At 67.0% G+C, this 56248-nt stretch carries 52 protein-coding genes and 1 tRNA gene (2 of these 53 running past the window's edge); 9 read left to right on the top strand and 44 right to left on the bottom strand.

Translation table 11 applies throughout. From position 1 onward, the window contains the following. The 15 genes from AC1DMQ_RS03365 to AC1DMQ_RS03295 form a co-directional block, all read right to left on the bottom strand. Nucleotides 1-867 carry the 5' end (the start) of an RHS repeat-associated core domain-containing protein gene (locus AC1DMQ_RS03365; protein ID WP_477032130.1) on the bottom strand. Its footprint begins 1938 nt before the window's first position, so the window shows 867 of its 2805 coding nt (coding positions 1-867); it begins with the start codon at nt 865-867; its stop codon lies off the left edge, out of view. Nucleotides 868-870: 3 nt separating this feature from the next. Beyond that, the gene (locus AC1DMQ_RS03360; RefSeq protein ID WP_477032129.1) at nt 871-1275 is read right to left on the bottom strand and encodes a hypothetical protein; all 405 of its coding nucleotides are present in this window, start codon (nt 1273-1275) and stop codon (nt 871-873) included. Nucleotides 1276-1282: 7 nt separating this feature from the next. After that, nucleotides 1283-3127, bottom strand: a complete 1845-nt coding sequence (locus AC1DMQ_RS03355; RefSeq protein ID WP_477032128.1) for a serine/threonine protein kinase — start codon at nt 3125-3127, stop codon at nt 1283-1285. A gap of 117 nt (nt 3128-3244) precedes the next feature. Beyond that, nucleotides 3245-4753, bottom strand: a complete 1509-nt coding sequence (locus AC1DMQ_RS03350) for a PP2C family protein-serine/threonine phosphatase (protein WP_477032127.1) — start codon at nt 4751-4753, stop codon at nt 3245-3247. Then, the gene (locus tag AC1DMQ_RS03345) at nt 4750-5556 is read right to left on the bottom strand and encodes a PP2C family protein-serine/threonine phosphatase (protein ID WP_477032126.1); all 807 of its coding nucleotides are present in this window, start codon (nt 5554-5556) and stop codon (nt 4750-4752) included. The genes AC1DMQ_RS03350 and AC1DMQ_RS03345 overlap by 4 nt, the downstream gene beginning before the upstream one ends. Further along, nucleotides 5556-7058 (bottom strand): VWA domain-containing protein, encoded by a 1503-nt coding sequence (locus tag AC1DMQ_RS03340; RefSeq protein ID WP_477032125.1) that lies wholly within the window; start codon nt 7056-7058, stop codon nt 5556-5558. Before AC1DMQ_RS03340 ends, AC1DMQ_RS03345 begins: the two co-directional genes overlap by 1 nt. 1 nt (nt 7059) lies before the next feature. Then, on the bottom strand, nt 7060-7545 hold the full coding sequence (locus tag AC1DMQ_RS03335; protein ID WP_477032124.1) for an FHA domain-containing protein: 486 nt from the start codon (nt 7543-7545) through the stop codon (nt 7060-7062). Nucleotides 7546-7730: 185 nt separating this feature from the next. Continuing rightward, nucleotides 7731-8834 carry a serine/threonine protein kinase gene (locus tag AC1DMQ_RS03330; RefSeq protein ID WP_477032123.1) on the bottom strand — a complete coding sequence of 368 codons (1104 nt, stop codon included), beginning with the start codon at nt 8832-8834 and terminating at the stop codon, nt 7731-7733. Beyond that, entirely contained in the window at nt 8831-11218 is a 2388-nt protein-coding gene (locus AC1DMQ_RS03325; RefSeq protein ID WP_477032122.1) for a hypothetical protein, read from the bottom strand. Before AC1DMQ_RS03325 ends, AC1DMQ_RS03330 begins: the two co-directional genes overlap by 4 nt. A 24-nt stretch (nt 11219-11242) precedes the next feature. After that, nucleotides 11243-12772, bottom strand: coding sequence for a hypothetical protein (locus AC1DMQ_RS03320; RefSeq protein WP_477032121.1), 1530 nt, complete (start codon nt 12770-12772; stop codon nt 11243-11245). Beyond that, a complete protein-coding gene (locus AC1DMQ_RS03315; protein ID WP_477032120.1) occupies nt 12772-14259 on the bottom strand; it encodes a hypothetical protein in 1488 nt (495 codons plus the stop codon). The genes AC1DMQ_RS03320 and AC1DMQ_RS03315 overlap by 1 nt, the downstream gene beginning before the upstream one ends. Before the next feature lie 7 nt (nt 14260-14266). After that, nucleotides 14267-15157, bottom strand: a complete 891-nt coding sequence (locus tag AC1DMQ_RS03310; protein ID WP_477032119.1) for a hypothetical protein — start codon at nt 15155-15157, stop codon at nt 14267-14269. A gap of 14 nt (nt 15158-15171) precedes the next feature. Continuing rightward, complete coding sequence (locus AC1DMQ_RS03305; protein ID WP_477032118.1) at nt 15172-18606, bottom strand: hypothetical protein; 3435 nt, start codon at nt 18604-18606, stop codon at nt 15172-15174. A gap of 193 nt (nt 18607-18799) precedes the next feature. After that, complete coding sequence (locus tag AC1DMQ_RS03300) at nt 18800-21160, bottom strand: AAA family ATPase (RefSeq protein WP_477032117.1); 2361 nt, start codon at nt 21158-21160, stop codon at nt 18800-18802. Between the two features lie 776 nt (nt 21161-21936). Continuing rightward, a tRNA-Ser gene (locus tag AC1DMQ_RS03295) sits at nt 21937-22026 on the bottom strand. 154 nt (nt 22027-22180) lie between these two features. Here AC1DMQ_RS03295 and msrA (AC1DMQ_RS03290) point away from each other — a divergent pair. Together msrA (AC1DMQ_RS03290) and AC1DMQ_RS03285 are read left to right on the top strand one after the other, a co-directional pair. Continuing rightward, nucleotides 22181-22834: a peptide-methionine (S)-S-oxide reductase MsrA gene (msrA, locus tag AC1DMQ_RS03290; RefSeq protein ID WP_477032116.1), complete on the top strand. Its 654-nt coding sequence runs from the start codon at nt 22181-22183 to the stop codon at nt 22832-22834. Then, complete coding sequence (locus tag AC1DMQ_RS03285; RefSeq protein WP_477032115.1) at nt 22831-23178, top strand: MmcQ/YjbR family DNA-binding protein; 348 nt, start codon at nt 22831-22833, stop codon at nt 23176-23178. Before msrA (AC1DMQ_RS03290) ends, AC1DMQ_RS03285 begins: the two co-directional genes overlap by 4 nt. On the opposite strand, the gene AC1DMQ_RS03280 is transcribed toward AC1DMQ_RS03285, so the two are convergent. From AC1DMQ_RS03280 to AC1DMQ_RS03245, 8 genes are all read right to left on the bottom strand, one after another. Further along, nucleotides 23175-23912, bottom strand: coding sequence for a DUF599 domain-containing protein (locus AC1DMQ_RS03280; protein WP_477032270.1), 738 nt, complete (start codon nt 23910-23912; stop codon nt 23175-23177). The genes AC1DMQ_RS03285 and AC1DMQ_RS03280 overlap by 4 nt on opposite strands. Before the next feature lie 101 nt (nt 23913-24013). Then, nucleotides 24014-25471, bottom strand: a complete 1458-nt coding sequence (locus tag AC1DMQ_RS03275) for an MFS transporter (protein WP_477032114.1) — start codon at nt 25469-25471, stop codon at nt 24014-24016. Nucleotides 25472-25578: 107 nt separating this feature from the next. Then, nucleotides 25579-25734 carry a DUF3309 family protein gene (locus tag AC1DMQ_RS03270; protein ID WP_018061962.1) on the bottom strand — a complete coding sequence of 52 codons (156 nt, stop codon included), beginning with the start codon at nt 25732-25734 and terminating at the stop codon, nt 25579-25581. Nucleotides 25735-25820: 86 nt separating this feature from the next. After that, nucleotides 25821-26729 (bottom strand): hypothetical protein, encoded by a 909-nt coding sequence (locus tag AC1DMQ_RS03265; RefSeq protein WP_477032113.1) that lies wholly within the window; start codon nt 26727-26729, stop codon nt 25821-25823. Nucleotides 26730-26816: 87 nt separating this feature from the next. Further along, nucleotides 26817-27215: a DUF983 domain-containing protein gene (locus AC1DMQ_RS03260; RefSeq protein WP_477032112.1), complete on the bottom strand. Its 399-nt coding sequence runs from the start codon at nt 27213-27215 to the stop codon at nt 26817-26819. A 299-nt stretch (nt 27216-27514) separates the two neighbouring features. Continuing rightward, a complete protein-coding gene (locus AC1DMQ_RS03255) occupies nt 27515-27649 on the bottom strand; it encodes an entericidin A/B family lipoprotein (RefSeq protein WP_018061959.1) in 135 nt (44 codons plus the stop codon). Between the two features lie 117 nt (nt 27650-27766). Further along, entirely contained in the window at nt 27767-29872 is a 2106-nt protein-coding gene (locus AC1DMQ_RS03250; RefSeq protein WP_477032111.1) for an acylase, read from the bottom strand. A 117-nt stretch (nt 29873-29989) separates the two neighbouring features. After that, on the bottom strand, nt 29990-30229 hold the full coding sequence (locus tag AC1DMQ_RS03245) for a hypothetical protein (protein ID WP_477032110.1): 240 nt from the start codon (nt 30227-30229) through the stop codon (nt 29990-29992). Between the two features lie 342 nt (nt 30230-30571). Between AC1DMQ_RS03245 and AC1DMQ_RS03240 the strand changes: the two genes are divergently transcribed. Then, nucleotides 30572-31291 carry a sensor histidine kinase gene (locus AC1DMQ_RS03240; RefSeq protein WP_477032109.1) on the top strand — a complete coding sequence of 240 codons (720 nt, stop codon included), beginning with the start codon at nt 30572-30574 and terminating at the stop codon, nt 31289-31291. Nucleotides 31292-31519: 228 nt separating this feature from the next. On the opposite strand, the gene AC1DMQ_RS03235 is transcribed toward AC1DMQ_RS03240, so the two are convergent. Next, a complete protein-coding gene (locus AC1DMQ_RS03235; protein ID WP_477032108.1) occupies nt 31520-32080 on the bottom strand; it encodes a hypothetical protein in 561 nt (186 codons plus the stop codon). Between the two features lie 72 nt (nt 32081-32152). Then, on the bottom strand, nt 32153-32335 hold the full coding sequence (locus AC1DMQ_RS03230; protein WP_477032107.1) for a hypothetical protein: 183 nt from the start codon (nt 32333-32335) through the stop codon (nt 32153-32155). Between the two features lie 136 nt (nt 32336-32471). On the opposite strand from AC1DMQ_RS03230, the gene AC1DMQ_RS03225 reads away from it, so the two are divergent. Further along, nucleotides 32472-33368 (top strand): alpha/beta hydrolase, encoded by an 897-nt coding sequence (locus AC1DMQ_RS03225; protein WP_477032106.1) that lies wholly within the window; start codon nt 32472-32474, stop codon nt 33366-33368. 44 nt (nt 33369-33412) lie between these two features. Beyond that, complete coding sequence (locus AC1DMQ_RS03220; protein WP_477032105.1) at nt 33413-34258, top strand: protein NO VEIN domain-containing protein; 846 nt, start codon at nt 33413-33415, stop codon at nt 34256-34258. Here AC1DMQ_RS03220 and AC1DMQ_RS03215 read toward each other — a convergent pair. Then, a complete protein-coding gene (locus AC1DMQ_RS03215) occupies nt 34216-35364 on the bottom strand; it encodes an acyl-CoA dehydrogenase family protein (protein WP_477032104.1) in 1149 nt (382 codons plus the stop codon). The two genes, AC1DMQ_RS03220 and AC1DMQ_RS03215, sit on opposite strands and share 43 nt — an antisense overlap. A 173-nt stretch (nt 35365-35537) precedes the next feature. Between AC1DMQ_RS03215 and AC1DMQ_RS03210 the strand changes: the two genes are divergently transcribed. Next, complete coding sequence (locus AC1DMQ_RS03210) at nt 35538-36260, top strand: winged helix-turn-helix transcriptional regulator (RefSeq protein WP_477032103.1); 723 nt, start codon at nt 35538-35540, stop codon at nt 36258-36260. Here the strand turns inward: AC1DMQ_RS03210 and AC1DMQ_RS03205 are convergent. Beyond that, a complete protein-coding gene (locus AC1DMQ_RS03205) occupies nt 36257-36880 on the bottom strand; it encodes a glutathione S-transferase family protein (RefSeq protein WP_477032102.1) in 624 nt (207 codons plus the stop codon). The genes AC1DMQ_RS03210 and AC1DMQ_RS03205 overlap by 4 nt on opposite strands. Before the next feature lie 28 nt (nt 36881-36908). Next, nucleotides 36909-38531 carry an NAD(P)/FAD-dependent oxidoreductase gene (locus AC1DMQ_RS03200; protein ID WP_477032101.1) on the bottom strand — a complete coding sequence of 541 codons (1623 nt, stop codon included), beginning with the start codon at nt 38529-38531 and terminating at the stop codon, nt 36909-36911. Between the two features lie 183 nt (nt 38532-38714). Between AC1DMQ_RS03200 and AC1DMQ_RS03195 the strand changes: the two genes are divergently transcribed. Further along, a complete protein-coding gene (locus AC1DMQ_RS03195) occupies nt 38715-40271 on the top strand; it encodes a DUF262 domain-containing protein (protein WP_477032100.1) in 1557 nt (518 codons plus the stop codon). A 37-nt stretch (nt 40272-40308) separates the two neighbouring features. On the opposite strand, the gene lepA is transcribed toward AC1DMQ_RS03195, so the two are convergent. After that, nucleotides 40309-42117, bottom strand: a complete 1809-nt coding sequence (gene lepA / locus AC1DMQ_RS03190) for a translation elongation factor 4 (RefSeq protein ID WP_477032099.1) — start codon at nt 42115-42117, stop codon at nt 40309-40311. Nucleotides 42118-42271: 154 nt separating this feature from the next. Between lepA and AC1DMQ_RS03185 the strand changes: the two genes are divergently transcribed. Further along, complete coding sequence (locus AC1DMQ_RS03185) at nt 42272-42877, top strand: DUF1134 domain-containing protein (protein ID WP_477032098.1); 606 nt, start codon at nt 42272-42274, stop codon at nt 42875-42877. 295 nt (nt 42878-43172) lie between these two features. Further along, entirely contained in the window at nt 43173-43898 is a 726-nt protein-coding gene (locus AC1DMQ_RS03180; protein WP_477032097.1) for a hypothetical protein, read from the top strand. Nucleotides 43899-44043: 145 nt separating this feature from the next. Here AC1DMQ_RS03180 and AC1DMQ_RS03175 read toward each other — a convergent pair whose 3' ends face one another. The 15 genes from AC1DMQ_RS03175 to AC1DMQ_RS03105 all read right to left on the bottom strand — a co-directional run. Then, nucleotides 44044-44817, bottom strand: a complete 774-nt coding sequence (locus AC1DMQ_RS03175) for a transglutaminase-like domain-containing protein (protein WP_477032096.1) — start codon at nt 44815-44817, stop codon at nt 44044-44046. Between the two features lie 60 nt (nt 44818-44877). Then, nucleotides 44878-45408 (bottom strand): TIGR00645 family protein, encoded by a 531-nt coding sequence (locus AC1DMQ_RS03170; RefSeq protein WP_477032269.1) that lies wholly within the window; start codon nt 45406-45408, stop codon nt 44878-44880. Nucleotides 45409-45533: 125 nt separating this feature from the next. Beyond that, nucleotides 45534-46130 carry a peptide-methionine (S)-S-oxide reductase MsrA gene (gene msrA / locus AC1DMQ_RS03165; protein ID WP_477032268.1) on the bottom strand — a complete coding sequence of 199 codons (597 nt, stop codon included), beginning with the start codon at nt 46128-46130 and terminating at the stop codon, nt 45534-45536. 62 nt (nt 46131-46192) lie between these two features. Then, on the bottom strand, nt 46193-46465 hold the full coding sequence (locus tag AC1DMQ_RS03160) for a hypothetical protein (RefSeq protein WP_477032095.1): 273 nt from the start codon (nt 46463-46465) through the stop codon (nt 46193-46195). After that, complete coding sequence (locus AC1DMQ_RS03155; RefSeq protein WP_035072771.1) at nt 46462-46758, bottom strand: hypothetical protein; 297 nt, start codon at nt 46756-46758, stop codon at nt 46462-46464. Before AC1DMQ_RS03155 ends, AC1DMQ_RS03160 begins: the two co-directional genes overlap by 4 nt. Nucleotides 46759-46871: 113 nt before the next feature. Continuing rightward, nucleotides 46872-47018, bottom strand: a complete 147-nt coding sequence (locus tag AC1DMQ_RS03150; protein ID WP_477032094.1) for a hypothetical protein — start codon at nt 47016-47018, stop codon at nt 46872-46874. Nucleotides 47019-47122: 104 nt separating this feature from the next. Beyond that, nucleotides 47123-48103: a hypothetical protein gene (locus tag AC1DMQ_RS03145; protein ID WP_477032093.1), complete on the bottom strand. Its 981-nt coding sequence runs from the start codon at nt 48101-48103 to the stop codon at nt 47123-47125. 104 nt (nt 48104-48207) lie between these two features. After that, complete coding sequence (gene ytpR / locus AC1DMQ_RS03140; protein ID WP_477032092.1) at nt 48208-50712, bottom strand: YtpR family tRNA-binding protein; 2505 nt, start codon at nt 50710-50712, stop codon at nt 48208-48210. Next, a complete protein-coding gene (locus AC1DMQ_RS03135) occupies nt 50712-51101 on the bottom strand; it encodes a hypothetical protein (RefSeq protein WP_477032091.1) in 390 nt (129 codons plus the stop codon). Before AC1DMQ_RS03135 ends, ytpR begins: the two co-directional genes overlap by 1 nt. Then, on the bottom strand, nt 51101-52189 hold the full coding sequence (pheS, locus tag AC1DMQ_RS03130) for a phenylalanine--tRNA ligase subunit alpha (RefSeq protein ID WP_477032090.1): 1089 nt from the start codon (nt 52187-52189) through the stop codon (nt 51101-51103). The genes AC1DMQ_RS03135 and pheS overlap by 1 nt, the downstream gene beginning before the upstream one ends. Before the next feature lie 59 nt (nt 52190-52248). Further along, entirely contained in the window at nt 52249-52800 is a 552-nt protein-coding gene (locus tag AC1DMQ_RS03125; RefSeq protein WP_477032089.1) for a hypothetical protein, read from the bottom strand. A gap of 185 nt (nt 52801-52985) precedes the next feature. After that, nucleotides 52986-53345 (bottom strand): 50S ribosomal protein L20, encoded by a 360-nt coding sequence (gene rplT / locus AC1DMQ_RS03120; protein ID WP_165185547.1) that lies wholly within the window; start codon nt 53343-53345, stop codon nt 52986-52988. A 13-nt stretch (nt 53346-53358) separates the two neighbouring features. After that, nucleotides 53359-53559, bottom strand: coding sequence for a 50S ribosomal protein L35 (gene rpmI, locus AC1DMQ_RS03115; RefSeq protein WP_007672148.1), 201 nt, complete (start codon nt 53557-53559; stop codon nt 53359-53361). 156 nt (nt 53560-53715) lie between these two features. Then, on the bottom strand, nt 53716-55644 hold the full coding sequence (locus AC1DMQ_RS03110) for an alpha/beta hydrolase family protein (RefSeq protein ID WP_477032088.1): 1929 nt from the start codon (nt 55642-55644) through the stop codon (nt 53716-53718). A 56-nt stretch (nt 55645-55700) separates the two neighbouring features. Next, nucleotides 55701-56248: the end of an MFS transporter gene (locus AC1DMQ_RS03105; protein WP_477032087.1), read on the bottom strand. 703 nt of this gene lie beyond the right edge of the window; the window shows 548 of its 1251 coding nt (coding positions 704-1251); the start codon falls outside the window, past its right edge — the gene reads right to left on this strand; its stop codon occupies nt 55701-55703.

Below are 56248 nucleotides of genomic sequence, written 5' to 3'. Positions count from 1 at the left end.
GCCGACGGCGTCGCGCTCGTAGGTCACGCGCTCGCCGTCCAGGTCTTCGGCCAGCAGGCGCCCCTCGGCGTCGTACTCCAGTCGCAGCGTCGCCTGGGGCGTGGCCGCCGCCGCGAGGCGTCCGTTCGTGAAGCCCAGGCGCGTCCAGGTCCCGTCGGGAAATTCGTGGACGATCTCGTCGTTGGTCTGGCTGGCCCGCACGCGCCGCTGTTCGCGCCCGCCGCGCGTGACGATCATCGCGCCGTCGGCGGTGTCGTCGCGAAAGCCGAGGTCCGGCCGGCCGGGTTCGCGTACGGCCTCCAGTTCGCAATCCTGATCGTAGATGAAGCTGGTCTGGCGGCCGGCGCCCAGGTCGAAGAGGGCCGGCCAGCCGAAGTCCGTGTATTCGTATCGGCGCTGGTGTCCGGCGAAGTCGGTCACGCGCTCGACCCGTCCCTGGTCGTCGTGCTGGAAGCCGAAGACGGCACCGTCCGGATAGCGCATGGCCGAGAGCCGGCCGGCGGCGTCGTACTCGAACCCCAGGCGGCTGCCGTCCGGGCGGCGCAGGCCCGACAGCCGCGGGCCGTCATGCTCGAAGGTCACCCGGTCGCCGGCCGGATCTTCCAGCGTTTTCAGGCGGCCCTCGGCGTCATGGCCGAATGTGTGGGTTCGTCCCGTCGGCGAGGCGACGGTCGTCTGATCGTCGGCGAAGCGGACGATGCTGGTCTGGCCGGCGGCGTTCGTCAGGGACAGGGTGTCGCCGTCAGGCGAGAGGTTGGCCTTCAGGTCCTGTCCAGAGAGCTGGTTGGCCAGTTGGCGTCGTGCGCGCAAGGCGGCGGCCGCGCCCAGCGCTCGCAACTGATCCTGGCTGAGGACGAGCAGGCTCATGCGCTATGGCCCGCAGATTTCGCAGAGCGCAGCCTTCCGGAGCGCCGCGCGGGCCAGGGCGGACAGTTGCCGATCGAAGGGCTGGGCGTTGGAGCCGCCATTGGTGACGGCGGTGACCAGGCCGGGCGCGGAACCGTCGGTCAGCGCCTGCAGCGTATCCAGCAGCGGGACCAGGGAATCGACGAAGATGTCGCGCGCACGCCCCGTCACGACCATCACGCACCGCGTACAGGGCTTGAGGCCGGGGCCGATCTGGGGGCAACCGATGATCGGCGCCTTCAGAAGGTCGAAGTCGGTGACGACCGGGCTGCCCATGATGTGGAGCGACCGCAGCGGCGGCGGAACCAGCAGGACCTGGCCGCCGTGCGTGCATTTCAGGATGGCGCGGTGATTGAGGTAGCTGAGCATCGGGCGTCTAGGGGACGATCGCCGCGGTCGTTCCCCGGCCGCTCGGGCTTTCTGGGCCGCCGATATAAAGGCCGACCTGGCAGGCGCCGCTGGCGAGGTCGTTCGGTGTGCACGGGAAGGACGCGGTGATCTTCTCGACGTCTTCGTCCCTGAAGCTCGCGGCTCCGGATGTCTTGTAGTCCCAGCAGCAGATCCAGTTGCTGGTCACCTTGGTCCCGCGCCCGTTCACCACGATGAAGGCCCTGAAGCGTTTGGCCTGGATGATCGCCTTGGCGGGGTCGCTGGTCTCCGCCGAGGGATTGATGGTCAGGCGCAGGTTGCTGAACTGGATCTCGTTGCCGCGTACGGTCATGGTCGCGCTGAAGGCGCGAACCAGGGCGTCGCTCTCCCCGCGAACTTGGACCGGGCGCGTTCCGGCGATGATCTCGGCGGCGCGTTGCAAGCCCGTGTCCACCGGCGGCGGAGTCGTGCTGGCGGTGGAAAGTTGCGCCGCGCGCTCGGTCGCGGCTTGCGCCTGGGCTTCCGCGTCCGCGAGGCGGGAAGCCGTCTCGGCCCTCTCCGCGGCGACCTGGGTCTCGAGCTCGGCCTTTGCCGAAGCCGCCTTCTCCGCCGTTTCGCGGACGCCGGCGACCTGTGCGCGGAGCGCGTCGCGCTCCGTCGTCAACTGGATCCTCTGGACCTCGTCGTGGGCGTTCTGCGACGTGAGTTGCTGCTGGAGGTCCGCGACGCGCGCGAACAGGTAGATGATCGTCAGCGCGGCCGCGGCGGTGATGATGCGCCATGTCCATCGACCCTTGAGCAGGATCAGCGTCTCGCCGATGATCTCCCCCAGGCTGCGGCGCCGAAGGTGCAGCAGGTTGGTGAACTTGTCGGCGTCCTGTGGGCGTTCGCGGAAATCCAGCGCCAAGCCCCGGACGACATTGTGTGAAAGCCGCCGGCTGATCGTGGACTTCACTTGGTGCGGGGCCCGCAGGGGATCGGCCTGCCGCCGGTCCACCGCGTCCTTGCGAACCAGCGCATCGACGGGGTTCTCCCCCGTCAGGGTGAAATACAGGGTCGCCGCGCAGCCGTAGACGTCGACCCAGGGGCCGTCGCTGCGTTCGACGGGGACGTGCTGCTCGGGCGGCGCATAGCCCGGTGTCAGGACGACCGAAAGCTTGCGCTTTTCGTTGATGGCCTCGGTGCGCGCGGCGCCGAAATCGATCAGCAGCGGTGTGGCGTCGGCTCGCAGCAGCACGTTTTCGGGTTTCACGTCGCGGTGCGTCCAGCGCCGCCCGTCCACCTTGGTCGAATGCACATGGCGCAGGCCGTCCAAGATGCTGATGATGACCCGGGTGGCGGCGTCGGGCTGCAGGGCGCCGTGCGTGTCGACATAGTCGGCCAGCGTCATCGCCTCGTAATAGGGCATCACGAGATAGGCCGTGTCATTGGCCTCGAAGAAGGCGAGGACCTCGACGATGTTGGGGTGCTTGAACTGCTTGAGGGCTTCCGATTCCTGGAGGAAGCGCTTGAGCCCATGGTCGAAATAGGGGCGGGATTCCTTGGAGTCCGGACGCACCAGCGTGCTGTTGGCGATCCGGCCGGCCAACTGCCGCGGCATGTATTCCTTGATCGCCACCCGCTCGTTGCCGTCCACCGTCCGGGCGAGATAGGTGAAGGCGAAGGCGCCGGTTCCCAGCACCCGGCCGAGGATGTAGCTGAGCTTGCCGTCGGGCGAGCTCAACAGGGTTCCGGGCGGCAGCATGCTGGCCGAGCTTTCGACCTCCGCGCCGTAGCCGCACCCGCAGGCTTCGCTGTCCTTTGGCGGCGCTTCAAAGCATCCCGGACATTCCGCTTTCAACGCCGCAGCCATTCGCCGTTCCTTGGGCTTGGGTTTGAATTTTGGATTTTAATGTACTGTGTTATTGCAGTTTTCGAATTTAGTTCTTCTGAATATTGATTCGTCTTTACTTTTACAATAATTTACGATTTACTTCGTGCATCTCTTTTTCTTGGGCCTTTTATTTTTGTCCCAATTGTTTCCTCCTGCTAGTCTGCATTCATTCTCATTTTTGGCGACTTCGCGGTCTTCCTTGCTGTCTCCATTTCCGACCTCGGGGGAGGCCTGCGCGGGGGGGAGAGGCGCGGGGGCGGGAGACGGCGCGGCGGGCGCGGATGGGGCCGGCGCACTTCTCGCCTGCTCCACGCCCGGTGGCTGTTTAGGCTCCGTGGCGGACGACCCTTCGCCGCGTGTCTGCAGGACCGCGGCGGAACTGGCGGTCGCTTTGGTCGTGCTTTGGTCGGCCTTCTGCGCCCGGGGCGTGGACTTGGACGTGGTTCCACCCGTACTTTTCGGTTCGGTCTCAACCACTTCGGCGGGGTCAGCTATGGGCTGGTCAGGCCTTTCCTCAATCCAGATGGACTTCTCGTGCTTCCGTAGCTCGTCTGCATAGGTTGTGGGGCAATGCGAGAAGATTAAGCCAGTTGCTGCGTTGTCGTAATTTTTTGCCTTCACCAGAAGGCTGCGACATATGTCGTTCACTGTTTTACTGTATTCGGATTTTGAGGGCTTATTTGTTCTGTCCTTGAAGTGCGATATTTTCACCAAGTTCTGACTTTTTACTGCTGTTTTCCAGTGCGAGTACTCGATCGTATCGACGATGCTATTGAAATAGACCAACGTGCCCAGCCCGATCGCCAAAATCAGAGCGACGGCGCTCACCATGGCGACGTCGCGCGGCGACCAGTTGTGCGACTTGGCGCGGGTGTCCCGCCACCAGCCGGGTTCGCGCGGAAGCTTGAGGTCGCGATTGATCACCTGGACCGCGACGGCCGTGTAGTTGTCGCTGCGCTCGTCGATGCGGTCGAAGATGCGCCGTTCCAGGAGCGCCAGCCACGACTCGGCGCTCGTGGCCTTGGCGTGATCGATCTCCATTTCGACGGGACCCGCCGTGTCGCCTGAGCGCAGCTTTTCCCAGAATCCGTCGACGCACAGCATGAAGGCGTCGTGACGAAAGAGCCGATGGGGCCCCGAGATGTCGGCTTTGAGCTGCTTGGACCCGATGGCCTTCAGCAGGACGCCGTTGGGCGCGGCGTGGTCGCGGGTCTGGGTCGCGACGCCGCCCAGGCGCAGCAGGTAGAGCCGTGAATCGCCGACGTGGCCCCACACAGCCCGCCGTCCGTCGCTGATGAGGACCACCAGGGTGGTGCCGATGTCCCTGAGTTCGGGCCCTTCGGCCTGCTTGGCGAGGACGGCGGCGTTCGCCATGTCGAAGAGTTCGGTCAGGGCCTTGGCGTCGAGGCGGGGCTTGTCCCGGAAACCGTTCAAGACGGTTTCGACGGCCAACTCCGAGGCGACCTGGGAATTGGCGTGGCCGCCCAGGCCGTCGGCGAGCACCCAGCAGGTCAGGCCCTTGGCTTCCGCGCTGGCCCACCAATCCATGTTGACCGTACGTCCCCCGTCGCGTGAGAGGCCGGCGGTGTCGAACATCTGCGTCATCCGAGCGCTCTCCCGATCGACAGGATCTTTCGCGAGGTCTCGGTCGCCGGACGCATGGCCACGACGGTGATGTTGTCCTGGTTTTCCAGATGCTGGTTCAAGGCCAGCTGGATCAGATGCTGGCACCCCGCGCCCAGGTCCTGCCGGATTCCATCGGCGAGCTCGGCTTCGTCCAGCGAGCCATAGAGGCCGTCGCTCGCGAGCAGCACGCAGTCGCCCGGCCTCAGCCAGAACGGCCTGCGGTTGCCGTCGATCCGCAGGGACTCCGTCGGCAGGCCGATAAAGCTGGTGAGTTCCGCCGGCTCGACCTCTCGCTCGGTCTGGGGTTTGGCGCCCAGCTTGTGGTCTTCGCCGAAGGCGTGATCGATCGTGAGGCGGAACGCCAGGCCATCGCGCAGCAGGTAGGCGCGGCTGTCGCCGGTGGACACCCAGTACAGTTCGTAGCGCGAATCCGCGAAGTTGCGGCAAATGACGGCGGCCACGACCGTGGCGCCGCATCCGCGTGTCGCGCCGCTGGTCTGGGCGAACTGGAGAACGCCGGCGTTCGCCGCCTTCAGGGCGCGGCGCAGCGCTGTCTGGACGGTTTCCTCCGGCGACTTGAGGCGATAGCTGTCGCGGAAGGCCGCGACCGTGGTCCTGGCGGCGCCCGCCCCGTTGCTCATGCCGCCGATGCCGTCGGACAGCACCGCCAGGGTGCCGCGATGCTCGGTTTCGGGCGAGTCGGGATCGTCGCGGCCGGCGGCGTCCTGCTGCTCGTCCCTCGATCCGCAATGCTGCTTGATGGCCAGGTCGACCTTGTGCATCAGGCCTGCTCCGCTGGGATGATGATCAGGCGCATCGGGATGCTGCCGACCTGCAGTTGCTCGTTGCTGGGGATCCGCCGCGAGCCGATCAACTGGCTGCCGGCCACTTGCATGGGCATGTCCGGCGACAGGTTCGTCACGACCACGTGGCCGCCTTCCCACGTGAATTCGCATTGTTCCCCGGCGACGTGCGGATCGCCCCGGATCACGATCTGGCAGCTCTCGTCCCGACCGAGCACGACGCGGTCGCCCAGGGCCGCTTCATGGGGACTGCTGCGCTTGCCGATCTCGTACAGCTCCAGCCTGGCGTTGATCGGCGGCCCGCCTGCGGGGGGCGAAACCATCGGGGCCGGTTCGCTCCAGGTGTCGGGCCGAACGGACACCGGTCGCTTCTTGGGCCACAGCAGCCAGGTCGCCAGGCCGCCCAGCACGAGCAGGACGACGGCCCCGACGGCGATCCAGACCCAGAGGGGCAGGGGCGGCGGCGGCGGCGGTCGCGGCGGCGCTTCCATGGTGACGTCGTGCAGGGGGCTCTGTTGGGCCTGCGGCTCGACGCCCGCCATCACCTGATAGGGATAGGTCTCGCTGACGACGCAAGCGGGGCATTCGGCGTCCAGCACCAGGACGTGCTTGATCGTGGCCTGGATTTCGTCGATCGCCGCCTGGGCGTCGTTGCCGGTCAGTCGCACGCACTGCCCGCCCGTGCCGGTGGCCAGGGCGATCAGGAAGTTCGAACAGGCGCGGCGGCGCGTGTCGCCGGCGTCGATCGCGAAGAGCTGCACGCCGGTCTTTCCCAGCGTGGCGCGGACGCTGTCCTCATTGAGGCCGGAGGTCGGCTCGTCGTCGCGGCCGTCGCTGACGGCGATGATCACGCGTCGCGCGGGCAGATCCTTGCCGCGCCTGAAGGCCAGGTCGGCGGCCTTGTTCACCGCGTCGAAGAAGGCCGTGTGGCCGTCGGATGAGGTCACCTGGACGGCGCTGGCCAGCGCGCTCTTGTCGTTGGTGAACTCCTGCTTGACCTTGACCTCGTCGCCAAAGGCGATCACGGCGACACGATCGGCGTCGCCCAGCGTGTCGATCCAGTGCTTCAGCGCCGACTGAACCTGCGGCGAGCCGCTGATAGCTGAGGCCGATGCGTCGAGCATGAGGATATAGGCAACGCCGTCGGCGTCGTTCATCGGGCGAAGCCCGGTGACCTTGGTCGGCTTGGGCCCCCGCGCCTGCACCGCGTCCGGCGACAGGTCCGTCATCAGCTTGCCCGACCCGTCCGATATGTCGACGAAGAAGGTCATCGTCGGGGCGGCGGTCACGACCTGCTGGATCACGACGCGCTGGGGCGACGACTGGACGGACGAAGACTGGGCGGGCGACGGCTGGGGCAGCGACGACTGGGAGGGCGGCGCGGACGGAGCCGCCGGTGGCAGGGCCGATTTGGCCTCCTGCGCGAACGCAGCGGTCGAGAGGGTCAGCGATAGCAGCAGGAGCGGGGCGAGCAGCTTCACGTCAGGCGCCCTCTTCCTTGTTCTTGGTCCACCAGAACTGGCCGTCGCAAAGGGGGACGAACGTGAACTCGGATTCCCCGAGCCCGATGCGGTCGTGGTGGCTCAGCTCCATCGGATGCATCACGACGTCACCGTTGAGATGGACCAGGCCCGGCTGGGTGCCGGGGCGGATGTAGAAGCGGTTGCTCTTGGGGTCGTAGACGACGAAGGCGTGCTCGCGGCCGTGGATCGTCTCGTCGGCCGCGACGCTGATGTGCTGGTCGGGGTCGCGCCCGATCGCGTTGTTGCCCCAGTGGATGCGGAAGTCCTGCCCCAGGGCGGGGCCGTCATGGGCCACGAGCCAGCCGACCACCGGATTGGGCCGGGTCCGGGGCGCGGTCGACCCCGCGGAGGGAGGATCGCCGAGGCCGGGATAATAGGCCTTGGTGACGGTGCGCTCGCGCTTGGGCCGCGCGCCGCCGGCCGGGGCGTCGCCCGATCGCTCCACGCCGCTGGCCCTGCCGACGCCGCCGGCATCGGGCGCGCGTGGACTGCTCGGCTTCTGCCTCAGGTGATCGGGGTTGATCCCTTCAATCGGGCATTCCGGACAGAATGTGTTTTCCTGGTCGTCGAATGAGTGTCCGTTGGAGCATTTCTTGAGCATTTGCAATCCCCATGAAGGTTTGTTGGAGTTCAAATGTTTGTAGATATGTATATAATTGATATTATCAAAGCGACGGCGAGCGACGACAATATTAAATATCTGTAACTATCGAAGAAGTTCTTATTTTCTTTCTTTTTTATCGATCCGACGTTTTGCGGCGTGGCTTGTTGAGTCGTTATGGCGGCGCGGAACTCCTCCATGGACTGTTGCCGCGTCTCGGCGCGTAGCGACAGGGCGCGCAGAAGGCCGGCTTCGGCGGTCTTCGGAATTTTCACGCCTTGGGCGCTGGGGGGCTTGAGGACGAAGCCGTCCCCTCTGGCCACGGGCGTGGGGACCTCGTCTCCGACGCAGATGCAATAGAGGGTCGCGGCCAGGCTATAGATGTCGCTGTAGGGGCCTTGGACGCCGCCGGATGTGACCTCGGGCGCGGAAAAGCCGGCCTTTTCCAGCCGCGTGAGCCGAAGGGCGTCGCGCGAGCGGGCGGCGCCGAAATCGAGCAGCACCACGTTCGGCTTCGTCGTGATGTAGATGTTGCAGGGACTCACGTCCCGGTGCGTCAGCCCGCGGCGGTGCGTGTACCGAAGCGCATCCATGACCGGGCTAAGCATTCGAACCGCGAGTTCGAAATCGATCTTGCCGCCCTGGCCCTCGATATACTCCTCGAGCGTCATGCCTTCGACGAAGGGCATCACGAAATAGGCGGTGTTGTTGGCTTCGAAAAAGGCAATGACCTTTACGACGGCCGCGTGCTCCATCTGCATGAGCAGCTTGGCTTCGCGGCGGAACTGTTCGAGGCCGTGCTGGTAGTAGTCGCCGTATTTCCCCGCGCCGGGAATGATCGTGTCGCTGGACCGTGAGCGGCCGCAGAGTTCTCGTGGGAAATACTCCTTGATCGCGACCGGGGCGCCGTTGGTCAGATCCAGGCTTCTGTAGGTCACGCCGAAGCCGCCGGGCCGCCCCAGGATCAAGCCGACAAAGAACCGTTCGTTCAGGATCACGCCGGGCGGCAACTGGTTCACCGTCTGCTCGGCATCACCGTCGAAGGCGCAGGCGTCGTCCCGGCACCGCGACCCATCCCAGCAGGATTGCAGGCAGCGGGGGCAGATCGTGTCCGGGTCGATCTGGGCTCTCATGGCGTCCCCCGGGAGAAGACGTGCGAGAAGTCGACCAGCAACTGCAGAAGGCCGCGGTCGGCGGGACGATCAAATCGGGGATCCAACGGCGCGGCGCTGACGAAATAGGCGTTCGTCAGGCCGCCGCCGCCGCGATGGGCCGACAGGCGTTCCCACAGGGGCCGGGTTTGCCCCAGCACCCAGGCCCGGGTCGGCGCGATTTCGCCGCCGGCTGGACCCTGGGCGCCGAGATTGACGTAGGAAAGCTTGACGACGCCGGAGTTGCGGACGCGGACCAGCGTTTCCCAGGCGATGTCCTTTTCGAGCTGGGGCATGAGCACGGCGTGCTCGCGCTTGACGATGCGCAGGTGGTCGGGCGGCGTCACCACGCCGTACTCGTCGGCCTTGGTGTAGGCGATCGCGATCCTGCCGCCTTGGTCGAGCGCCTGGTCGATGGCGGCGCGCAGCGGTTCGAGTTGCGCCGGACCCGCGTCGATCGTGGCGGGGTCGATGGCCAGGATGGTGAGATCCGCGCCGCGCGCGCCGTTCGCCGGGAGGGGAATTTCCTGGATGTGGAACGGGCGTGACCGGCCGGATGGCGGCGTCAGCGCGCCGGTGACACGAAGGCCTCCGCCGCTCTCGGCGGGCTGGCCGTCGATGACGACGCCGCAGGCCTGCGCCGCGGTGGCCATGTCTCGACAGAGCCTGTGCAGCAGGGCGCTTTTGCCGCCGCCTTCCGGCCCGATGAGCGTGATGGCGATCGGATCGCCGAGCGCGCCGGCGTCCGCAGGCGGAGGTCCGTTCTGACGGAACGGGAGCGGGGCGGCGTCCCATGGCGCGGCGTCCAGGGCCCGGGCCTGGAGGGGCGCTCCGCCGGCCGACAGGACGCGATTGAGATAGTCGAAGGCGCGATTGTTCTGCGCGCCGATCGCGCTTCGTGCTCCCGAGGAGAGCCGCCCCTCCGCCATGCGCCGGAAATACGGCGCGACGGAATCCTTCGGCGAAGGCTGCAGCGTCTTCACCGAACCGGCCACCTGGGCCAGGGCGTGGAAGGCGATGGGCCCGGCCTGCCTTTCGCGGGCCTCGCCGGCGTAGAGGGTCGACAGCACGGCGCTGGCCTTGGCGGTCGCGGTCGCGCCGGGGACGCCGTTGAATGCGTTGAGCAGGGAATTGGGCGCCACCGCGATCGCCGAGGCCTCGATGCAGGCGGCGGTCAGGAGGATGACCGACTGGACCCAAACGGACTGGCCGACGGACGCGTCCAGTCCGTTGGCCGTCTGGGTCAGGGCGGCGAACAGCGCCTCCGCTGTCGCGTTCTCGATCCGCGTGTCCTGCAGCCCGGCCATCTGAGCCCGCCAATCCTGCAGGGCCTCCAGCGGCGCGTGGTAGTTGATCCGATGGGCCGCCAGAGCGCCGATCAGGCGGCCGACCGAGTCCGAGGAAGGCGTGGGGGAGGGCTGAGCGGGCTCTCGCGCCGGCCGGGGCGAGGTGCGTACGGCGACGGGCAGCAGGTCCGCCAGGGCCCTGGGCAGATCGGCGCCAGTCAGGTCGGAACAGTCCAGCGGTCGCAACGCCGCGGCGAAATCGGGCGCGGGCAGACCGCCCCGGCGGTCATCCAGCCATTTGATGAATGCCAGCCGGCGCGCCAGGGCGGGAATGGGCAAGGCAGGCCATTCGAAGCCGACGCGCAACAGTTCCTGCGCCATCAGGCTTTCGCCCGAAGCGCCCAGGACTTGCGCGGCCAGGGCGTCCAGCCGCTCCCGAAAGGGTTCGATCCAGGTCTTCCAGGCTTCACTGGTGTTGCGCGGCTCCAGTGCGCCCAGGCAGCGCACGAAAGGCGGGTCGACCAGTTCGAGCTGGTCCGCGCATCGATAGCGCCCCAGATAGAGACTGTGCGGTCGCGCCTCCGCCGGATCCTTTCTCCGCAACGGCCTGATCCGAGCCTTGCCCGTGGCGAACGCGGCGGACAGCTGCAGTTTTTCAGGCAGGGGCCGCTCGGGTGTCCCGTCGGGCTTTAGCGGCGCATCCCCGTGCGAAGTCGCTTCGACCCCGTCGTCGGCGGTGGTCGCGCGGGCGTTGACGTCCACCCAGATGTCGATCTCGGCTTGTCTCAGGGCTTCGACGGTCTGGTTGTCGAACCCTCCCAGTCGGGTGCTGAGCGCGGCCTCCACGACGACGGGATCACCTGCGGGCGTGACGCCCTTCAGCCGCCCGGCGGTGATCGCCAGATGGTCCGCGGCCCAGGTCATCTGCAAGCTGTGGGGCCAGCTCAGCATGCTGACGCCGCTAGCATCCTCCTCGGCCAGATTGCCGCGCGCCAGCAGGTATTGTTCCAGCCCCAGCAGGTCGTTGGCGCCGAGTTCGTGTTGCGGATGCCAGGCCGGCCACCTCCGATCACCTAGCATTTGGATCTCCAGGACATGATCGGTTCAAGCCACCAGATAGCCGGCGTCGAGGCGTGATCGCTCGCCGCCGTCGAGGACCAGCGTCTGGGCTTCGAAAGCCGTGCCCAGCGGATAGACCAGGCGCCAGTGCAGCATCTGATCGGCGTCGGGCGCGCCTCGGAAGCGGATGCGCGCCGGCGCCTGGCCCACCAGGGTGTGCGAGAAAGCCCTGGCCCATTGCTCGACGTCGCCGAGCAGCGCCCGCCGGATCTCCGGTGTCTCCGGCGGCGGCGTCGAAAGGTCCGGCGGGCCGAACGCCTTCCAGTGGACGTCCCTGTAGGCATGCCTCCAAGCCGGGCTCGCCTCGCTCCACGGCTGACGCCAGAAGCGAGCCAGATAGAGCTCCAGCGCCCGGTCGTTGTTGTACTGCGCGCCGACATTGGTGGGCTGCAGGACGTTGGCGTAGAGGTGGCGCCCGGCCATCTCGTCCTCGAGCGCCACCTGATCGCGCACGCGCTCAAGAACCGCCCAGCCCCAGGGCTGGTTGACCAGTCCTGGCGCCACCGTCGGTTCCGGCAGCCGCCAGTCCACCGGAGACTCGACCGCCTGGATGGGGTGGTCGGGAAACAGGGTCTCGAGATCGCGCCGCACCTGCACGGCCAGTTCGTTCGCCCATGGGGGCGGCGGCGGCGACTCGCCCCGAAGGAAGGCGGCGCGTACGGCCGCCATCGGGGAGGGGGAGATGCAGAGGTCGAGCGCCAGCCCGGTCCTGCGGTCCGCGCCCGCCGTCACGCGGACCGCACCGCCTTCCATCAGGATGTCGCGCAACAGCGGGTCGTCGACCATCCGGCCCAGGCTGATGGCCGTCGGTTCGGTCTCGGACGGGGCGACGCCGGCGAGCGTTCCCCGCACCGCGAGCCGGCACGACTGCTCCTCGTCCGAGAAATAGGTGGTCGGCCCCTCGTCCGGATAGGCCTCGCGATTAGGGCGGCGGCGAAAGGGATGTCGCCGGCCGCGGACGGGCGGGAGCATCCAGAGCCTGCCGTCGGATTCCAGGCCGTCCTCGATCCCGGCTGCGTCGTCCTCCTCGATCTCCACACGGATCGGATCGAGAATCAGAAGCGAGGCGCCCGGTTCGTCCAGATTGGCGATCTGCGTCTCAAGGAGGGATCTTGCGATGCTGGAGCCGGCGCGGGTGATGCGCACCAGTCTGCGGGCATAGGGGTCGCCGCCTGGCGCCAGGGTGTCGCCCTCCCAGGTGACCAGATATCGGCGCGTGTCGTGTTTCAGCTGGCCCAGGCCGAGCTTGCGCAACTGCTCGATCGGCGCGAACGAGATCGCCAGGACGCCCCGGTCGTCGGCCGCCTTCAGCAGCCGACCCAGTTCCTGGAAGAACGCGTCTCGCCTTTCGGTTCGCAGCGCCCATCGGCCGTCGTGCAGATCGAGCGACGCCGTCGGGCGGGGGTCGAACTTGACGTTGTCGGAGAGGCTGAAGGTCTCGCGCAGCCCGCCTTCCAGGCCCTCCCGGATCGGCTCGGGGCCGGGGATCAGCCAGCTTTGCCAGGTGCGGGCCATCAACTGCGCCCCGTATAGACGATGCCGTCGCGCAGGGTCAGGTCGGCGCCGTTGGCCTTCACCTGCAGGGGGCGGGCGCTGGTCAGGTCGGTCTGCTGCTTGACCTTCACCGCCAGCTTGGAGTCGATGGTGGTGTCGCCCACCTTCACGACGTGGATGTCGGCGTACTGGGCCTTGTGCTCGGCTTCGAGATAGGTGGACGGCGACGGATATTCGGCGGCCTGGGAGCGCACGTTTCCCGCCAGGATGACGGAATTGTCGAAGCGACCCGTCCAGTTGAGCAGCACCTCGGTGCCCGTCTCGGGAACCATGTGCAGGCCGCGCTGGCCGTTCTTTCCGGAATAGGGCGTCCCCAGCCGGACATCGACGACGTCGTTGTTGGCCTCGAAACCCGGCAGCTGCACTTTCAGCCAAGGGCCGTCACGGGACGTTTCCTGGACGACGCCCAGCCCGGTCCAGGGGCGCAGCCGTCCCGGCGCCTCGGGGCCGGCGATCCGCGCCTCGGGCGGCAGGGCGTAGGCGCGGCTGTCGCAAGAGAGCGCGCCCTGGCTGATCGAGAGTCGATCCTCGATCCGGTAGATCATGCCGCCGTCCGCGTTGAAGCACGGCAGGTCCTGCGTTCTCCAGGTCTTCCACCGCGCCGCGTCGAGGAGGCGCTGGGGGTGATGATCGACCACGCACGGGTATTCGCCGGTCGGAAAGGCGGTGACGCGTTCGCCCCTCAGGAGCCGCCCGAACGTGGTCTCGCCCACGCCGTCCTCGGTGTCGCCCTCCGCGTAGGAGACGGTGCGCTTGGGGATCGAATTCCAGGCCTCGTAGGCCTTCTTCAGGCCGGGCGTGATCACCCAGCGCCCCTCGGTGGCCTGGCTGACGCCGCCGACCAGGGTCAGGGGCACCCAATTGGCCTCGTTCCGGGTCAGCCACCGGGCTTCGTCGAAGATGTGGTGCAGGAAAATCCAATCCGACACGCCGTCCTGGATGATCGAGGCGTGGGCGCCGTCCGGCAGGGTGACGCGCGCCAGATCCGTCTGCAGGGCGCTGACGGGCGTGGCCACATGCTCGAAGCGACTGATCAGCTCATCGAGATTGGTGACCTTGTGCACGCGTCGCCGGGGGACGAAGGGATCCGGCCGGGGATCCGGCTGGGTGCCGTTGGCAACGATGTCCAGGCTATGGGCGGCGCGGATCGGATTGGCTTCGGCCCGAACCTCGGCGCTCGTAGGCCGGGCGGCCGATACGATCGTGACCGCCGGCCCCAGCGGTTCGGTCGCTCCCCCGTCGTTCACCCACCCCGGCGTCGCCTTGCAGGGGCCTCCCGCCAGGGCGCGACGGACCTGTTGGACGAGCGCCCTCTCGCGCTGGCCCAGGCTCTCCGGCGGCAGGTGGACCCGGAACGTCCAGGTCACGGGGCACGCCAGCGCGCGGGTGAGCAGGATGTCGCTCACCGGCAGCACGCCGCCTGATTCCAGGGTGAGGCAGAGCTCCATGTCGCTGCTATTTCACGGAGAGGTCCGCGTAGATGCCGCCGCCCTTGAACAGGATGGTGGCGGTCTCCACGGTTCCGGGCACGGCTTCCTGCCCTCTGAATTGCCTGACGATATTGTGTTCGAGCAATTCGTTCGCGAGGGGCTCCGGCGCGCGCAGCCGTTCGATCGACAGCGGACGCGCGCTGGTTTGCTGGATGATGTCCTCGAACGAAACAGACGGCTCCAGCAGCAACGAGCCGTAGGATTCATCGACATAGATGGCCGCGACGTTCTCGTGGTTCACCGCCAGGTCGCCTTGCGAGAACTTCACCTGGAAGGCGGCGAGTTGTTCCTCGCTGGACGCGATTCCGCGGCAGAGCTCCACGACCTTGGCCAGGAAGGAGTCGGGCAGGCAGCCCAGGTTCGAAAACCGCACGATGGTGGAGCTGCCGGCGGCGACATAGGCCTTGAAGCCCAGCAGATGCCGGCTTGGGCCCAGTCCGGCCATGTAGTCGGCTCCCAGGCCGCCGGGCTCCAGCGGCGTGGACTTGCGGCCGTCGATCGTGATGGGCGAGGCGCCGCCCCGGTCCGTGTCGTCGGGATCGTAGGAGAACTCGAAGTACCGCGTCCGCTCGCGACGCGTGGCCCCCATGTGGGCGCGCTTCAATTCTATGTTCTTGAATTCGTAGCTGCGATCGACATCCGAGATCTGGAGCGTGCCCTTCACGGGCTGGATGATGTTGTCGCCCTTCTCGCTGACCTTGACGTCCTGCGTGAAAGCCTTGTTCGCCTGCCTGCGTTCGTCGATGTAGACATGGAAATTCGTGCCGAACCCCTCGCCGGGCGTCAGCCGGCAGGCGATGCGGTAGCCTTCGATGTTTTCGAAACTCATTCCGTTGAAGGTGGCTTTGAGCGCCATCGTCTCTACTCCCCCTAGCTGGCGAATTGCGCCACCTGGCCCGTCAGATCGGGCAGGTCGGCTTTGCGGATCGCGTGACGGAACCATTTCACGTCGTCGATGGTGACCGATTGCGTCTCGGACTCGGCGCCGCGCTTGAGGAGAACGACCAGTTCGCCGTCCTGCATCGAGAGCGAGAAATCCCGGTATTCGCCAATCAGCGCCGGATCCAGCGGAGCGCCCGTCTTGTGGCGGTTGGCGGCGATCCCCGCCTGTTCGCGGCCGGTGAAGAACGGGTAGAAGGATTCCGCCGTCGGGCGCGTGGTGGCCTTGTTGTTCACGGCCGAGGCCAGCACGCTCAGCAGGATGTAGAGATAGAAGTCGACCGCGAAGGCGTGGCTCCTGTCCCTTCCATCGCCCCAGATGACGATGTCCAGGGTCTTGCGCATCTGGCCGACCCCGGCGCCGATGACCTGGAAGCGGCCTTCGCCCGTCGGGATGACGGCGCGGTTGTCGATCTTCTGCTCGGGCTTGCAGAGGAAATGGGCGGCGAACAGATAGCCAGCGGGCAGATAGGTGGGGAACGAGTCGCCCTTCGGATTGAGATCCGGCGAGGGGCCCACGATGAGCACGGGCGCCGGAACGGGACCGCCGTCGGATCCGGACCCGGCCGCGGCGCTCGCCAGGGCCATGCCATCGGCCTCCCAATTGGAGCTCTGCGGGCCGGTCGATAGGCAGATCGGCGGCAGGACCAGTCGCCGATTGCCGTTCTCCAGCGGCAGCTGCTTGAGGGAATCGAGCCAGGCTTCCTTGTAGCCCTTGCGCCCATCGCTCCCGTCGCCGGAACCGAACGCGCTGTCGGTCATGTAGATCAGGCCGGGACAGGCGGTGACGTCGTGTTCCTCGTCCTTCTTCACGAAGGCGCTTTGCAGCCGCAACTTGGCGTCCGCTCCGTCGACGTTGTCGTTGCGCAGCCAGTTTAGGAACTCGCCGGCGGTCGCGTTGACGACGACGACCTCGGCCTGGGAGTCGTGCTGGACGATGTCCATCAGATATTTCACGCCGCGCAGTTCCGACATGAAGCTGACGGTGCTGCGCAGGCTGTCGTCGCCCTGATAGGCCAGGGTCTCGCGCAGCTCCGTCACGCCCAGCTTGCGCCGCTCGACCTTCTCGAGGACGTCGTTGTCGAAATAGCGCGTGAGGGAGATGTCGCGGATGAACTTGCGCGGATCGGGGTTCTCCGGATCCATGTTCTGCACGGCGTCCAGCAGCATCGCGTAGAGATTGCTGCAGGCCTTGCCCAGGCCCAGGGTCTCCTTGTTGTTGAGCAACACATTGGCCAGCGTCATCCGCTGCACCTGGCCGACGAACTCGGTCTTGCCCTGGTTGTGGGTGTAGCGTTCGTAGATGATCCGCAGGATGTGGTGGAAGCTGCGGATCGCGTCGTCCGCCATCTCGGTCAGGTCGTCGTTGCCCTTCACCATTTCGCGCAAACTGGCGAGTTGGTCTTCCGTCAGGGCGCTGGTGGGTTCACGGGCGGTCGCGCGGACGCTTTCCAGGAAGTCGGCGACGACAGAGTCCGTCCTGTTCGTCAGCGCGTTCTCCTCGCGGAGCGGTTTGACTTCGGAGGGGGCGGCGCTCTCGGGGGGCGGGGTTTGGGAGGTCTTGGCCTCTCCGCCCGCGCCGCCGCCGCCTGCGGGCGCCCGGCTTGCCGACGGGGCTCGCCCGATTTCCGCTCCTTGGGTTTTGGCGCTGGCGGCGCCCACCGTTTCCACGACTTTTTCCACGGCGTTTTCAGCCTTGATCGTCTCCTTTGCGACCTTCACCGCCAGGTTCGCCACCGAGTCCGAGATCTTATGGCTGGCGGGCGTATTGGTGGTGACGATGACGGTCTCGTCGGAATAGGGCGCGATGTTGCTGATGCTGCGGCCCTGGCCCCGCTCGGCGGTGGTGTTGTCGATCACGGTCATCGCGCGACCGATCATCTCCTGAGCTTCGATGATCCGGTCGGCCATGTCCGGATTGGAGATGCGCTCGATGAACAGGCGCACCAGGTCCTTCTGCATGTGCGCGGCGTTTCGGATGGTGCGCGAGTTCTTGTCGATGTTGCTCAGATATTTGGGCAGGTACTCCTCGCCGAGCTCGCGGATGGCGGCCTGCGAGGCGTCGTCGAGCGCGACCGCGACGAGGTAGGCGGCCTGCACCTCGCGTCGCACCATCATGCGCAGATCGAACTCGTCGAAGATCGGCGTCTGGTTCAGCACCGGCATCAGGATGTCCACGATGACGGACTTCTGCGCCTGGATGAACGGCCGCTTGTCGCCCGCGCCGGCCATGGCGCGCAGCACTTCGAGACGTTCGGCGTTGCTGCGCAGGGCCGTCGCGACCTCGCGCAGTTCCGGCGAGAGCGCCGCCAGCAGGTCGTCGACGCGACGGTCTTCGGCGAGCACCGCCAGGATGACCTTTTCGAAGTTGTCGGACAGCTCCTTGCGGAAGCGGTGCCGCTCCTCCTCGGTCGCGCGCTGGATGGGCGCGGCCACCAGGCTGCTCTCGATCTTGCCGCTGATCAGTTCGGCGACGACCTGATCCTTTTCGGTGTCGGTCTTCTTCGCCCGGACGGGTTCGAGCTGGTAGTGGGCGTTGAACACCCATTCCAGCACCATCGAGATCAGCACCTTGCTGCGGACGATCTGGTTGAGCGAGTTGTAGGCGTCGCGCGCCTTGGCGAAGTCCTTCAGGAGGTCCTTCTTGGCGGCGAGGAGGTCCTTGGTCTTCTGGAAGACGGTCGCGCCGCCCGTTATCCGCATCTCGTACTGGTCGGCGCTGCCGACGAGCACGTTGCGGAAGGTCGTGACGATGCGAAGAAGGCTGCTGCGGGCGCGCGCGTTCGTGCGCAGGTCCGACCAGACCTCGTCGTTCAGGTCCAGGCGCCCGGCGAGAAGATCCTCGCCCGACTCCGGCACGGTGAGGAAATCGGTGTTGAGGTCTGGCGAATAGAGGAAGTCGATCAGTTCCTCGATGAAGCCGCCCGGCAGGGCGCCGCCCGACGCATAGGCGGGCAGGTCGTTGGACATCTTCGCCGCGCCCAGGAGTTCGCTGAAGACTTCCACGAGCTCCGGCGTTCGCGGCTGGAACTGGCAGAGGACGTCGAGGTTGCGGCGGATCTGCTTGTATATCGATCGCCCCTTGTCCGGATCGCTGGACGCCAGCAGGTCGGCCTCGAGCCCATCCGCGTCCGGCTGGAAGGCCCGCTGCGTCGAGTTGGCGGCGGCCCGGCGGAAGAAGTAGTTCCAGGTGTCGATGACCACCGTGCCCTGCTCGGCGCCGGCGTTGGACGGCATCACCTGCTTGACCATCGGAATGCGCCGATGGGTCACCTCTTCGGCGATCGCGGGCTGCAGGGCGCGGACGAAGTTGTCGAAGCTCAGGCCGTACTTCTTGTTGAACAGGCCGATATAGTCCTTGCTCAACTGGCTTTGAGGTCGATTTGTGAACAGGTAGGATTGAACCTCGCTATCCGGGTCGACGGGGTCTTTATTGAAGCGCCCGACCACGAATATGCGATGCTTTATGCGGGAAAGCGTATTGATGTCGATTTCGTGTTGATTAAGAAAAGTCTTGAATTCTTCAGCCATTTTGATTTCCGATCCCAATCAACACTGACTACGCTTGATGCAAGGGTGAGGTCCCGCCGCCCAAGGCGTGGACGGTCAGCCAGGCGAGCAGGCTTCGTTCCAGCCGGCGGGCGGACGGCGCGCCGTCGCGGCCCGTGGCATGGGCGAGAATGGACGCGCGGGTTTCGGGCTCGCCGAGCGCGCTGGGCAGGGGGCGGCTGGCGCCCTTGCCGCGCTCCTCGATCATGCGGGCCAGAATGCCGTCGAGAGCGGCCTGGTCGAGCGCGTTGAACACGACGACCCGGTCGATCCGGTCCACCAGCGGCTGGGTCCAGATGCCGCCTTGGGCGACCAGCAGCGCGCGAACCCCTTCGTCGTCGGGGCCGCCCAGCATCGCCAGGAGCTCGCTGACCTGAAGGTCGTTGAGCTCGGCGACATATTGCGCGGCGCCCGCCAGGTCCACGTGCCGGTCAAGCTTCAGCTCGGCCAGGCCGGGGATTTCGAACCCGGCGTGCAGACGCACCATCAGGGTCGCGGCCGCCACGTCGCGCTGCGTGAAGGCGTTTGACGTCATGGCGAAGGCGCACTGCGAAAAGTCGATCGAGCGGCCCTGGGAGTCGTCGGCCTTGCCGTCCAGAATACTGATCAGCGGATTGGCCAGGGCGGCGTGCGCCTTCTCGAACTCGTCCAGCACGACGATGGAGTAGGGCCGCATCATCACCTTGCTGAAGATCGTCGGGGTCTGGCCGAAGCCGATGTAGCCGGGCGCCGAGCCCATGAACTTGTTGAGCGCGTCTTCCTTGGCGTACTCGGCCATGTTGCAGACGATCAGGGATCCGCGGTCGCGCATGACCTCCTCGGCCAGGGAGAGCGCCAGTTCGGTCTTGCCGACGCCCGGCGGCCCCACGAACAGGAACCGGCCGCGCGGCCGACGCTGATCGACGAAGCCGGCTCCGTAGAGCGCCAGGTGCTGGGTCACCGCGCTCACCGCCGAATCCTGTCCGCGCACGCGCGCCTTCAGTCGCTGGTCGAGGTTGTGGAAATAGTCCGCGCGGTCCTGGTCCAGGTCGTTGACGGGTATGCCGGTCACCGTGCTGAAGCGACGCCGCACATCCGCGCCCGAAATGATCCGCGACGGCGGGGGATCCAGGTCTTCGGCGTCCACCCTCGACAGGCGCCAAACCACCTCCCCGATGGTCTCGCCCAGAAGAGCGATGGCCTTGCGGGGCAGCTTGTCGGTTCTCTGGTAGATCGACGTCACCTTCACGGCGGTGCGGATGGCGTCTTCGCTGAGTTGCACCTCCATGCGCCGGGCCTTGTCGCCCAGCAGGCGCGACATGGAGTTGCGGAGGATCTCGCAGGCGTCGTCCTCCGACGGCTCCTGGATCAGGATCTTGCGGAAGCGGCTGTTCATCGCGTCGTCGCTGGCGATGAATCGCGCATACTCGCGATCGGTGGTGGCCCCGATGCAGCGGAACCGCTCTTCCGCCATGGGCACCTTGAAGGCCGTGGCGATCGACCGGGACGCGGTGTCGTCGGTGTCGAGAAGTTTGTGCACCTCTTCGAAGAACGGCACGACATTGGGGTTGCGCGCGAAGAACGCGAGCATGGAGGTCACGCGTTCCTCGAGGTCGCCGCGCGCGCCCGCGCCCTTCATCATGTCGGCCGCTTCGATCCGCACGATGGTCCAGTCGTCCATGTCGGGCGGGATCAGGGGCCGTGTGCGATGCGCGATGTGCCAGGCCAGGCCCGCGACGAGCGCTGACTTTCCAACGCCCGGTTCGCCGACCACGACCGCGGAGGACCGCATCGAGTTGAGCAGGACGACCAGATTCTCGAGCTCGCGATCCTGCCCGATGACGGGGCAGGTCGGCCAGAAGCCCGCCCGCGCCATCGCGGTCATGTCTGAGCCGAGTCCGTCGGCGCCGAGACCCGGCGAGCGGAAGGTGAAGTCCTGTCGTTTCACCATGTCGCTGGCGGCGGGCAGGAACATTTCGGCCGTCACGCCCGCCGATCGCAGCAGTTCGCGCGATCGGTCGGACTCGCTGTCCATGGGCGGATCGACGGCGACGCAGGCGCCCAGGAACAACAGGGGCGTGACCTTGGGCGCGCCGAGCGTCTTGGCCATTTCCTTCGAGGGACGCGCGAGCGCTTCGAGGTCGAAGCCGATGCGGCCGGCGTCGGCCGGCTCCGAGGGCAGCTTGCGGATCTGCTCGGCGATCGCGGCCCGAGCCCGAGTGCGCACTTCCGGCGGCAGCTTGCCGCGGATCGACTCTTCCTCAAGCAGTTCATCGAGCAGATGCGCCAGGCAGGTCCGCGTCGGCGTGGCCTTGGCGCCGGCGTGCGCGGCCGCGAAGGCCCCCAGGAGGGCCTTGCTGGCGTCGTTCTCCAAAAACAGCTCAAGGTACATTGAAAGTGCTCGGCAGCCGAAATGCGCTAGTGGGCTCGCGCCAGATCGCGCCGGCGAGGAGCGGCCGAAAGGCGCGCAACCTCGCCGTCACGCCCAAGGCGCGCGGACCAAATCTTGAAAAAAAGCAAACCCCCGTACGCGCTGCGAACTCGGGCATTGACGCCGAAGCGCAAATGCCAGGTAGTGTTCGCAGGAAACACAAGCCAACATTGTCCGGTAGTTGTATCTTGGTCAATAGCAACGTTCGGTGAACTTTGGTTCTTGAGTCTTCTCCGCGACGAATGCTCTCGCGGAAAGCGTCGTTGGGGCCGCGCGGCGTGACCTGGTGGCGCGACGCCGAGTTCGATCTCGACGATGAAATGCTCCCGCCGTGAACCTTTGCGGGGCAGGATTGGCGGCGCAAAATCTCCGGCCGGAAAACCACCGGCGATTTGGAGGGGCGCTGGACTTGCCGCCGAACGGTCGCCGCCCGACTACTGCGGGACGCGGGGCAGATCGCTTAGGGCGTGAAGATTACGGTGGCCAGGACGGGCAAGCTGGTTCTGACCGGCGTCAAGGCCTGCTCATGGCGCGCAGCCGCCGCGCTCGGCGGCGCAAGTTCGCTGCCGTACGACGACCCAAGTCATCCCGCCGATCCACCTTGCCGCGCCTTCCGGCCTACCTGATCCGCACGGAACGCGCATCTCGCGGTCAGATCTGAAAATAGGACCGAAAATGGGACCCGCGAAATGGCGGGGAAATATTGTTGAATATAATCAACGCGATGTGCGGAGCGATGGCGGTGAGAGAGGGATTCGAACCCTCGATAGAGTTTCCCCTATACACGCGTTCCAGGCGTGCGCCTTCAACCACTCGGCCACCTCACCATGCGCACCAGATGCGGAAGGCGGTTGAAGCCCCCGACGCAGGAAGGGGCGCAATATACTCAGGAAGGTTGCGGTAGCAAGCGGCCATACGAGGTGAAACGAGATCGCGTACACCTTAGTATCGATGGTTCTGTTTCGATCCTGAGATCCCGTCATGGCTTCCGCCCCCAAAACCCTCGAAATGCCGACCGTCGACACCGCTCTGCCGGGGCGCGCGGCGGCGATCCCGACGGCCAAGGCTCACTTCGTCAACGGCCATCCGCTGAAGGGTCCCTATCCCGACGGGATGGAGGTGGCGGTGCTGGCCATGGGCTGTTTTTGGGGCGTGGAGCGGGTGTTCTGGAAGGTCCCGGGCGTCTATGTCACCGCCGTCGGCTACGCGGCCGGGATCACCCCCAACCCGACCTACGAGGAGGTCTGCACCGGTCGTACGGGCCACACCGAGGTGGTGCAGATCGTGTTCGACCCGCGCGTGGTCACCTACGAGACCCTGCTCAAGACCTTCTGGGAGAGCCACGACCCGACCCAGGGCATGCGCCAGGGCGGCGACATCGGCACCCAGTACCGCTCGGGGATCTATGTGACCTCCGACAGCCAGGCCGCCGCCGCGGTGGCTTCGAAGGAGGCCTATCAGCAGGCCCTGGACGCCCAGGGGCTGGGGACCATCACCACCGAGATCGGCGCGGCCGGTCCGTTCTTCTTCGCCGAGGACTATCACCAGCAGTACCTGGCCAAGAACCCCGAGGGCTATTGCGGCATCGGCGGCACGGGCGTGGTCTGTCCGATCGGCGTGGGGGTGCGGGCATGACCCCCGAGGCCTTCGACGCCGCCGCCCTGGCCTTGCCGGGCGCGACCATGACGATCCAGTGGGGCGACGACCACGTCTACAAGGTGGGCGGCAAGATGTTCGCCGTGCTGGGCGGGGCCGTGGGCGCGAGCGGCTTTTCGCTGAAGGCCTCGGACGTGGCGTTCGAGGTGCTGAGCGAGACGGGCCGGGCCATCCCGGCGCCCTATCTGGCGCGCGCCAAGTGGCTGCACTTCGCCGACCTGGCCGCCGAGGACGCGGACGAGGTGGCCGACTGGCTGAAGACGGCCCACGGCCTGATCGCCGCCAAGCTGACCAGGAAGGCGCGGGCCGAAATCGGGCTCTAAACCTGCTCGCTGTCCTTGCCAGCCAGGTGAGGACCGATCACCACCGGCTGGCGTTCGAGGATCTGGCGCACCTTGCGCACGGCGGCCGAGGCCGGGCTGCGGCGCTGGCGCCAGAGCAGCAGGATCATCGCCCCGCCGGTCGCCACCGCGAAGGCGATGGGGCCCAGCAGCCAGGCCGCCGCCGCCAGGGCGAAATAGTAGCCGCGCACGCCGGCGTTGAACGCCGACAGGGCCGGATTGAGGATCGCGCCGGCCGCCTCGGCATACTCTTCCAGCACCGCGCGCGGGGCCCACATCGGCGTCGCGCCGATGGCGGCCAGGCAGTAGTTCATCTGGCGGATCGCCCAGATGAAGTCGAGCAGGCCGCGGGCCAGGGCGATCAGCACGACGCCCAGCTTGATCTGGAACACCAGGGCCGAGGCCGGGGCCAGGACGGCGATGCCCTCGATGGTCTTCAGCGCGCTGTCGCCGCCGAACAGCACCCCGGCCGCCGCGGCGATCAGGATCAGGTTGGACGAAGCGAAGAACGAGGCCGAGTTGATCGCGTGGCCCAGCAACTGGCCGTCCAGCAGGGCGATCTCGCGCACCGCCATCTCGGCCATCCAGCGGCGGCGGATCACCGTCATGTCGGTGTTGATGACGTTCTTCTCGTGGCCCAGCCGCTTGAGCATCGGCTCGTAGAACAGCCAGCAGAACAGGAAGAAGGCCAGGACCAGCAGATCGATGATCGGCATGGCCAGGAACTGCTTGGACAGGGCGTGCGAGAGCGTGGAGGACATGGAGCGAACTTAAGGCCGTAACGAGAGTCGGTGAAAGGGGTGTCGCGGGAGCGGTATCAGTCCTCGAGGATCAGGCTGTGCTTGCCCGTGTCCCTCAGCAGCAGCGAGACCGTCAGGCCCACGGCCATGATCGCCGACACATAGAGGTAGAAGCCGCTCTCCATGCCCTCGTGCTTGAACCACAGGGCGACGTATTCGGCGGTGCCGCCGAACGCGGCGTTGCCGATGGCGTAGGGCAGGGCCACGCCCAGGGCCCGCACATGGGTGGGAAACAGCTCGGCCTTCACCACGGCGCTGATCGAGGTGTAGCCCGACTGCACGAACAGGGCCGCGAAGATCAGGCCGAAGGCGACGGCGGGGCTGGCGGCCTTGGCGGTCAGGCTGAACACCGGCCAGGCGATCAGGGCGCCCACCCCGAAGGCGAAGACCAGCATGGTCTTGCGGCCGACCTTGTCCGAGGCCCAGCCGAACAGCGGCTGGATCAGCATGAAGCCGGCCAGGGTGGCCAGGTTGATCGCCCCGGCCGTGGCCTTGTCGAAGCCCGCCGTGTTGGTCAGGAACTTCAGCATGTAGGTGGTGTAGGCGTAGAAGGCCAAGGAGCCGGCGGCGGTCAGGCCGATGATCGCCAGGGTCTGCCTGGGATGGCGCGAGACCAGCGGCGCGGCCAGGGCCACGTAGGTCGCGACCAGCAGGAGCACCGCTCCGTACTGCATCGTCGCGGCGAACGGCGCGTCCGTGAAGCCCACGACCATGGACCCGACGGTGGCCAGGAGGAGCCCGCTCACCCAGGCGACCTGGCGGCGGCTGACCGGGTCGCGTGCGGCGGTCGAGACGTTCTGGTGCGAGACGCTTTCCTCGATGCCGGTGCGGATCCAGAACACCACCACGGCCAGGGCCGCGCCCACGAAGAACGGGATGCGCCAGCCCCAGTCGGCCAGGTCTTCCTTGCTCAGGGTGTTCTGCAGGATCACCAGCACCAGGGCCGCCACCAGCTGGCCCATGATCAGGGTCACGTACTGGAAACTGGACCAGAAGCCGCGACGCTTCCGCCCGGCCATTTCGCTCATATAGGTGGCGCTGGCGCCGTACTCGCCGCCCACCGACAGGCCTTGCAGCAGGCGGGCCAGCAGCAGGATCACCGGCGCGGCGTCGCCGATCGTGGCGTGGCCGGGGCACAGGGCGATGACCAGCGAGCCGACGCACATCAGGCCCACGGCGAGGGTCAGGCCGGCCTTGCGGCCCTTGCGGTCGGCGTAGAGCCCCATCAGCCAGGCCCCGACGGGCCGCGCGCCGAAACCGACCGCGAAGATGGCGGCCGTCTGCATCAGCTGGGCGGTCTGGTCGCCCTTGGGGAAGAAGATCTTGGCGAAATAGATCGAGAAGGCGGCGTAGGCGAACCAGTCGTACCACTCGACCAGATTGCCGGCCGATCCGCCCAGGATGGCTCGGGTCCGACGCCAAGCGCTCAAGGGCGCGGCGCCTTGGGGCGGCGTCGCCGTAGCAGTGTCGGTCATGTCGCCCCCAGGGTGTCGTCGCGGGAGACCTTAGGCGAACATTGATCGTCGGGGGAGGGGCGCGAGAGCGATTGGGGACGCGCGCGGGCGCGCGTCCCCAGACGTCGCTAGATCCTGCCGATCAGGACCAGGATGATGATGATGACCAGCACCAGGCCCAGGCCGCCGGACGGATAGTAGCCCCACGAGCGGCTGTGGCCCCAGGTCGGCAGGGCGCCGATCAGGGCCAGGATCAGGATGATGATGAGGATCGTGCCAAGCATGTCCGTCTCCGTTGCATCCGGGCGCGTTGCGCGCTCGGGTTCGGGGAAGGGAATGCGAGGGGTGCGGCCAAGGTTCCGCGAGGGTCCTAGGGGCCGGGGTCTGGAGGTGTCGCCGGGGGCGGCGGAGGGGCCGGCGGGGGCGCCGCCGCGACGGCATTGGCCGCGTGACGCCGCTTCCACCAGCGGCGCAGCTTGGCGCGGTTGGCGAAGACGACGCCGAGGAAGCTCAGCACCCCGCCGATCACCCAGATCAGGCCCTTCGTCTGCTCCATCTGCCAGGTCAGCCAGTCCAGGAGGCCGATCTTCACCGACATCTCGTGGACCAGCGCCGGCCGCTCAAGCTCGATCGGGCCGCCCGGCGTGACGAGTTCGTTGAAGATCCGCAGCGTCAGCACGGTCTTGCCCGGGCGCGTCGGTTTCACCAGCCATTCGAACGTGACGTTCTGCAGGCTTGTCACGTCACGGATCGTCTGCTCGGGCTTGACGATCTCGACGTTGTCGCCGGTCAGCTCGGCGCGGACCTTTCGTCCGATCGCCACGGTCTGCTCATCGACATGCTGGTCGGTGACGGCCTTGCCGATCGACGCTTGCGCCGCCGCGCGGTCGGCCGAGGCGATGACGGCCGTGATGCGGGTCTGCTCGCCCCAGCGCAGCTCGTCGCGCCAGCCGACGAAGACGGGGATGTCGCGGATCTGTCGGCGGGCGAGGTCCGACAGGTAGGCTTCGCGCTCGATGTCGTCGCAGACCTGGCCTTCGATGGCGCAGGGCGACGGGGGCGCCTCCGTCGCGGACTTCATGCCCATGCCGCCGCCGACGATCAGCAAGCCAGCGACCAGGAGAAAGACGACGAAAGCGGCCAGGGCCGACAGGAGCGCTGCGATGGTCGCCAGGATCGGCGGAAGCCGGCGACGCAGGAAGCGGACATACGCCTGGCTGATGAGGCCGAAGATCGCGAGGCCGCCGAGGGTCGCCACCCAGAAAAGGAAGTCCGCCATGACCGCGCTCTCCATCGAGCGGCGTCATAGTCGCGCTATGCGGGCGGTTTATCAATCCTCGCGCGAAGCGTCGTCGTGCGCCGCGGCTCAGCCGCCCGGGCAGTCCTCGGCCTTGCGCAGGCCCACGGCCCACAGGGCGCCGATCACCGCGCCCTTGACGCGGGGCAGCAGCATCAGGGTCAGGGCGGCCAGCGGCAGCACGGTCAGCGGCACCACCAGCACCGGCGACATCTTCCAGATGAACGGGAACAGCAGCAGCGGCGCGACCACCAGGTGGCCGATGATCAGGATCGTGAAATAGGCGGGGCCGTCGTCGGCCGGATAGCGGGCCAGGTCATGGCCGCAGACCTCGCAATCCAGGTCGACCTTCAGGTAGCGCGTGTACAGCCGTCCCTCGCCGCAGTTGGGGCAACGGTGGCGGACGCCGCGCTTCATGCCGGTCAGCATGCTGACCGGAGGCGGGCAGGGGGAGGTCTGCTCGTTCATGGGCGTGGATATGCCTCCGCGACGGTCCTGGCGAAAGGGGGCGCGCGGTCGCATGCGCCATTTTGAATCAGTTTTCGTTGAGATGAACGCCTAGCGACTCAAGAATTCACCCGCAAGGCGAGCGAGTAGAAACGCCGTTACTCGGGACCGTTAACCACAACTGTTTTGGGGTTCTGTGGATAAGCCACGGTCCGCTCTGGGAAAACGTGACGTCAGCGGGGCCGTGCGGCGCCGCAGCTTAACTATACCAAGGGTCGCGGACCTTGTTCGGTCGAAGTCCGCAACCCTTGATGCTGCGACTATTTGGCGTCCTTGGCGGTGTTGGTCACCGCGCGGCCGGCGGCCGACACGTCCTGGCCGACGCCGGCGACGGTGTTGCAGGCCGAAACCATCAGGGCGGCGGCCACGGTGGCGAGGATCACGATCTTGCGCATGGAGAGGTCTCTAAAGTTGGAGAAATGGCGGCGGACCTTAACCTTGGCCCACGGCCACGTTCAAGCGCGTCACCACGGCGAAGTCATGGCGCCGAACCTGGGCGCCGAACCTGGGCGTCAACGCTTGCCCGGCCGGTAGTCCTCCTTCACGTGGCCTCGCAGCTCGTCTTCGGTGAACAGCACCGGCTTGGTGCGCATGGTCGCGAACAGCGGGGTCTGGTCGGCATAGTGCGGCGAGCTCGCGTCCAGGGTGGCCGAGCCGAACTGGTGGATGCTGTCGGAATGCACAACCCCGGCCGCGTCCCAGCGCACGAACATGATGAAGGTGTCGCCGGCGTCGGCGGTAAGGGTGCCGTCCTTCTGCGGGATGCCCCAGACCGAGCGGTAGGTGTCGGCCCCGCCGTCGATCGGCAGGTCGACCTTGCCGCGCCGGATGCGGTTGACCTGGCCCCACTCCGGATCCAGGCGGCCGAAGTTCGCCTTTAGGGTCGTGATCGCCGCCTTCAGGCTGTCCAGCGGGACGGGCGGCGGATCGCCATTGATCTGGGCGACCAGGATCGGCTGGATCGTCAGCGAGGCCAGGGCGGCGGCGCGGTTGTGGACGTCGGTGCGCCGGTCCCAGCCGCGCAGGATCGCCTGGGCGGCCTTCAGGTCGGCGTCGGTCCCTGGATCGATGGCTGTCAGCGCCTTGATCATCGCCACCTCGGACGAGTGCTCGCTGTAGGTGACGTCGTACTTGTAGCGGCGGAACGCCTCGTCGGTGATCGCCGGATCGGCGCCGACCAGTTCCTGGACGCGCTGGGCGCGGTTGGTGAGGTTGGTCTGCAGGCCCTGGCTGGCCGGGAAGTCCGCGGCCTTCAGGTTGTCGGCCGGATCGCTGGCCAGGAACGGGCTGTTGTTGGAGTTGTAGACGTAGCCCGACTTGGGGTTCCACAGCTGCGGGATGGCCGCGACCGGACGGTAGCCCTGCCAGATCAGGTCGGATCGGTCGCCGGGCAGCACGCCGCTCCAGTCCACGCCCTCGCGACGGTTCGGATACTGGCCGTTGTGCACGAAGCCGATGTTCCCGGCGGCGTCGGCATAGATGTAGTTCAGGCTGGGCAGGGCGTGGGTGGCGATGCCGGCCCGCCATTCCTCGACGTTCCGCGCCTTGTTCAGCCGCCAGTATTGCAGCGGCTGGCGGTACTCGCCCATGCCGGCGTAACGCAGGGCGAACAGGCCATGCTTGGTCTCCAGCACCGGGCCGTGGACGGTGCGCAGGGCGCGCTTGGTCACCGGGATGACGATCGGACCCCACAGCCTGATCTTCATCTTCACGTCGTGCCGCTGGAAGTCGCGCCAGGCGCCGTCCAGCCGGTACTGGTTCTTGTTCTGGGGATTGATCGTCAGGCGATAGGCGTCGAACAGGTCGGGCTTGGACACCGTGTTGGCCCAGCCCAGATGGGCGTTGTGGCCGTGCAGCATGAACGGCGCGCCGGGGAAGAAGCCGCCGGCTACGTGCCAGCCGTCGCCGCTCTCGACCACGGCCTCGTACCAGGCCACCGGGCCGGTATAGGGCTGGTGCGAATTGACCAGCAGGCGGGGCAGGTGGTCGGCGGTGCGCGACGGGGCCAGGGCCAGGCCGTTCGAGCCCTTGGGCGGCTCCTTCTGGGGCGTCTCCGGCGCGTTCAGCCGCTTCAGCTCGCCATCCAGGCCGTAGAAGAACGGCTGCTTGAACACGAAGCCGGCCAGGGCGTCCTTGCCGGTCAGCGGCAGCAGGCCTGGCGACACGGCCTTCGGATGGGTGGCGGCGTAATAGTTGACCCCGTCGGCATAGGCCTCGAGCACGGCGCGCAGGTCGGCCGGCAGCTTGGGGTAGCCCTCTTCGACCGTCGGCCAGACGTCCAGCAGGCCGACCAGATAGTCGGTGACCGCCGCCTTGGCGCCGTCCCGGCGGGCCAGGGTCCCGCGGGTGGCCAGCACCACCGTCTGCAGCGTGGCGAAGTCGTCCTCGGACTGGGCGTAGGCCAGGCCGAACGCCGCGTCGGCGTCGCGCCTGCCCAGGATGTGCGGCACACCCCATTCGTCGCGGCGGATGCGGACGTCATAGGTCGCGGCCTTGGTTATCAGGGCCTGGGTGTCGGGCTTTGGCGGCCGGGTGGCGAGGTCGAGCCCGATCAGGGCCAGCACGGCGACCAGCGCCAAGCAGACGACGGCCGCCAGGCCTCGCAGGATCCACCGCATGACGTTCCGCCCCTATCGCTCTTTTGAGACGATGATGAGCGCGGATCGCCGCCGGCGAAAGGTGGACGTTGGGGAAAGGCCAGGCTTGTTCGAAAACGGCGAGCCTGGGACGCGGGGCTACTCGCCGTCGCCGGAGGCGCTGGAGCGCATGGGGCCGTCCACGACGCCGAAGTCGCGCGAACGCATCTTGCCTTCGGCCGACTGGACGCCTTCGGCTTCCAGGCCGCGCTTGAGCAGTTCGCGCACGGCCGCGGCGCGGCTGGGCATGCGGCGCGCGAAGCGCCAATCGTCCAACGCGGCGAGCTCTTCCTGCGTGAGCATGATCTGCAGGCGTTCGGGGCGGGTCAGGTCGTTCATGGGATCTCGGCCCCCGGAAAAGGGGCAACGCTCCTTGTGTCTGGTGGAGTTAACGCGCGAGCTCCGCCATGGGGTTCCATAAACACTCAAAAACCGCACTAGACCGAAAATATGCCACTTACTCATTAAGCGCGCTAGGCGTGTTTCGCTAAGTAAGCGTCAAGTGATCAAAACTCTGAATTTAGGTAATTGATCAGTCGAGTTTCCGACATAAGGCGTGATTTATAAGGCAGATAAATAAAGCCGGGATTCTTCGTCAAACAAAACCATCGCATTTTTGTTTGAGTTGTGCTTGTATGGGGCGACGGAATATCCTGCCGCCTCACTGAAAGCCCCCGAGTCATGGACGTCGAGCACCGAGAGTTCGGTGGTGCGGCCGTTCGCCATGTCGGGTCTGACGACCGGCTCAGCGAAGCCCAGCATCGCATCGCCAACAACCTGGCCCTGATCGCGGGCTATACGCGGTTGCAAGCCACCCGCGTGAACAAGGCCGGCCAGGCGCTGTCGGCCCGCGAAGCCTGCATCGTTCTGGAAGAGGTGGCGGCCCGGATCGAGACGGTCGGCGAACTGCACCGCCTGTTGTCGGGCGCGCCCGGCGACGTCGAAGGCGGCATCGACCTGGGACGTTTCCTGGCCAAGCTGTGCAACAGCCTGATGGAGACCGTCAGCTTCGCCGGCGACACCACCATCACCCACAGGGACGCCGGCGGCTGCATGGTGCGGCCCGACCAGGCCACCCCTGTCGCCCTGATCGTCAGCGAGCTGGTGACCAACGCCCTCAAATACGCCCATCCCAGCGGCGTGGCCGGCCGGATCCTGGTGTCGTGCCGCTCGACCGGCCGCGGTCTGGTGGTCGAGGTGACCGACGACGGCGTGGGGCTGAGCGAGGATTTCGATCCGCTCAGCGACGGCGGCCTGGGCTTCCGCGTGGTGCGCGGCCTGGCCCGGCAGCTGGGCGCGGACTTGGTCTACGAGTCCCGCGGCATCGGCTTGACCGTGCGGCTGACCCTGGGCGCCGAAGACGAGCACCGCGTCATCCCCCTGTGGCCCAATCGGGACTAAACGCTCGCGTTCTAGGGTTTTACCTGATGGCAGCTCCGACGCGGATGTTGCAACCTGAGCGGGCTTGCAGACGTCGAGGTGTCCTCCCCCGATTCCCCTCGACGCGCCGGGCCGCCTACTTCCGACGGGGCGCGTCCAGCCGCAGGCCGAGAGCCGGCCGGGGTGTCCCGACGCACGAATTCGGCCGGCTCTCCCCCAATTCCCTTCCGTGGATGCCGCGACCTCCGATCAGGGCGCGGTCTTGGGCGCGTCCGGCGCTTCCTCGACAGGCATGTCCAGACCGCCCAGGCCTGCGGCCTTGATGGCGTCGCGCAGCTTGGTGACCGGCTCGCCGGTGCCGGTGGTGAAGGTCAGGACGCCGGGCTCGGCGCGGTTTTCTGCCAGGTTGCTGAAGGCGGGACCGCCGGGCGCGCCCGGGTTCAGCGCGACGGTGTAGGTCTTGCCCGGCAGTGTCGTGCACAGCAGGACGAAGGTCTTGTTGTCGTTCAACAGGCGCGGGGTCTTCAGGCAGCTCAGCGTGTCGCCGTCCGTTCCCAGGCCGTAGGCGAAGTCGCGCGGCGTCATCTGCTGGTCGAACACCACCTTCAGGACCAGCACGCCCGGGGTGATCGTCTCGCCGCTGGCCGGCCAGGTGGCGACCACCTTGGGCTTCTCGGTCGGCGGCATGACGGTGACGGGCGAGACCGGCGTCGGCGGCTCCGCGAGCGGCTTGGTCGCCGGCTTGGCCGTCTGGGCCAGGACCGGGCCGGCAGCGAGGCAGAGGAGCAGGGCGAAGGGGATGGCGCGCATGGTCCTCAACGTGCGGTCAAAGCACGGCGTTCTCAAGGCGCCGCTTGGGGGAAAACGCGCGCGATCCAGCGCCTATCGCGTCATCCAGGGCTTGTTCTTGCTGCTCGAGGCGGCCGCGGCGGCCTGCTCGCGCTGGAAGCGGCCGCCGCGCGGCGGCTTGGGCTTGGCGGCCAGGGCGGCCTTCTTCAGGCGCAGGGCGCGCTGAATCGGGGTCTCGCCGGGAATCTCGGGGTGGTCTTCAGGCTTGTCGGTCATGAGGCGGCTTCTAGCACGGTTGGCGGCGATACGTCCCGGACGGCTCGCCGGCCAGTTTCCACAAGGCGTTGTCACCGGTGTCATTTTGCCTCAACCTCCGGTCAAGCCGTGCAATCGGCGCTCCTGGGAGGTCATCATGGGTCTGGTCCTGAACCGTCGGCGCCTGCTGGCGACCGGTTCGCTGCTGATGCTGGGCGCGCCCCGGCTGGCGGCGGCGGCCGATGCGCAAGGCGAGACGATCGCGCTCTGGCCGGGCGTCGCGCCGGGTGGTGAGCAGGTCCAGGCCGTCGAGCGGCGCGTGCCCTACAACTGGCCGGACGGTCGCGTCGACTACAGCATCGAAGGCGTCACCCGGCCGAGCCTGACGCTCTACCGCCCCGCCGGCTCCGCGCGGGCCAAGGCCGCCGTGCTGGTGATCCCGGGCGGCGGGTTCAGCAAGGTGGTGATCGACAAGGAAGGCCACGACGTCGCCCGCTGGCTGGCCGGGCAGGGGATCGCCGCCGGCGTCCTGCTGTACCGCCTGCCGACCGACCGCTGGCCCGCCGGCTTCGACGCGCCGCTGCAGGATGCCCAGCGGGCCCTGCGGCTGCTGAAGGCCAAGGTCGGCGCGCGCCTGACCGGCGCCTTGGGCTTTTCCGCCGGCGGGACCCTGGCGGCGGCCCTGGCCTCGCGCGGCGCGGCGCCGCTCTATCCGCCGGTCGACGCGCTGGACGCCAAGCCGTCGCTGCCCGACTTCATCGGTCTGGGCTACGCCTGGCTGACCGCGCCCGCGCCCCGGCGTCCGGAATGGACTCCGTTCCACGGGTTCACCGCCCCGACCAAGGCCTTCATCTTCCACGCCGTCGACGATCCCAAGGCCCTGATCGCCAACGCCCGCGACGGGGCGACGGCGATCCGCGCGGCGGGCGGGCAGGCCGAGGTGCACGAATATCCGACCGGCGGACACGGCTTCGCCCTGCGCTCGCCGCCCGACGCGCCGGAGGCGGCCTGGGCCGGGCAGTTCCTGGCCTGGCTGGCCCGTTTGGACGCCTGAGCCGAATCCTGGCGTCCGGGCCCGGCTTGGGGCATCGTCCCCGCGTGGGCGACTCGGCGATCAACGGCAAGACCTGGAACGAGGCCGAGCAGGACCTGGTGGTCGGCGACTATCTGGTCATGCTCGACAAGGTGATGACCGGCCGCGCCTACGATCCGGCCAACCACCAGCGCGCCCTGCGCTTCGTCACCAACCGCTCGGGCGGGGCGATCACCTTCCTGCAGGGCGAGATCTCGGCGGTGCTGACCCTGATCGGCTTGCCCACCCTCAAGGACCACCCGCCGCGCTGGGACTTCGGCGACAGCCTGATCGACTCGATCGACCGCTGCCTGACGGCCAAGCCCGGGGCCCTCAAGGACCTGGCCCAGCCGCCGATCCTGCTGGGTCGCGCCGTCGCGCCGATCCTGGCCGAGGGCGCGCCGTCGCGGGCCCATCACGTTCCGCCCAGCGAGCGGGCCGAGCGGCTGTTGGCCAAGTACGACCCCGCCGCCCGCGACCACGAGGCCCGCATGCTGGCCCGGATCGGCGTCGCCGCCGCCCTGGTCTACGAGCAGCGCCGGCTGGAGGAGCGCGGCCGCCAGGACCTGGCGGACCAGATCCGCCTGGCCCTGCCCACCGACGAGGAGGGCTGCGACCTGGTCAGCTTCAGCCGCACCGGCGCCGCCCGCCGCATCGCGGTCAAGACCACCACCGGCGGCCCGGCCACGCCGTTCCGGCTGACCCCCGCGGAGGAGGCCCTGCGCGAGGCCCAGCCGGGGGCGTTCATCGTCTATCGCCTGTACGACATGGCGCGCGAAGCCCGGGTGTTCCGGGTGCGGGGCCAGCCTCAGGCTCAGCCGTCCCAGACTCAGCCATCAATGTCCCAGCCCAGCGCGACCCTGCCCGAATAGCGCCTCTGCGGGGCGTCCTGCAGGGGATGGAAGCGCGCGCCCTGGATGTCGCGGAACGCCCGCTCCAGGCCGGTGTCGCGATAGAACGACACCCCGCCCGCCGCCTCCATGGCCCGCTCGACCGTGGCGATCGCGCCCTGGGCCAGCAGGGTGCGGCAGATCATGGCGCGGTTGGTGCTGTCCGGGCCGGGCGCGCCGGTCTCGGCGGCGTCGACCATCCGCTCCCACGCCATCTCGGCGCTCGCGAAGGCGTTCTCCATCGACCCGACCAGCTCGGCCACGTGCGGGTCGGGCGACTTGCGCCGGGTGATCTCCAGCGCCCGGGCCCGCGCGCCGTCGGCCACGCCCAGATAGGCCGAATAGATCAGGGCGAAGGCGATCATGCTGATGATATGGAACAGCGGATGCCACGGACCGCTGGGGCGCCGGCCCGAGATCGCCGCCTCGGGCACGAAGACCTGCGTCAGCACCACGTCGTGCGAGCCGGTGCCGCGCATGCCCAGGGTGCGCCAGGTCGGGGCGATCTCGACCCCTGCGGCCTTCAGCGGCACGGCGAAGTGCAGCACGGTGGGACCGGCCTCGGGGTCGTCCCAGACCGCGCTGGTCACCAGCAGGTCGCCGGCCAGGCAGCCGCTGGAGAACGCCTTGCGGGCGGTGATCCTGAACCCGCCCTCGACCTTGACCGCCTGGCCGCCGCTGGCCAGCCAGTCCGACCCGCCGCTGGACACCAGCACCAGGTCCTCGGCCGCGACGCGCTTCAACAGGCCCTCGGTCGGCGCGCCCTGCTTGCGCCAGCGCCAGGCGGCGACCGCCACCAGGTGGCTGTGCATGGCGAAGGCCAGGGCGGTCGAGCCGCAGGCCACGCCCAGGCGGCGGATCACCTGGCAGACCTCGGCGACATCGGCCCCGCCGCCGCCGAACTCGACGGGGACCAGGGCCTTGAAGAAGCCTCCGGCCTTCAGCTGGGCGTAGGCGTCGGCCACGAAGCTGTCGTCGGCGTCGTGGGCGGCGGCCTGGGCGGCGATGGTCTGGGCCAGGACCTCGGCGCGGGCCAGCCAGTCGATGCTGGCGGCGGCGGTTTCGGGAACGGCGGTGTCGAGCGGCATGTCTTGAACCTTCTTGTCGGAGGCGGGGCCTGACCCCGCCGGTTCCTCGACCTTGCCCAAGGCGCGCGCCCTCCAGCTAGTTCAGCAACTGAACCTGGCCGGTACATCTACTGAACTGGCCCGCCCGGCCCGGCGGGTTTAATCTAACACTGTTCTGTCATTCGGAGGTGGCGATGTCTCAGCGCAACTATGGGCAATTCTGCCCGGTCGCGATGGCGGCCGAGGTGCTGTGCACGCGGTGGACCGTGGTGCTGCTGCGCGAGATGGTCGCCGGCTCGACCCGGTTCAACGACCTGCGGCGCGGCGTGCCGCGGATGTCGCCGGCCCTGCTGGTCCAGCGCCTGCGCGACCTTGAGGACGCGGGCGTCGTGCGCCGCGTCGCCGGCCGCGACAGCGGGGTGCTGGAATATCACCTGACCCCGGCCGGTCGCGAGCTGGAGACCATGGTCGAGGCCATGGGCCACTGGGGCCAGCGCTGGGTGACCAGCGAGCTGTCGCTGCAGCAGCTCGACGCCTCCCTGCTGATGTGGGACATGCGCCGCAAGCTGAACCTGGAGCCGATGCCCCGGCGGCGCAGCGTCATCCAGTTCCTCTACGCCGAGCAGCCGGCCGTCGACCGCTCCTGGTGGCTGATCGTCGAGCCGGACGCGGGCCCCCACGCGAGCAGGGCCGGCGCGCCGGTCGACCTGTGCTCGGTCGATCCCGGCTTCGACGTCGACCTCTATGTCGCCAGCGACCTGCGGACCATGACCGCCATCTGGATGGGCCTGGACACCGTCCGCGCGGCGCTGGACAGCCAACGCATTCTGCTGACGGGCGACGCGGCCCTGGCGTCCGACATGCAGTCCTGGCTGGGCCTCAGCCCGTTCGCGAAGACGCGGAAGCTCGCGAGCTAGGGAACTTCGTCCAGCGCCCACCGCCCGAACTCCGGCCGCGCCTTCAGCCGGGCGTAGTACGCCTCGACCGCCGGCAGGTCGGCCCGCTCCATCGGCGTCCGCATCCACCGGTGCACCGAGACGCCCAGCACCACGTCGGCCAGGGTGAAGTCGTGGCCCGCGGCGTGGGCGCCGGTGTCGGTCAGGCGCTGGTCGAGGATGGCCATGGCCTTGTTCCAGGCCTCGACGCTGGCGGCGACCTTGGCGGGATCGTCATAGCCCGGCGTCGGACGGCCCAGGGCCAGGAAGGCGTAGCCCCAGGTCGGGTTGAGGGTGGCGGCCTGCCAGTCCATCCACTGCTCGACCCCGGCGCGGGGGCGGGGCTCGACCGGCAGCAGGTGGCCGTGGCCGTAGCGGGCGGCCAGGTAGCGGCAGATGGTGTTGCTCTCGTAGAGCGCCCCTTGCTCGTCGATCAGCACCGGCACCAGGCCGTTGGGATTGAGGGCCAGGAACTCAGGCGCGCGCGTCGAGGCGAAGCCCGTGCCCCAGTCCTCGCGCTCATAGGCCAGGCCCAGCTCGTCGCAGGTCCACAGCACCTTGCGGACGTTCAGCGAGGAGGTGCGGCCGAGGATCTTGAGCATGACGGGCTCCGTAAGCTTTGGCGGCGAACTAGGCCGTCTCCCCTACATAGGCCGCCGCCACCGCCTCGGCGACCTTGATGCCGTCGATGGCGGCCGAGAGGATGCCGCCGGCGTAGCCCGCGCCTTCGCCGGCCGGGAACAAGCCGGCGACGTTCAGGCTCTGGAAGTCCTTGCCCCGGGTGATGCGGATCGGCGAGGAGGTGCGGGTCTCCACGCCCGTCAGCAGCACGTCGGGGTGGTCGTAGCCGGCGATCTGGCGACCGAACACCGGCAGGGCCTCGCGCATGGCGTCGATCACGAAGGCCGGCAGGCACTGGGCCAGGTTGGTCATCCTGATCCCCGGACGGTAGGACGGCTCCACGACGCCGAGGTCTTCCGACGGCTTGCCGGCCAGGAAGTCGCCGACCTTCTGGGCCGGGGCGGCGTAGGTCGAACCGCCCGCCGTATAGGCCAGGCTCTCCCACTTGCGCTGGAATTCGATGCCGGCCAGCGGATGGCCCGGATAGTCGCGCTCGGGGTCGATGCCGACCACGAAGCCGGAGTTGGCGTTGCGCTCGTTGCGCGAGTACTGGCTCATGCCATTGGTCACGACGCGCTCGGGCTCGGAGGTCGCCGCCACCACCGTGCCGCCCGGGCACATGCAGAAGCTGTAGACCGCGCGGCCGTTGGCGCAGTGATGCACCAGGCTGTAGTCGGCCGCGCCCAGGTCCGGATGGCCCGCGCAGGCCCCGAAGCGGGCCTTGTCCATCCACGACTGCGGGTGCTCGATCCGCACCCCGATCGAGAACGGCTTGGCCTCGATGTGGACGCCCCGGTCGTACAGCACCTGGAAGGTGTCGCGGGCGCTGTGGCCGACGGCCAGCACCACGTGGTCGGCCGCCAGATAGTCGCCGGTCGACAGATGCAGGCCCTTCAGTCTGCGCGTTCCATCGGCGGCGGTCTCGATGTCGAAGTCCTCGACCCGGTGCTGCCAGCGATACTCGCCGCCCAGGGCCTCGATGGTCTCGCGCATGCTCTCGACCATGGTCACCAGGCGGAAGGTGCCGATGTGCGGATGGGCCTCGGTCAGGATCTCGTCGGGCGCGCCGGCCTTGACGAACTCCTCCAGCACCTTGCGGCCCAGATGGCGGGGATCCTTGACCTGGCTGTAGAGCTTGCCGTCCGAGAACGTACCCGCGCCGCCCTCGCCGAACTGGACGTTGGACTCCGGGTTCAGCTCGCCGCGCCGCCACAGGCCCCAGGTGTCCTTGGTCCGCTCGCGCACCACCTTGCCCCGGTCCAGGATGATCGGCTTGAAGCCCATCTGCGCCAGGATCAGCCCGGCGAACAGGCCGCAGGGGCCCGCGCCGATGACGACGGGGCGCGTGAAGTCCTTCGGGGCCTGGGCGACCGGGCGATAGTCGGTGTCGGGCCTCACCCGCACCTGGCTGTCCCGCTCGAACCGCGCCAGCACGGCCGCCTCGTCGCGCAGCGCGACGTCGACCGTATAGACCATCAGGATCGCCGCCTTCTTCCGCGCGTCATGGGCGCGGCGGGCGATGGTGTGGCTCAGGAGGTCGCGCTCGGGGATGCCCAGGCGGTTGCAGATCGCGGGGGCTAGGCCTTCAGGCGGATGGCCGAGAGGGAGCTTGAGGTCGGAGATGCGGAGCATGGCGTGGGTTTAGCCGGAAGCGGCCTTGGGCACCATCTGTGTGGGCGGCAGAGTGCAGTTCGTCGCAGTCTGAGAACCTGAGCGAAGAGGTGCGATCAAGGAGGCGAAGTCTTCTCACTAGCTGCAGCTTGACCATTGGGCGAGTATGGTGAACGGTTCGCCATTCGGTGGTGGGGTTCGGCTATGGCTACTAAGGTCAATCTTGATGCGATGATCCCGCGTGCGGATTTTGCCGCAACGGAGGACACGTATGAAATGGACTTGTTTCAGAATTTCCCGATCAGCAATTTAGATCGAGGTTCGCCCATTATAAGTCTATTGAGAAAGCCGGATTTTCAAAGAGAAACAAATCATTGGAGCCCGTTGCAGTTAATTACATTTCTTTCAAGTTACCTAGACAACGAACTCATACCGGCAATAATATTGTGGAAATCGCCAAGATTTTTGTTCGTAATTGATGGAGGGCATAGGCTTAGCGCGTTGCGAGCCTGGATGGAGGATGATTATGGAGATGGAAATGTCTCCATATCTTTCTATGGGGGAGAGATATCCGACGAGCAAAAGAAGATTGCTAAGCGAACTAGAGCTTTGGTTGACTCGAAAATCGGGAAATTTTCTACGCTAAAATCTATTGTTAGCGGAGAGATTATTGGTAGCGATGAGCAGAAAGCCCGAGCGTCAAGGTTATTCACCCGCGCTTTAGCGCTCCAGTGGGTCCAGGGTAATGCCGCAGTAGCCGAAAGCTCATTCTTCAAGATCAACAGCCAAGGCACGCCGCTAGATGATGCGGAGGAGATGCTGCTCAAAAATAGAAGAAAGCCGGTGGCTGTAGGTGCTCGTGCGATAGTCAGATCTGGTTTCGGTCACAAATATTGGTCTGCTTTTCCAAGGGAAAATCAGAGCAAAATTGAAGAAGCGGCTCATGATTTGTATGGACTATTGTTCGATCCCGAGATTCGAGAGCCTGTTAAGACGCTCGATTTGCCATTGGGCGGGACCTCGTCGCCTATAGATGCGATATCACTTCTGGTCGAATTTCTCCTTCTTTGTGACCAGCGTGGCGGGGTCGTGCGCCCAATCGAGACCTACGCGGATGACGGCGACGGTATCGAAACGCTCAACATACTTAGAAGGGCGTCTTCTGTGATGCGGAGGATTACCGGGAACGATGGCGCGAGTTTGGGGCTTCATCCGGTAGTCTACTTTTACAATGAAAAGGGAAAGCATAGTAGGTTTTTATTTCTTGGTATGGTTGATTGTATATCTAGAAAAATAAATGATAATAACTCTCAATTTTACAAGAAATTCTCTAAATCTCGCGAAATGATCGAGGAATTTCTCGATGAGAATAAATCGCTAATTGGTATCTTTCTGCAGAACACCAATAGAAATTCTCGCGTCTCAAAGATGAGAGATATGTTTGAATATCTCGTTGATAGATATAGCGAAGGTTATCTTGTTTCTCAGAGTGATTTATTGGCTCATTTGGGGGCTAGAAGCAGGGTCTTCGATGTAACATCTGTAGCTGAAAGCGAGAAATTTACGGATGGCGCGAAGTCTCAGATATTTATTTCCACGGCTCTGCGGTCTGCAACTAAATGCCCCGAATGCAAAGGGTTTCTGTTTCCCCTCAAGTCAATTTCATTCGACCACGTAACTCGCGTCAGCGAAGGTGGGCGAGGCGATCATGAAAATGGCCAACTTATGCATCCATACTGCAACACGGCGATGAAGAATTAGTCGATATCCTCCAGGCGCTGGTTGGCGTCCGGAGGGATCAATCCCCGTCCATCTTCAGCGCCGCGATGAACGCTTCCTGCGGGATCTCGACCTTGCCGAACTGGCGCATGCGCTTCTTGCCGGCCTTTTGCTTGTCCAGCAGCTTGCGCTTGCGCGAGGCGTCGCCGCCGTAGCACTTGGCGGTCACGTCCTTGCGCAGGGCGCGGACGGTTTCGCGGGCGATGATCCGGCCGCCGATCGCCGCCTGGATGGGGATGACGAACATGTGCTGCGGGATGAGCTCCTTCATCTTCTCGCACATGCCCCGGCCGCGGCTTTCGGCGCGGTCGCGGTGGACCAGCATCGACAGGGCGTCGACGGGCTCGGCGTTGACCAGGATCGACATCTTGACCAGGTCGCCGACCCGATAGTCCTCGATCTGGTAGTCGAAGCTGGCGTAGCCCTTCGAGATCGACTTCAGGCGGTCGTAGAAGTCGAAGACCACCTCGTTCAGCGGCAGGTCGTAGACCACCATGGCGCGGCTGCCGACGTAGGAGAGCTCGCGCTGCATGCCGCGGCGGTCCTGGCAGAGCTTGATCACGCCGCCGAGATATTCGTCCGGGGTGAAGATCGTGGCCTTGATCCAGGGCTCGCTGATGCTCTCGATCTGCATCACGTCGGGCAGGTCGGCGGGGTTGTGGAGCTCGACCTCCGTGCCGTCGCGCATGTGGATCTTGTAGACCACCGAGGGGGCGGTCGCGATCAGGTCGAGGTCGAACTCGCGGGACAGGCGCTCCTGGATGATCTCCAGGTGCAGCAGGCCCAGGAAGCCGCAGCGGAAGCCGAAGCCCAGGGCGGCGCTGGATTCCATCTCGTAGGTGAAGCTGCCGTCGTTCAGGCGCAGCTTGCCGACGGCGGCGCGCAGGTCCTCGAAGTCGGCGGCGTCGACCGGGAACAGGCCGCAGAACACGACCGGCTGGACGTCCTTGAAGCCGGGCAGGGCCTTGTCGGTGGGCTTCTTCTCGTCGGTCAGGGTGTCGCCGACGGCGGCGTCGGCCACTTCCTTGATCTGGGCGGTGAAGAAGCCGATCTCGCCGGGGCCGAGGCTCTCGACGGGGGTGTTCTTGGGCTTGAAGACGCCGACGCGGTCGACCAGGTGGGTTGAGCCGTGCTGCATCATCTTGATCTTCTGGCCGGCCCGCAGGCGGCCGTCGAAGACGCGGACCAGGACGACGACGCCCAGATAGGCGTCGTACCAGGCGTCGACCAGCAGCGCCTTAAGCGGCGCGTTCTCGTCGCCCTTGGGGGGCGGCAGGCGGGTGACGATGGCTTCCAGCACGTCGTGGATGCCCAGGCCGGACTTGGCGCTGGCCAGGACGGCGTCGCTGGCGTCCAGGCCGATCAGGTCCTCGATCTGGGCGCGCACGCGCTCGGGCTCGGCGGCCGGCAGGTCGATCTTGTTGAGGACCGGGACGATCTCGTGGTTGTTGTCGATGGCCGAATAGACGTTGGCCAGGGTCTGGGCTTCCACGCCCTGAGAGGCGTCGACGACCAGGATCGAGCCTTCGCAGGCGGCCAGGCTGCGGCTGACCTCATAGGCGAAGTCGACGTGGCCGGGGGTGTCCATCAGGTTCAGGACGTAGGTCTGGCCGTCGTCGGCCTTGTAGTCCAGACGCACGGTCTGGGCCTTGATGGTGATCCCGCGTTCCTTCTCGATGTCCATGTTGTCCAGGACCTGGGCGGTCATCTCACGCGCGGTGAGGCCCCCGGTCTCCTGGATGAGGCGGTCGGAGAGGGTCGATTTGCCGTGGTCGATGTGGGCCACGATCGAGAAATTGCGAATGCGGTCGAGAGGCGTCGAAGTCATGGGGCTGCCTCTAGCATATTTGCGGCGTTTCGCGAGTGTCGTTCATCCGGCCCCGGCCCGGATCCCTCATGGTTAACTCGCCGTTAAGCTTCAAGCCGCAAACCCGACTCAAAGGGTTGAGACAGTCTAGGCTGTTGGAATCGCGAGAGAGAACATGGACCGTCGCAAGCTGATCCTTTCGGGCATGGCCACCGCGGGGCTCGGCGCCTGCGCCAGCACCGCCCAAGAGCGTCCGGGCGACCCGCCGCGCCAGTCGCAGTACGACACCGGCCGGGCCGCCACCTATTCGGCCGACGAAATGGTCCGCAGCACCTCGGACTTCCTCGGCGTCACGGCCGAGAGCGCCGGGGCGGTGATCGAGCGCGCCTTCCGCGACAACGGCCAGCCCACCGGCTACATCGCCGGCGAAGAGGGCTCGGGCGCCATCGGCGTGGGCCTGCGCTACGGCCGGGGCCTGCTGTACATGAAGGGCAAGGACACCCAGGAAGTGTTCTGGCAGGGCCCGTCGGTGGGCTGGGACTGGGGCGGCAACGCCAGCCGGGTCTTCACCCTGTGCTATAACCTGCAGTATCCGGACGCCATCTTCCGCCGCTTCCCGGGCGTGGAGGGCACGGCCTATCTGATCGGCGGCCTGGGCGTGAACTACCAGCGCGCCGACACCATCACCCTGGCCCCGATCCGCGCCGGCGTCGGCCTGCGCCTGGGCGCCAACATCGGCTACCTGGCCTACAGCCGCCAGCGCAACATCCTGCCGTTCTAAAACCCATAGAGGGCGGCGGCGATCACTTGCCCCCTACGGACCGCTTCGCGGTCGTCTTCCCCCACAGGGGGAAGAGGAGCCGCGCTCTCGTCCTCCGCCCCCTATGGGGGCGGACAGACCGCGAAGCGGTCAGGTGGGGGCAAGTAGGTGCGATCCCACGCCGCGAAATCCAAGCGCTTGGATTCGCGAGAGTTCCTCGCCATTATCAATCCCAACGAGAATGAGCCCGCCGTGAGCGGTCCGTCGGTGGGGGCCGGCTGTTCGCCCGCCGCGCGCTCGCCCGCAGGGATGCGCCATGATCGAGCGGTTGAAGCGTACCTGGTTTATCTGGCTGGCGATGGCGGCGGTGTTGGCCGTGGTGCTGCCCAGGCTGATCGACGCCCGCGCGGCTCCTCAACCTCCGCCGCCCGCCACGCCGGCCGCCGCGTCGCGCTTCGTCGTCCATGATCCGAACGGTACGGTCATCGGCTGGCTGAACATCAAGTATCCCCGCACGATCCGCGAGAACGAGGAGGGGGTGCTGGAGGCCGAATACACGACCGGCGACGTCCATTGGAAGACCGGCCAGCCCAAGGAGGCCGGAGGCGACTACGGCTACGGCTCGGTGCAGCCGCCGGCCGGCATGAAGGTCGAGCTCAGCGGCGCGGACCTGGCCCTGACCCCGTCCCCGACCCACGAGTTCGACGTCCAGCGCATCGCCGCCACCGGGGTCGAGCGGGTGAAGTGGATCGTCTCGCCCAAGGACGAGGGCGACCACGTGCTGCTGGTGCGGTTCAATGTCAGCCCGGCCACGTTCAAGGCGATCCCGATCTCGGCCAACGGCCAGGCGCAGGGATCGGACCCGCAGGTGCTGCTGCCGGTGAAGGTGTTCACGATCTACGGCGTGCCCAAGGCCACCGTGCTGCTTGCCAAGGGCGGAGTGGGACTGTTGTCGTTCCTGCTGACCCTGCCGGCCGCCTTCGTGCTGTTCGAGCGGTTCTTGAAAAAGAAGCCGAAGCCGAGGCGGAAGAAGGCGGCCTGATCCTTCTCCCCTTGCGGGAGAAGGTGTCGGCGAAGCCGACGGATGAGGGGTCTCTCAAATCTGTCCGTAGTGCGCGGCTGAGCCGGCCATCGACCCCTCACCCGACCTCCTTCGGAGGCCACCCTCTCCCGCAAGGGGAGAGGGATCAGGCTTTCATCACGGTCACGCTCTGGCTGACCATCGTCGCCTGGCCGAAGATGGTCAGGAAGGCCACGTCGGCGGCGTCGCGGCCGTAGGCGATGCGGACCAGGCCGTCGATCGGCGCCAGGCCCGTCGGGTCCAGCAGGCGCCAGCGGCCGCCGACATAGACCTCGACCACGGCGTGGAAGTCCGGCGGGTCCAGGGTCAGGGCGTAGACGCTGGCCACCCGGGCCGGGATGTCGCTGGCCCGGCACAGGGTGACGGCCAGGTGCGAGAAGTCGCGGCAGACCCCGGCCCTCTGGACGTAGGTCTCCAGGGCGGTGGTCCGCCAGTCGCTGCAGGGGCGGTATTCCAGGTGGTCGATGATCCAGGCGACGATGGCCGCGACGCGTTCGCCGCCGCGCAGGGTTCCGAACTTCTGGTCGGCGATGGTCTCGAAGGTGTCGGATGGGCAGTAACGGCTGCCGCGCAGGTAGGGCAGGGTCTCGATCGGCAGTTCGGCGACCCGGTGCTGGACGGCGCCGGCCAGGTCCATCTCGCGATCGGCGATCTCGACGGTGGCGGTGTAGGCGATGGCCAGCCGGCCCTGGTGTTCGAAGGCCACGCGCCGTTCGCCGCTGACCGGGTCGTCGCGGCGGACGAACGTCAGGGGCGGATCGAAGGTCAGGCGCTCCTCGACCACAGTCTGGTCCGACGCGACGGCGGCCTCGATCTGCAGCAGGGACTCGGCGCGGACGGGGAAGTCGTAGTCCAGCCGCGTCTCGATCCGCACGCGCATGGCCGTCGTCTCCCCGCCGTTCAGTCGGCACGACGCACAACGGCCCGCCGTCGACGAAGTTCAGTGCTTGGTGATCTTGCCGGCGATCCAGTCCATGACCGCCATCAGCAGCCCGGATATCACGAATGTCAGGTGGATGCCCATCAGCCAGGCCAGCCGGGGCTGGTCGAACGGGATGTCGGGATCCTCGCTCATCTTCAGGACCGCCTTGAGCAGCGAAACGGCCGAGATCGCCGCGACCGAGGCGATCAGCTTCATCTTCATGGCCGAATAGTCGACCGACCCCATCCAGTGGGGCCGCTCGCTGTGCGAGGCGGTGTCGATCCGCGACACGAAGTTCTCGTAGCCGGCCAGGATGACGATCACCAGCAGGTTGCCGGTCAGCGACAGGTCGATCAGCGACAGCGCTAGGATGATCGCGAACTCCGGCTTGGAGGTCAGGACGATCGGCAGCTCGTGCATCAGCTCCTGGAAGAACACCAGGATCATGACGGCCAGTATGACCACCAGACCCAGATAGATCGGCGCCAGCAGCCAGCGGGAGGCGAACAGGCACCGCTCCAGCCAGCGCTCGGCCAACGGCTTGATCATGGGCATGGCGCGCTCCAGGGCGTGTTCGCCGGGAGCGAACGTGGCTGGAGTCGATGCTCAACCGCCCGAGGCGCCAATCAGGGAAAAGCCGGTTTCGGAGCGGGCGGCGCCCTAGATAGTCGAGCTCAACCGCCCCAGACCTGCTTCAGCCGCAGGTCGCGGCCGCAGCCGATGCGGTAGGCGTGGTACTCGACGGCGTGGTTCTTGGCGTAGTCGCGGTGATAGGCCTCGGCCGGCCAGAAGGTCTTCAGGTCCAGGATCTGGGCCTTCATCGTGCCGGTCTTCAGGCGCTTGGCGGCCTCGGCGCGCGACTTCTCGGCGATCGGGCGCTGGGCGGGGGTGACGAACACGGCGGGCTTGTAGGACGGACCGCGGTCGCAAAACTGGCCGCCGTCGTCGGTGGGGTCGACCAGCTTCCAGTACTTGTAGAGCAGGAAGCCGTAGTCGAGCTTGGCCGGGTCGTAGGTGACGCGCACCGACTCGTAGTGGCCCGAGGTCTCGCTGGTCACGTCGCGATAGGTCGGCCGATCGACGTGGCCGCCGGTGTAGCCGCTCTCGACCTTCAGCACGCCGGGAATGCCGCGCATGTCGTTCTCCATGCACCAGAAGCAGCCCCCGGCGAACACGGCGGTCGCGGGCGGGGCGGGCTTGGAGGCGGCCAGCACGTCGGCGGGCAGCAGTATGGCGGCGAAACTGGCGAGCAGGACGAGGAAGCGGCGGATCATCGGGTGGCTCCGGGAGGATGTACCTCTAGATACGGATCAGTTGTCCGAAAGGTTACACCCTATCGCCAGCCGAAACCGACGCCGCGCACCGACGGGCAGGCCGACAAGCGGGCGGCCAGGATCTGGGCCCGCTCGTCGCCCTGGTCGTCCAGCTCCAGGCGGATGCTCAGGCCCGCGCCGTCCGGCTGGGCGGTCAGGGCGCGCAGGCGGGTCTGCTGGACGTTGGCCACGCCCAGCACCCGCATCAGGGCGTCGGGCGTGTCGTCGGCGATCACCAGGAACAGCCGGCGTTTGTCGTCTTCTCCGTCTTTGGGGGATTTAAGCTCGCTCACGGCCGCACCCACTGATGCTCGACGCTGGCCGAGGTGACGCCGGGCCAGGCGGCCAGGTCGCGAGCCAGCAGGCGGGCGGCCTGGTCGCTGAGGTGGCGGACGCGCAGGGAGCCTTCGACGATCTGGCCGACCGGCTTCATCGACAGGGCGCACAGCTCGGCGCCGCTGTCGGCCAGGCCTTGGCGGACGGCTTCCAGCGCCGAGGGTGCGTCCTGGGCGGCCAGCAGCAGCTGGTGGACGGTGACGCCTTCGTGGTCGGAATTGAAGGCGGGTGGGGAAGGCAGGTAGCTCATGGTTTCAAAGGTCCTATGGATTTGAAGGGGACCGATGACCGCACAGCAAAAACCCCGCTCCTTGTGGGAAGCGGGGCTTTGCGGATCTTGCGATCTTTCGGCTTGTTGGTCGTCTAGTCGACCGCGCGCCTGTGCTGCCCCGTTCGCACACGAACGGTTTTAATCTTGGCCTGCATCATAATGTTGCGCGCGCACGAGATCGCGACGCCGGCGGTGAGGCCGGTGGCGATCAGAACGTTCATGGCCAGCTGCGAGAGCATGATGGCGTGGAAACTCCGTGTGCGATTACACAGTTAGCGTGGGCTTAGGCACAGCGCAAGGTCTAGCCTGCTCGCGGGCGATGGCGAGGCGATGTGGCTAGGTTCTAGCCAGCGGCCGCCCTGGTAACGGGCAAAGGCGAGGATGGAACGGTCGGCGACGGCGCGAGCGCGTCGGGCTTGGGCGAATCCTCGGCCTGTCGCGCCAGCGCGAGATAGAGGTTCGGACCCTTCAACAGATCGTCGAAGCGGGCCTTCATGTCCTCGTTCAGCTGCGACAGGGCGTCCAGCGCGTGCTCGACGGTCAGTTGATCGGCGTCGGGCGGTTGTAGGCCGCCGTCGGCCAGGGCGGTCTTGACGTCCGGGTCTTCGAACTGGGCCTTCAGGTAGTCCAGCGCGTCCTGGGTCAGGCCCAGCGGCGGATCGCCGCCGGTGGGGTCTTCCGTCAGCGAGACCGGCGGCGTGGGAACCGGGAAACCGAACTGGTCGGCCAGCTGCTTGTCGATCTCGTAGGTCGCTTCGTCCAGCCGCTGCTTCTCGGCGCGGAACGGGGCCATGACCGTCTCGCGGTTGGCCGCCTGGGCGAAGGGATCAATGATGGCGGTCTTGGCCATGACGATCTCGCCGCCGCTGGCCTTCCGCAGGGCCTGCAGACGATGCTGGGCCAAGGCCGTGCCGCCCCATTTGGGTTCGCCGTCGAAGACGCTGGGCGGGAAGGACGACGTTCCCGGCCAGCCGGCCGAACCGTCGTTGTTGATGGTGGCGATCACCTTGCCGTCCTTGCGGATCTCGGCATAGACGCCGCCCTGGGGCGCGCGCGGATCGGCCTTCAGCATGGCGTGGATATTCTCGCTCCAGACCTTGTGCAGGTCGCTCTTCTTGATCTCCAGGTCGAAGCGTTGCTTGTCCGCGGCCAGGGCGGCCTGGGCTTCGTCCGACAGCGTGACCTTGACCGGCGGCTGGCTCATCGCCTCGGCCTTGGCCTTGCGCGCCTGGATCTCGTCCTCGGTCAGTCGAGGGCGCGCCGCGAGCATGGCCTGTATGGCGCTGACCGACGGAAGGCTGGCGGGCGGAATGCTGGCGACCACGGCGTTTGTCTCCCGGCGACTGCACCGGAAGTTGTGTGGTTTTGGTTAAGGAGAGGTTGCGATCGCCTCCCGCGAACAACATGTCGCGGGAGGCGAAGAGCAGCTTAGCCCCGCAGCTTGCCGCCGGCCTTCTCGACCGCAGCGACGATCTTGGCCGACAGGGCCTCGATCTCGGCTTCGGTCAGGGTCTTGTCGCGCGGCTGGACGACCACCTCGAGGGCGACCGACTTGGAGCCTTCCGGCACGCCGGGGCCCTCGTAGACGTCGAACACCCGCACCGCGTCGATCAGCGCCTTGTCGGCGCCGGCCGCGGCCTTGACCAGGTCGCCCGCCGCCTTGGCCTTGTCGGCCACGAAGGCGAAGTCGCGGGTCAGGGGCATCAGCGGCGAGGGGCTGAAGGCCGGACGCGACTTGATGGCCTTCTTCTTGGGCTCGGGCACGGCTTCCAGGGTGATCTCGAAGCCATAGACCGGGCCGGCCACGTCCAGGGTCTTGAGGACCGCCGGATGCAGCTCGCCGAACTCGGCCAGCACCGCCTTGGGACCCAGCTGCAGGCGCGCCGAGCGGCCCGGGTGCCACCACGACGAGGCCGAGCCCTGGGCGGTCTGCAGCGAGGCGACCGGCGCGCCGATCTCCTCCAGCAGGGCCAGCAGGTCGGCCTTCACGTCGAACAGGTCCTCGGCCGGCGCCTTGGCCCAGCCGCGCGGGGCGCGCGGGGCCAGGATGGCGGCGATCGTGGTCTTCTGGTCCTGCGGGCGGTCGCCGAAGAACACCGGGCCCACCTCGAACAGGGCGACGTCCGGGAAGCCCTGGCGGGCGTTGCGGCCGGCGGCGTCGATCAGGTTGGGCAGCAGCGACGGGCGCATGCAGTCCAGGTCCGAGGCGATCGGATTGGCCAGGATAAGCTCGGGCGCGCCGCCGCCGAACAGCTCGGCGGTGGCCTTGCTGGTGAAGCTGAAGGTCAGGGCCTCGGCGTAGCCGGCCGCCGCCAGGGCGCGACGGGCCGTGCGGGCGCGGGCCTGCTTGACGGTCAGCACGCCGCCGACCGCGCGAGGAACCTCGGGCAGGGGCTGGGAGGGCACCTTGTCGAACCCGGCGATGCGAGCGGCTTCCTCGACGATGTCCGCGGGCTGCGAGACGTCGCGACGCCAGGGCGGCGGCGTGATCGTGTAGACCGAAGAGGTCGTGGCCTGCCCCTCGATGGGAGACATCCTGACCGTGGGTAGATCGGCGATCACGTGCACGGCTTGGGACTCCACCGTGAAGCCCAGCGACGTGAGGATCGCGACGTTGGACTGCAGCGGTTCCGAAATGCCCGTCAGCTTTTCGATGTAGTCGAAGTCGAACGCGAAGGGCGCGGGCGGCGCGGGCGGCTGGCCGGCCACGACGATCTTGGAAGGCTTGCCGCCGCACAGCTCCAGAATGAGCTTGGTGGCCAGGTGCAGGCCCTCCTCGCACGACTGCGGGTTCACGCCCCGCGCGAAGCGGTACTGGGCGTCGCTGTTGATGCCGGTGGCCCGGCCGGTCTGGGCCGTGGTGATCGGGTCGAACCAGGCGCTTTCGACGAAGATGTCGACGGTGTCGTCCGAGCATCCCGTGCTCTCGCCGCCCATCACCCCGCCCAGGCCGATCGGCCGGTTGCCGTCGGCGTCGGCGATGACGCTCATCGCGGCCGTGATGTCGTAGGTCTTGCCGTCCAGCGCGATCAACTGCTCGTCATGATGCTCGGCGGGCGAGGGCTGGTCGCTGGGCGAGGCCTCGGCCTTGCCGTGGCCCAGGCGCGCCTCGATCGTCGTACCGACCAGCTTGGCGCGGTCATAGACGTGCAGCGGGCGGGCGCGGTCGTAGGTGATCAGGTTGGTGATATCCACCAGGGCGCTGATCGGACGCAGGCCGATGGCGGTCAGGCGATCGCGCAGCCACTTGGGCGAAGGGCCGTTCTTCACGCCCTCGATCACGCGGCCGGCGAACACCGGACAGGCTTCGCCGTCCACCTTGATGGAGATCGGGCAGTCGAAGGTGCCCGGGATCTCGTCGATGGGGGCGGTCTTCAGCGTCCCGACGCCGGCGGCGGCCAGGTCGCGGGCGATGCCGGCCACGCCCAGCCAGTCGGGGCGATTGGGGGTGACCTCGAAGTCGATCACGGCTTCCAGGCCCAGGGCCTCGGCGGCCGGCGTCCCGACGGCCAGGTCGTCGGGCAGCTCCATGATGCCGTCGTTCTCGCCGGCGACTTCCAGTTCGGAGGCCGAGCAGAGCATGCCGTTGGACACCACGCCGCGCACCGGCTTCTCGACCAGGGTCACGTCCAGGCCGGGCACATAGGCGCCGATCGGGGCGTAGACGGTGGTCAGGCCCGCGCGCGCGTTGGGCGCGCCGCAGACGATCTCCTTGCGGCCGTCGACGGTGTCGACCTGGCAGACCCGCAGGCGGTCGGCGTTGGGGTGCTGCACGGCCTCGACGATCTTGGCGACCGTGAACGCGGCCAGCTTCGACGCCGGGTCGGTGACGTGCTCGACCTCGAGGCCGGCCATGGTCATGGCGGCGACGACTTCGGTGGCGGACGCCTCGGTGTCGAGGTGGTCCTTGAGCCAGGAAAGGGTGAACTTCATTAGCGGGTTTCCAGGGTCAGCAACTGGTCGAGGAATTGGTCGGGTCCGGTGAAGCCCAGGCCGAAGAACTCGCAGTTGATGAACTCACAGTCCGAAACGGGGATCGCGCCGACCACGCTGGTCGGCCCGGCGGGGCGCAGCACGAGGTTGCGCACGTCGCCGCCGTTGGGACCGAAATTGGTGTTGTCGAAATTGACGTTGTTGAGCACCAGCATCACGGCTGGACCCTCGATGAAGCAGTTGCGGAACGTCCGGCCGTTGATCGTGCGCTGGCCGGCCTTCAGGACGGCGCGGGCCAGGTCGAACAGCGAGATGTCGACGTTCTCGAACACCTTGGCCATGGCGTCTGTGGGGATGCGGCCGTCGCGGCCGCCCGGTTGGAAGCTCATCAGCTCAGTCCCGACGCCGCGTTCGGCGCGGCGAACGCGCTGAAGCCGTAGTGCTTGAGCCAGCGGACGTCGGACGCCCACATGTCGCGCAGGTCGGGCATGCCGTATTTCAGCATCCCCAGCCGGTCGACGCCCATGCCGAAGGCGAAGCCCTGGTACTCGTCCGGATCGATGTTGCAGGCGCGCAGGACGTTGGGGTGAACCATGCCGCAGCCCAGGATCTCGAGCCAGGACGTGCCCTGGCCGATCTTGATCTCGCCGCCCGAGCGGTCGCACTGAACGTCCATCTCGGCCGAGGGCTCGGTGAACGGGAAGTGGTGCGGCCGGAACTGGGTCTTCACCGCGTCGGTCTCGAAGAACCGCGCCAGGAAGGTCTCCAGGGTCCATTTCAGCTGGCCCATGTTGGTGTCGGTGTCGATCACCAGACCCTCGACCTGGTGGAACACCGGCGTGTGGGTGGCGTCGTTGTCGACACGGTAGGTGCGGCCCGGGGCGATGATCCGGATCGGCGGCTTCTGCGACAGCATGGTCCGCACCTGCACGGGGCTGGTGTGGGTGCGCAGAAGCATGCGCTCGCCGTCCGAGCCGTCCTCGTTCTTCTTCGGATTGAAGAAGAAGGTGTCGTGCATTTCCCGCGCCGGGTGCTTGGGGGGGAAGTTCAGGGCCGTGAAGTTGTGGAGGTCGTCCTCGATGTCGGGACCTTCCGCGACGGCGAAGCCCATCTCGGCGAAGATGGCGATCACCTCGTCCATGGTCTGCATGGTCGGATGGACGCTGCCGCGGCGACGGTGCGGGGCGGGCAGGGTCAGGTCCAGGGTCTCGCTGGCCAGGCGCGCGTCGAGGGCGGCGGTTTCCAGCGCGGCCTTCTTGTCGTTCAGCGCCGTCTGCGCGCGGTCGCGCAGGACGTTGATCGCCGCGCCCCGTTCCTTGCGCTCGTCGGGGCTCATGGCCCCCAGCGTCTTGAGCAGGCCCGAGATCGAGCCGGTCTTGCCCAGGGCGGAAACGCGCACGGCGTCGAGGGCGGCGAGATCGCCGGCGGCGGCGACTTGCGCCAGCACGTCGGCTTCGAGAGTTGTGAGATCGGTCATGGCGGTGTCGGTCTAGCGATACAGAGAGCGTTCGTCACTCGGGTTGATGGGGCGCGGCGTCAAAGCCGTTCGATCTCGGTGGTCATGGGAATGTCCCGACCGCCGATGTTGTCGTGCAGGATGATCACGGCCTTGTAGAATCCCTTGGGGTCGGTGGCCTCGAAACTCATCTTCGGCACCGCGATGAGGTTGTCGAAGATGGCCTCGGGGATCGGCACGGGACCTTGGAAGGCCGGCAGGCCCTTGAGCGATCCGCCGTCGACCAGCTTGCCGTCGGGCCGGATGAAGTCGACGTCGAACGTGACGTCGATGCGGCCTTCGGCGTCGAGTTGCGGGCCCTTGAAGATCAGCTTCAGCGCCGCTGTCTCGCCGACCTTCAGGGAATGGATGCGGGTCACCCGGGGCGTCTCGTGGGGAGGCTTCTCGAACTCGGAGACTTCGCTGTCGGGGATGAAGATCGCCACGGCCGACAACGGGCCGTTCTTGTAGGGCAGGGCGTCCGCCTGCGTCGCGGGCGGGGCGGGCGGCGTGATGTCGGCCCGAGCCGTCGGCACGAAGATCGCCGCCAGCAGCAGCGCCGCCAGGGAACCGATCGCCTTGCGAATGCTCATCACGTCCTCCATCGCCAGCTTTGCCGGAAAGCCCGGTCGATAAACGGTCTAGGTGGTCTTGAGGCGTTTCGAAACCCCGCCGAGCCGGGCGAGGGCGTCGGTCAGGCGAGCGCGCAGCAAAAAGCCCTCCGGTTCGCACCGGAGGGCTCTTCAGATCGCAATCGGGACGAACCCGATGAAGACCTTTAGGCGGCCAGGGCGGTGCGGACCTTGTCAGCAATGGCCTTGAACGCGACCGGGTCGTTGCCCGCGATGTCCGAGAGGACCTTACGGTCGATCACGATACCCGCCACGTCCAGGCCGTGGATAAATTGCGAGTAGGTGAAGCCCTCGATGCGAGCGCCGGCGTTGATGCGTTGGATCCACAGCGAGCGGAAGGCGCGCTTGCGCACCTTGCGGTCGCGGTACGCGTACTGGCCGGCCTTGTCGACGGCGGCCTTGGCGGTGCGGATGGTGTTCTTGCGGCGGCCGTAGAAGCCCTTCGCCTGTTCAAGAACCTTCTTGTGCTTGGCGTGGGCGGTGACGCCACGTTTAACGCGAGCCATGTGTCAGCGCTCCTTAAAGGCCGTAGGGCAGGTACGAACGGATGGTCTTGGCGTCGGATTCGCTCATGACCTTCGTGCCGCGGTTTTGGCGGATGTACTTGCCGTTGTGGCCGATCAGACGGTGACGCTTGCCGGCGACGCCGGCTTTCAGCAGGCCCGTGGCCGTGATCTTGAAGCGCTTCTTCGCGCCCGACTTGGTCTTCAACTTAGGCATTTCGCGTCGGAGCCTCACGGCCCCGTCCTCTGAGATAGCATGACGAACCGCCATGGCATGCCAATTGGCCAGGCGGTTCCGGAAAGGCGGGGTTAGTACGGGAAAGGGGCGGAGAAGGCAAGCGCCGTCTCCGCCCCTTGGCGACTCCCGCCGGAGTTAGTTCGGCGGGTTGTTCTTCTCGAGGAAGGTCACGGTCGCCGACAGCATCTGCTGGCGGGTGGCTTCACGCGACAGCCAGTGATCTTCCTCGCGCAGGTCCACGAACTCGACCGGCTTGCCGGCCTTCTGCAGGGCGTGGAGCATGCCCGTGCTCTGCTCGTAGCGCACGACGGTGTCTTCCTTGCCATGGATCAGCAGGACCGGGCCGTCGGCGTCGGCGGCGTGACGTTCCGGCGAGCGTTCGTCCAGCTTGGGGTCGTTGACCGAGGTGACCCCGAAGGCGCGCTTGTAGTGGCGGATGGTCGGGCTCTCCTCGCCGGAGCGCAGCAGTTTGAAGTTGAGGAACTGGCGCAGGTCGCCGATGCCGGCCACCGACACGGCGCAGCGGTAGACGCCCTTGTCCATCGTGATGCCGGCCAGGGCCGCGTAGCCGCCATAGCTGCCGCCGTCTATGCACACGCGCTTGGGATCGATGATCCCTTGCTTGGCCAGGAAGCGCACGCCGTCGGACAGGTCGGTCTGCATCTTGCCGCCCCATTCGCCGTCGCCGGCGCGGATGAAGCTCTCGCCGCGGCCCGTCGAGCCGCGGAAGTTGGGTTGCAGCACCGCATAGCCGCGCGAAGCCAGGGCCTGGGCCCAATAGTCAAAGCCGGCCTCGTCGTTGGCTTGCGGTCCGCCGTGAGGCAGGACGATCAGCGCAAGACCCTTGGCGGGCTTGCCCGGCGGCAGAGTGAGGTAGCCCTGGATCATCAGGCCGTCGGCGGCGGCGTACTTGATCGACCGCACCTCGGCGACGTCGGCGGGGGCCAGGGTGGGGTAGGCCGAGCCGACCTTGCTGAGCTTCTTGACCGTCAGATCGAGCAGATAGTAGCCGCCCGGTTCGCCCGTGCCTTGAGCGTAGATCACGATCTTTGTGTAATCGGGCGTATGCGACTGCAAGGTCAGCTGCCGACCCGGGAACACGCCGGCGACCATCGACCAGGCGGCGGCCAGCCGGGGCTCGTCGAAGTGGTATTCCTTGAAGTCGGTTCCCGTGACGGTTCCGATCACGTGGTTGGCGTCGTCGGTGATCGTGTCGAAATGCCCGTCGGGTCCATAGAACTCGCCCAGCTTGCCGTCGGCGATCGAGATATTGGCCAGCTCATATGCGCCGCTCTTCTCGTTCCGGATCGACATCACCACCGACTTCTCGTCGAGCGACAGACCCTCCATGCTCGGGCCGTCGAGCGGCGCGGTGGCGACATAGGCGTCGACCCACTTGCCGTCCTTGCGCAGTTCCATCGACCAGCGCGCGGTTTCACGGTCGTATTCCGTGCGCGCGATCACCGTGCCGTCGGTCTTGAACAGGTAGTCGCCGGTTTGGGTGTCGCCCATCTGCACCATGGCCGCGACGCCGGTGTCGGGATCGACGCGATAGAGGTCGAACCGGCCCGCCTGGATCGATTTGGCCTCTTCGCCCGCATAGAACTGCGTGAAGATCGTCGGCTTGCCGTTGACGACGCCGCCGACCGGGGTCGAGTTGAGAACGTTGTTGATCGTCTCGTACGAGCGCTTGGGAATCTGAACCGAGGCGCCGGTCTTGATATTGATGCTGGTGGCCTGGAACTGCTCACCGACATAGGTGACGTATTCGATGGCCTGGGTGCGTGACACCATGGCCAGCACGTGGTTCGGGTCGGACCACATGACGCCGCGCATCTTGACCTTGCCGAAATCGACGGACTGGATCTCGCCGCCGTTCAGCGGCTGGATGATCACCCGGCTGGTCCCGCCGTCGTGGGCGATATAGGCCAGATTGGCGCCGTCGCTCGAGATTTCGACGTCCGAGATCGCCGGCAGGCGACCGTAAGCATCGAGCGAACCGGCCAAGGCGGCGCTCGACGAAACCAGCGCGGCCAAGGCGGCGCCGGCGAACAACTTCAACATGTAAGCCCCCAACTCAATGTAGAAGAATTAGCGGCGCACGGTGAAGCTGTCGAGCCCTATGCGGCGGCCTTGACCCGGTGCTCGATCGTCAGGGCGAAGGCGACGGCCGGCAGCATCAGCACCGCGCCCAGCCAGTAGGGACCGCCGATCGCCAGGCCGAACAGCGGGCCGGCCAGCATCGGTCCGCCCATGCGGGCCAACGAGCCGGCGGCCATGTTCAGGCCCAGCATGGCGCCCTGCTTGTCGGGCGGGGTGGCGCGCGAGATCAGGGCCGCGATGCACGGGAAGACCAGCGACTGGCCGAACGCGGTGCAGCCCACGGCCACCGGCACGAAGGCGCTGGTCGGGACGAACGGCGTCAGGGCCAGGCTGACGGCGATGATCGCCAGGCCCGCCGTCAGCACCTTGGCCTCGCCGAACCGGCGGGCCAGCCGGCCGGTGATCAGGCCCTGGCCGACCGAGGCGATCACCCCGATCACCGCGAAGCACAGGCCGACCTGTTTGGGCCCCCAGTCGAACCGGGCCTGAGTCCACAGGCCGAAGACCGCTTCCATGCCCGCGAAGGCGGCGGTCGAGATCAGGGTGACCAGCAGCACGCGCGACA

The organism is Caulobacter sp. 05L422 (genome assembly GCF_056397765.1).
Note: the sequence above shows the minus strand (reverse complement) of the source record. Positions and strands in the feature narration are given on the sequence as shown.

Bases quoted from the DNA above. Each gene is read 5' to 3' on its own strand.
- AC1DMQ_RS03360 (WP_477032129.1), bottom strand. From the start codon at position 1,275: ATGCTCAGCTACCTCAATCACCGCGCCATCCTGAAATGCACGCACGGC.
- AC1DMQ_RS03355 (WP_477032128.1), bottom strand. From the start codon at position 3,127: ATGGCTGCGGCGTTGAAAGCGGAATGTCCGGGATGCTTTGAAGCGCCG.
- AC1DMQ_RS03350 (WP_477032127.1), bottom strand. From the start codon at position 4,753: ATGACGCAGATGTTCGACACCGCCGGCCTCTCACGCGACGGGGGACGT.
- AC1DMQ_RS03345 (WP_477032126.1), bottom strand. From the start codon at position 5,556: ATGCACAAGGTCGACCTGGCCATCAAGCAGCATTGCGGATCGAGGGAC.
- AC1DMQ_RS03330 (WP_477032123.1), bottom strand. From the start codon at position 8,834: ATGAGAGCCCAGATCGACCCGGACACGATCTGCCCCCGCTGCCTGCAA.
- AC1DMQ_RS03325 (WP_477032122.1), bottom strand. From the start codon at position 11,218: ATGCTAGGTGATCGGAGGTGGCCGGCCTGGCATCCGCAACACGAACTC.
- AC1DMQ_RS03320 (WP_477032121.1), bottom strand. From the start codon at position 12,772: ATGGCCCGCACCTGGCAAAGCTGGCTGATCCCCGGCCCCGAGCCGATC.
- AC1DMQ_RS03315 (WP_477032120.1), bottom strand. From the start codon at position 14,259: ATGGAGCTCTGCCTCACCCTGGAATCAGGCGGCGTGCTGCCGGTGAGC.
- AC1DMQ_RS03310 (WP_477032119.1), bottom strand. From the start codon at position 15,157: ATGGCGCTCAAAGCCACCTTCAACGGAATGAGTTTCGAAAACATCGAA.
- AC1DMQ_RS03300 (WP_477032117.1), bottom strand. From the start codon at position 21,160: ATGTACCTTGAGCTGTTTTTGGAGAACGACGCCAGCAAGGCCCTCCTG.
- msrA (WP_477032116.1), top strand. From the start codon at position 22,181: ATGGCTTCCGCCCCCAAAACCCTCGAAATGCCGACCGTCGACACCGCT.
- AC1DMQ_RS03285 (WP_477032115.1), top strand. From the start codon at position 22,831: ATGACCCCCGAGGCCTTCGACGCCGCCGCCCTGGCCTTGCCGGGCGCG.
- AC1DMQ_RS03280 (WP_477032270.1), bottom strand. From the start codon at position 23,912: ATGCCGATCATCGATCTGCTGGTCCTGGCCTTCTTCCTGTTCTGCTGG.
- AC1DMQ_RS03275 (WP_477032114.1), bottom strand. From the start codon at position 25,471: ATGACCGACACTGCTACGGCGACGCCGCCCCAAGGCGCCGCGCCCTTG.
- AC1DMQ_RS03270 (WP_018061962.1), bottom strand. From the start codon at position 25,734: ATGCTTGGCACGATCCTCATCATCATCCTGATCCTGGCCCTGATCGGC.
- AC1DMQ_RS03265 (WP_477032113.1), bottom strand. From the start codon at position 26,729: ATGGCGGACTTCCTTTTCTGGGTGGCGACCCTCGGCGGCCTCGCGATC.
- AC1DMQ_RS03260 (WP_477032112.1), bottom strand. From the start codon at position 27,215: ATGAACGAGCAGACCTCCCCCTGCCCGCCTCCGGTCAGCATGCTGACC.
- AC1DMQ_RS03255 (WP_018061959.1), bottom strand. From the start codon at position 27,649: ATGCGCAAGATCGTGATCCTCGCCACCGTGGCCGCCGCCCTGATGGTT.
- AC1DMQ_RS03250 (WP_477032111.1), bottom strand. From the start codon at position 29,872: ATGCGGTGGATCCTGCGAGGCCTGGCGGCCGTCGTCTGCTTGGCGCTG.
- AC1DMQ_RS03245 (WP_477032110.1), bottom strand. From the start codon at position 30,229: ATGAACGACCTGACCCGCCCCGAACGCCTGCAGATCATGCTCACGCAG.
- AC1DMQ_RS03240 (WP_477032109.1), top strand. From the start codon at position 30,572: ATGGACGTCGAGCACCGAGAGTTCGGTGGTGCGGCCGTTCGCCATGTC.
- AC1DMQ_RS03235 (WP_477032108.1), bottom strand. From the start codon at position 32,080: ATGCGCGCCATCCCCTTCGCCCTGCTCCTCTGCCTCGCTGCCGGCCCG.
- AC1DMQ_RS03230 (WP_477032107.1), bottom strand. From the start codon at position 32,335: ATGACCGACAAGCCTGAAGACCACCCCGAGATTCCCGGCGAGACCCCG.
- AC1DMQ_RS03225 (WP_477032106.1), top strand. From the start codon at position 32,472: ATGGGTCTGGTCCTGAACCGTCGGCGCCTGCTGGCGACCGGTTCGCTG.
- AC1DMQ_RS03215 (WP_477032104.1), bottom strand. From the start codon at position 35,364: ATGCCGCTCGACACCGCCGTTCCCGAAACCGCCGCCGCCAGCATCGAC.
- AC1DMQ_RS03210 (WP_477032103.1), top strand. From the start codon at position 35,538: ATGTCTCAGCGCAACTATGGGCAATTCTGCCCGGTCGCGATGGCGGCC.
- AC1DMQ_RS03205 (WP_477032102.1), bottom strand. From the start codon at position 36,880: ATGCTCAAGATCCTCGGCCGCACCTCCTCGCTGAACGTCCGCAAGGTG.
- AC1DMQ_RS03200 (WP_477032101.1), bottom strand. From the start codon at position 38,531: ATGCTCCGCATCTCCGACCTCAAGCTCCCTCTCGGCCATCCGCCTGAA.
- AC1DMQ_RS03195 (WP_477032100.1), top strand. From the start codon at position 38,715: ATGGCTACTAAGGTCAATCTTGATGCGATGATCCCGCGTGCGGATTTT.
- lepA (WP_477032099.1), bottom strand. From the start codon at position 42,117: ATGACTTCGACGCCTCTCGACCGCATTCGCAATTTCTCGATCGTGGCC.
- AC1DMQ_RS03185 (WP_477032098.1), top strand. From the start codon at position 42,272: ATGGACCGTCGCAAGCTGATCCTTTCGGGCATGGCCACCGCGGGGCTC.
- AC1DMQ_RS03180 (WP_477032097.1), top strand. From the start codon at position 43,173: ATGATCGAGCGGTTGAAGCGTACCTGGTTTATCTGGCTGGCGATGGCG.
- AC1DMQ_RS03175 (WP_477032096.1), bottom strand. From the start codon at position 44,817: ATGCGCGTGCGGATCGAGACGCGGCTGGACTACGACTTCCCCGTCCGC.
- AC1DMQ_RS03170 (WP_477032269.1), bottom strand. From the start codon at position 45,408: ATGATCAAGCCGTTGGCCGAGCGCTGGCTGGAGCGGTGCCTGTTCGCC.
- AC1DMQ_RS03155 (WP_035072771.1), bottom strand. From the start codon at position 46,758: ATGAGCTACCTGCCTTCCCCACCCGCCTTCAATTCCGACCACGAAGGC.
- AC1DMQ_RS03150 (WP_477032094.1), bottom strand. From the start codon at position 47,018: ATGCTCTCGCAGCTGGCCATGAACGTTCTGATCGCCACCGGCCTCACC.
- ytpR (WP_477032092.1), bottom strand. From the start codon at position 50,712: ATGAAGTTCACCCTTTCCTGGCTCAAGGACCACCTCGACACCGAGGCG.
- AC1DMQ_RS03135 (WP_477032091.1), bottom strand. From the start codon at position 51,101: ATGAGCTTCCAACCGGGCGGCCGCGACGGCCGCATCCCCACAGACGCC.
- pheS (WP_477032090.1), bottom strand. From the start codon at position 52,189: ATGACCGATCTCACAACTCTCGAAGCCGACGTGCTGGCGCAAGTCGCC.
- AC1DMQ_RS03125 (WP_477032089.1), bottom strand. From the start codon at position 52,800: ATGAGCATTCGCAAGGCGATCGGTTCCCTGGCGGCGCTGCTGCTGGCG.
- rplT (WP_165185547.1), bottom strand. From the start codon at position 53,345: ATGGCTCGCGTTAAACGTGGCGTCACCGCCCACGCCAAGCACAAGAAG.
- rpmI (WP_007672148.1), bottom strand. From the start codon at position 53,559: ATGCCTAAGTTGAAGACCAAGTCGGGCGCGAAGAAGCGCTTCAAGATC.
- AC1DMQ_RS03110 (WP_477032088.1), bottom strand. From the start codon at position 55,644: ATGTTGAAGTTGTTCGCCGGCGCCGCCTTGGCCGCGCTGGTTTCGTCG.